At 63.2% G+C, this 56,807-nt stretch carries 52 protein-coding genes (1 of these 52 running past the window's edge); 20 read left to right on the top strand and 32 right to left on the bottom strand.

Annotation, left to right across the window (positions count from 1 at the left end):
* Positions 1-308, top strand: partial view of a T9SS type A sorting domain-containing protein gene (locus BLW21_RS14175; protein WP_092741154.1) — the 3' portion only. It extends 2,434 nt beyond the left edge of the window; only the last 308 of its 2,742 coding nucleotides appear in the window; the start codon falls outside the window, past its left edge; the stop codon is at positions 306-308.
* A gap of 455 nt (positions 309-763) precedes the next feature.
* Here BLW21_RS14175 and ccsA (BLW21_RS14170) read toward each other — a convergent pair whose 3' ends face one another.
* The 7 genes from ccsA (BLW21_RS14170) to BLW21_RS14140 all read right to left on the bottom strand — a co-directional run bounded on the left by ccsA (BLW21_RS14170) (position 764) and on the right by BLW21_RS14140 (position 10,518).
* On the bottom strand, positions 764-3,364 hold the full coding sequence (gene ccsA, locus BLW21_RS14170; protein WP_092741152.1) for a cytochrome c biogenesis protein CcsA: 2,601 nt from the start codon (positions 3,362-3,364) through the stop codon (positions 764-766).
* A 113-nt stretch (positions 3,365-3,477) separates the two neighbouring features.
* Entirely contained in the window at positions 3,478-3,906 is a 429-nt protein-coding gene (locus BLW21_RS14165; protein ID WP_092741150.1) for a cytochrome c maturation protein CcmE domain-containing protein, read from the bottom strand.
* 190 nt (positions 3,907-4,096) lie between these two features.
* On the bottom strand, positions 4,097-4,360 hold the full coding sequence (locus tag BLW21_RS14160) for a CcmD family protein (protein WP_092741148.1): 264 nt from the start codon (positions 4,358-4,360) through the stop codon (positions 4,097-4,099).
* Positions 4,341-5,012: a cytochrome c biogenesis protein CcsA gene (ccsA, locus tag BLW21_RS14155; RefSeq protein WP_092741146.1), complete on the bottom strand. Its 672-nt coding sequence runs from the start codon at positions 5,010-5,012 to the stop codon at positions 4,341-4,343. Before ccsA (BLW21_RS14155) ends, BLW21_RS14160 begins: the two co-directional genes overlap by 20 nt.
* A gap of 114 nt (positions 5,013-5,126) precedes the next feature.
* On the bottom strand, positions 5,127-5,768 hold the full coding sequence (locus BLW21_RS14150; RefSeq protein WP_092741477.1) for a heme exporter protein CcmB: 642 nt from the start codon (positions 5,766-5,768) through the stop codon (positions 5,127-5,129).
* Between the two features lie 198 nt (positions 5,769-5,966).
* Positions 5,967-9,290 carry a TolB-like translocation protein gene (locus BLW21_RS14145; protein ID WP_175470977.1) on the bottom strand — a complete coding sequence of 1,108 codons (3,324 nt, stop codon included), beginning with the start codon at positions 9,288-9,290 and terminating at the stop codon, positions 5,967-5,969.
* A 139-nt stretch (positions 9,291-9,429) separates the two neighbouring features.
* Complete coding sequence (locus tag BLW21_RS14140; protein ID WP_092741142.1) at positions 9,430-10,518, bottom strand: NAD(P)/FAD-dependent oxidoreductase; 1,089 nt, start codon at positions 10,516-10,518, stop codon at positions 9,430-9,432.
* A gap of 257 nt (positions 10,519-10,775) precedes the next feature.
* Here BLW21_RS14140 and BLW21_RS14135 point away from each other — a divergent pair, with 257 nt between their 5' ends.
* From BLW21_RS14135 to BLW21_RS14115, 5 genes are all read left to right on the top strand, one after another.
* Entirely contained in the window at positions 10,776-11,411 is a 636-nt protein-coding gene (locus tag BLW21_RS14135; protein ID WP_092741140.1) for an MBL fold metallo-hydrolase, read from the top strand.
* 82 nt (positions 11,412-11,493) lie between these two features.
* The gene (locus BLW21_RS14130; protein WP_092741138.1) at positions 11,494-12,198 is read left to right on the top strand and encodes a CDP-alcohol phosphatidyltransferase family protein; all 705 of its coding nucleotides are present in this window, start codon (positions 11,494-11,496) and stop codon (positions 12,196-12,198) included.
* 184 nt (positions 12,199-12,382) lie between these two features.
* Complete coding sequence (gene porU, locus BLW21_RS14125) at positions 12,383-16,327, top strand: type IX secretion system sortase PorU (RefSeq protein WP_092741136.1); 3,945 nt, start codon at positions 12,383-12,385, stop codon at positions 16,325-16,327.
* Positions 16,328-16,380: 53 nt separating this feature from the next.
* Positions 16,381-17,574 (top strand): type IX secretion system outer membrane channel protein PorV, encoded by a 1,194-nt coding sequence (porV, locus tag BLW21_RS14120; protein ID WP_092741134.1) that lies wholly within the window; start codon positions 16,381-16,383, stop codon positions 17,572-17,574.
* A 148-nt stretch (positions 17,575-17,722) separates the two neighbouring features.
* Entirely contained in the window at positions 17,723-19,000 is a 1,278-nt protein-coding gene (locus BLW21_RS14115) for a M16 family metallopeptidase (protein ID WP_092741132.1), read from the top strand.
* A gap of 117 nt (positions 19,001-19,117) precedes the next feature.
* Here the strand turns inward: BLW21_RS14115 and BLW21_RS14110 are convergent, their stop codons facing one another.
* Both BLW21_RS14110 and BLW21_RS21565 read right to left on the bottom strand, forming a co-directional pair.
* A complete protein-coding gene (locus BLW21_RS14110) occupies positions 19,118-19,426 on the bottom strand; it encodes a cupin domain-containing protein (RefSeq protein ID WP_092741130.1) in 309 nt (102 codons plus the stop codon).
* Positions 19,427-19,441: 15 nt separating this feature from the next.
* Positions 19,442-19,804, bottom strand: coding sequence for a hypothetical protein (locus BLW21_RS21565; protein WP_175470976.1), 363 nt, complete (start codon positions 19,802-19,804; stop codon positions 19,442-19,444).
* A 240-nt stretch (positions 19,805-20,044) separates the two neighbouring features.
* Here BLW21_RS21565 and BLW21_RS14100 point away from each other — a divergent pair, with 240 nt between their 5' ends.
* The 11 genes from BLW21_RS14100 to hemF all read left to right on the top strand — a co-directional run bounded on the left by BLW21_RS14100 (position 20,045) and on the right by hemF (position 32,013).
* The gene (locus BLW21_RS14100; RefSeq protein ID WP_092741475.1) at positions 20,045-22,531 is read left to right on the top strand and encodes a heavy metal translocating P-type ATPase; all 2,487 of its coding nucleotides are present in this window, start codon (positions 20,045-20,047) and stop codon (positions 22,529-22,531) included.
* A gap of 127 nt (positions 22,532-22,658) precedes the next feature.
* A complete protein-coding gene (ccoS, locus tag BLW21_RS14095; protein WP_092741128.1) occupies positions 22,659-22,817 on the top strand; it encodes a cbb3-type cytochrome oxidase assembly protein CcoS in 159 nt (52 codons plus the stop codon).
* A 280-nt stretch (positions 22,818-23,097) separates the two neighbouring features.
* Positions 23,098-25,305 (top strand): cytochrome-c oxidase, cbb3-type subunit I, encoded by a 2,208-nt coding sequence (gene ccoN, locus BLW21_RS14090; RefSeq protein WP_245711904.1) that lies wholly within the window; start codon positions 23,098-23,100, stop codon positions 25,303-25,305.
* A gap of 123 nt (positions 25,306-25,428) precedes the next feature.
* A complete protein-coding gene (locus tag BLW21_RS14085; RefSeq protein ID WP_092741126.1) occupies positions 25,429-25,650 on the top strand; it encodes a hypothetical protein in 222 nt (73 codons plus the stop codon).
* Positions 25,644-26,039, top strand: a complete 396-nt coding sequence (locus BLW21_RS21865; RefSeq protein WP_092741124.1) for a hypothetical protein — start codon at positions 25,644-25,646, stop codon at positions 26,037-26,039. The genes BLW21_RS14085 and BLW21_RS21865 overlap by 7 nt, the downstream gene beginning before the upstream one ends.
* Complete coding sequence (locus tag BLW21_RS14075; RefSeq protein ID WP_175470975.1) at positions 26,033-26,947, top strand: cbb3-type cytochrome c oxidase N-terminal domain-containing protein; 915 nt, start codon at positions 26,033-26,035, stop codon at positions 26,945-26,947. Before BLW21_RS21865 ends, BLW21_RS14075 begins: the two co-directional genes overlap by 7 nt.
* A 90-nt stretch (positions 26,948-27,037) precedes the next feature.
* On the top strand, positions 27,038-28,456 hold the full coding sequence (gene ccoG, locus BLW21_RS14070; protein ID WP_092741122.1) for a cytochrome c oxidase accessory protein CcoG: 1,419 nt from the start codon (positions 27,038-27,040) through the stop codon (positions 28,454-28,456).
* 113 nt (positions 28,457-28,569) lie between these two features.
* Positions 28,570-29,037: a FixH family protein gene (locus tag BLW21_RS14065; protein ID WP_092741120.1), complete on the top strand. Its 468-nt coding sequence runs from the start codon at positions 28,570-28,572 to the stop codon at positions 29,035-29,037.
* A gap of 168 nt (positions 29,038-29,205) precedes the next feature.
* Positions 29,206-29,925 (top strand): sulfite exporter TauE/SafE family protein, encoded by a 720-nt coding sequence (locus tag BLW21_RS14060; protein WP_092741118.1) that lies wholly within the window; start codon positions 29,206-29,208, stop codon positions 29,923-29,925.
* 155 nt (positions 29,926-30,080) lie between these two features.
* Positions 30,081-31,007: a universal stress protein gene (locus BLW21_RS14055; protein WP_092741116.1), complete on the top strand. Its 927-nt coding sequence runs from the start codon at positions 30,081-30,083 to the stop codon at positions 31,005-31,007.
* Positions 31,008-31,068: 61 nt separating this feature from the next.
* Entirely contained in the window at positions 31,069-32,013 is a 945-nt protein-coding gene (gene hemF / locus BLW21_RS14050; protein ID WP_092741114.1) for an oxygen-dependent coproporphyrinogen oxidase, read from the top strand.
* A gap of 18 nt (positions 32,014-32,031) precedes the next feature.
* On the opposite strand, the gene BLW21_RS14045 is transcribed toward hemF, so the two are convergent.
* Together BLW21_RS14045 and BLW21_RS14040 are read right to left on the bottom strand one after the other, a co-directional pair.
* On the bottom strand, positions 32,032-33,096 hold the full coding sequence (locus BLW21_RS14045; RefSeq protein ID WP_092741112.1) for a response regulator: 1,065 nt from the start codon (positions 33,094-33,096) through the stop codon (positions 32,032-32,034).
* Complete coding sequence (locus BLW21_RS14040; RefSeq protein WP_245711903.1) at positions 33,074-34,675, bottom strand: sensor histidine kinase; 1,602 nt, start codon at positions 34,673-34,675, stop codon at positions 33,074-33,076. Before BLW21_RS14040 ends, BLW21_RS14045 begins: the two co-directional genes overlap by 23 nt.
* Positions 34,676-34,836: 161 nt before the next feature.
* Between BLW21_RS14040 and BLW21_RS14035 the strand changes: the two genes are divergently transcribed.
* On the top strand, positions 34,837-35,154 hold the full coding sequence (locus BLW21_RS14035) for a hypothetical protein (protein ID WP_092741108.1): 318 nt from the start codon (positions 34,837-34,839) through the stop codon (positions 35,152-35,154).
* A 45-nt stretch (positions 35,155-35,199) separates the two neighbouring features.
* On the opposite strand, the gene BLW21_RS21560 is transcribed toward BLW21_RS14035, so the two are convergent.
* The gene (locus BLW21_RS21560; RefSeq protein ID WP_175470974.1) at positions 35,200-35,445 is read right to left on the bottom strand and encodes a hypothetical protein; all 246 of its coding nucleotides are present in this window, start codon (positions 35,443-35,445) and stop codon (positions 35,200-35,202) included.
* Between the two features lie 254 nt (positions 35,446-35,699).
* On the opposite strand from BLW21_RS21560, the gene BLW21_RS14030 reads away from it, so the two are divergent.
* Positions 35,700-38,210, top strand: a complete 2,511-nt coding sequence (locus BLW21_RS14030) for a cation-translocating P-type ATPase (RefSeq protein ID WP_092741106.1) — start codon at positions 35,700-35,702, stop codon at positions 38,208-38,210.
* A gap of 103 nt (positions 38,211-38,313) precedes the next feature.
* On the opposite strand, the gene BLW21_RS21195 is transcribed toward BLW21_RS14030, so the two are convergent.
* The 8 genes from BLW21_RS21195 to BLW21_RS13990 form a co-directional block, all read right to left on the bottom strand.
* Positions 38,314-38,526: an adenine nucleotide alpha hydrolase family protein gene (locus tag BLW21_RS21195; protein ID WP_139255218.1), complete on the bottom strand. Its 213-nt coding sequence runs from the start codon at positions 38,524-38,526 to the stop codon at positions 38,314-38,316.
* A gap of 200 nt (positions 38,527-38,726) precedes the next feature.
* The gene (locus BLW21_RS14020) at positions 38,727-39,584 is read right to left on the bottom strand and encodes a universal stress protein (RefSeq protein ID WP_092741103.1); all 858 of its coding nucleotides are present in this window, start codon (positions 39,582-39,584) and stop codon (positions 38,727-38,729) included.
* An 86-nt stretch (positions 39,585-39,670) separates the two neighbouring features.
* Complete coding sequence (locus tag BLW21_RS14015) at positions 39,671-40,495, bottom strand: universal stress protein (RefSeq protein ID WP_092741102.1); 825 nt, start codon at positions 40,493-40,495, stop codon at positions 39,671-39,673.
* 44 nt (positions 40,496-40,539) lie between these two features.
* Positions 40,540-40,773, bottom strand: a complete 234-nt coding sequence (locus BLW21_RS14010; RefSeq protein ID WP_092741101.1) for a hypothetical protein — start codon at positions 40,771-40,773, stop codon at positions 40,540-40,542.
* Complete coding sequence (locus BLW21_RS14005) at positions 40,763-42,229, bottom strand: BON domain-containing protein (RefSeq protein WP_092741100.1); 1,467 nt, start codon at positions 42,227-42,229, stop codon at positions 40,763-40,765. The genes BLW21_RS14010 and BLW21_RS14005 overlap by 11 nt, the downstream gene beginning before the upstream one ends.
* A 402-nt stretch (positions 42,230-42,631) precedes the next feature.
* Positions 42,632-44,098 carry a L,D-transpeptidase scaffold domain-containing protein gene (locus BLW21_RS14000; protein WP_139255217.1) on the bottom strand — a complete coding sequence of 489 codons (1,467 nt, stop codon included), beginning with the start codon at positions 44,096-44,098 and terminating at the stop codon, positions 42,632-42,634.
* 87 nt (positions 44,099-44,185) lie between these two features.
* Positions 44,186-44,497 (bottom strand): Rossmann-fold NAD(P)-binding domain-containing protein, encoded by a 312-nt coding sequence (locus tag BLW21_RS13995; RefSeq protein WP_092741096.1) that lies wholly within the window; start codon positions 44,495-44,497, stop codon positions 44,186-44,188.
* 190 nt (positions 44,498-44,687) lie between these two features.
* Entirely contained in the window at positions 44,688-46,088 is a 1,401-nt protein-coding gene (locus BLW21_RS13990; protein ID WP_092741094.1) for an MBL fold metallo-hydrolase RNA specificity domain-containing protein, read from the bottom strand.
* 180 nt (positions 46,089-46,268) lie between these two features.
* Between BLW21_RS13990 and BLW21_RS13985 the strand changes: the two genes are divergently transcribed.
* A complete protein-coding gene (locus BLW21_RS13985) occupies positions 46,269-47,096 on the top strand; it encodes a universal stress protein (protein ID WP_175470973.1) in 828 nt (275 codons plus the stop codon).
* A 489-nt stretch (positions 47,097-47,585) separates the two neighbouring features.
* Here the strand turns inward: BLW21_RS13985 and BLW21_RS13980 are convergent, their stop codons facing one another.
* The 12 genes from BLW21_RS13980 to BLW21_RS13925 all read right to left on the bottom strand — a co-directional run.
* Positions 47,586-48,152, bottom strand: a complete 567-nt coding sequence (locus BLW21_RS13980) for a DsrE family protein (protein ID WP_245711902.1) — start codon at positions 48,150-48,152, stop codon at positions 47,586-47,588.
* Positions 48,142-49,608: an OprD family outer membrane porin gene (locus tag BLW21_RS13975; protein WP_092741091.1), complete on the bottom strand. Its 1,467-nt coding sequence runs from the start codon at positions 49,606-49,608 to the stop codon at positions 48,142-48,144. Before BLW21_RS13975 ends, BLW21_RS13980 begins: the two co-directional genes overlap by 11 nt.
* Positions 49,609-49,617: 9 nt before the next feature.
* Positions 49,618-50,667, bottom strand: coding sequence for a c-type cytochrome (locus BLW21_RS13970; protein ID WP_092741089.1), 1,050 nt, complete (start codon positions 50,665-50,667; stop codon positions 49,618-49,620).
* 80 nt (positions 50,668-50,747) lie between these two features.
* A complete protein-coding gene (locus BLW21_RS13965; RefSeq protein ID WP_092741088.1) occupies positions 50,748-51,158 on the bottom strand; it encodes a DUF6691 family protein in 411 nt (136 codons plus the stop codon).
* Between the two features lie 26 nt (positions 51,159-51,184).
* The gene (locus BLW21_RS13960; protein WP_092741086.1) at positions 51,185-51,814 is read right to left on the bottom strand and encodes a class I SAM-dependent methyltransferase; all 630 of its coding nucleotides are present in this window, start codon (positions 51,812-51,814) and stop codon (positions 51,185-51,187) included.
* A gap of 9 nt (positions 51,815-51,823) precedes the next feature.
* Positions 51,824-52,393 (bottom strand): YeeE/YedE family protein, encoded by a 570-nt coding sequence (locus BLW21_RS13955; protein WP_092741085.1) that lies wholly within the window; start codon positions 52,391-52,393, stop codon positions 51,824-51,826.
* Between the two features lie 11 nt (positions 52,394-52,404).
* Positions 52,405-53,049 carry a class I SAM-dependent methyltransferase gene (locus BLW21_RS13950; protein ID WP_092741083.1) on the bottom strand — a complete coding sequence of 215 codons (645 nt, stop codon included), beginning with the start codon at positions 53,047-53,049 and terminating at the stop codon, positions 52,405-52,407.
* Between the two features lie 4 nt (positions 53,050-53,053).
* Positions 53,054-53,392 (bottom strand): rhodanese-like domain-containing protein, encoded by a 339-nt coding sequence (locus BLW21_RS13945; RefSeq protein ID WP_092741081.1) that lies wholly within the window; start codon positions 53,390-53,392, stop codon positions 53,054-53,056.
* 167 nt (positions 53,393-53,559) lie between these two features.
* Entirely contained in the window at positions 53,560-54,915 is a 1,356-nt protein-coding gene (locus BLW21_RS13940) for an MBL fold metallo-hydrolase (RefSeq protein ID WP_092741079.1), read from the bottom strand.
* Positions 54,916-54,971: 56 nt separating this feature from the next.
* Positions 54,972-55,784, bottom strand: coding sequence for a sulfite exporter TauE/SafE family protein (locus BLW21_RS13935; protein ID WP_092741077.1), 813 nt, complete (start codon positions 55,782-55,784; stop codon positions 54,972-54,974).
* A 65-nt stretch (positions 55,785-55,849) separates the two neighbouring features.
* Positions 55,850-56,173, bottom strand: a complete 324-nt coding sequence (locus tag BLW21_RS13930; protein WP_245711901.1) for an ArsR/SmtB family transcription factor — start codon at positions 56,171-56,173, stop codon at positions 55,850-55,852.
* 306 nt (positions 56,174-56,479) lie between these two features.
* The coding region (locus tag BLW21_RS13925; protein ID WP_139255216.1) for a transposase at positions 56,480-56,807 on the bottom strand (328 nt) is incomplete at its 5' end.

Here is a 56,807-nt window from a genome sequence, read left to right as displayed (position 1 = left end):
TGTTCGTGGATGATATCACGGTAACGTCGGCTGCTGTAACCGGCACTTCGTCGGCCCTACAGAAGGCCATCAACCTCTACCCCAACCCGACGGCCGGTAACCTTACGGTGGCAGTTAGCGGCGCCAATGCCAAAAACGGCCTGCAGGTTGAAGTAACCAACATGCTGGGTCAGCGCGTGCACACGAGCACCGTGCGCGACAACGCAGTAAAGACCATCGACCTCTCGAACCTGGCCAACGGCATGTACACTGTGAAGGTGCGCAACGGCAACGAGTTCATGATGCGTACTATCTCGGTGCAGAAGTAATTCAGTCCCGCGAGTGTACCCGAAAAGGGGCAGCCATCTGGCTGCCCCTTTTTTGTGCGGGGAGGGAGGGCAGCTTGCTCTACGGCGCAGCGAGGTGCAGGCCGCAGGCTGTTCTTTTGCCTGCTATTACATGGTAGCCCTAACGGGGTAACACAACCGGCTGAACGGCTGGGGTCGCTCCGCGGTGGATCCGACGCGCTTCTGCTCCCCACTACTGCCTGCAAGCCATCTTGGTAAAGCTGCCGCAGCTACTGCCTCTACCTGTTGGCGACCTACTGAACAGCCTCTACCCTATGCTCCCATGAAATTCATCCGACCTCCCATGAAATTTATGACACTCCGCAGCGGCTGAACCCAAGCTGCTGGGGCCCGCATTGGCGAGGGAGACCAAGCAAAAGCGCCCCCGACGCACTAGCATCGGGGGCGCTTTTGGTGTGGTTGGTAGTAACCGGGCCTTAGGCTACGGCCTTGGGGCGGGGCATTACCGGGCGGGGGCGGGCACCTGCTTCGGGGGCGGGTACGGCCGGCGCTTCGGTTTCGCGGCGGCGTTTGTAGATGGCCATACCGAAGCCCAGCGCCATGAGCAGCGTACCGCTCCAGAGCAGGTTGATAAAGGGCTTTTCAACGGCTTTCAGAATGATGTAGTCCTTCTGCGTGGTGCTCACGCCGAAAGTAAACTTGCCCTCCTGGGGTTCCACATTCAGGAACGAGAGGCGTAGGCCCAGGTCTTCGGCTTCGTCGGGCACGCGGCCGATGAGGCGGTTGCGCACCACAAACACCGGGTGCATGTGGTACTGCTTTTTCTCGCCTGACACCAGAAAATCGGCCTGAATGGCCAAGTCGCCCTTAGCCAGGCCGAGGCCGGCGGTTTGCTTGGCCGGCTCGACGCCCCGGAATACGGCGAAGTAGTCGTTGAGGAAAATCGTGTCGCCAATGCTGAGCACGTGCTCCTTCACCTCACTCCAGTCTTTTTCCTGGTCGATGGGCGGTACGGCGCTGATGTGGGAGTAGATGTCATGGTCGAGGAACACCTTCACATCGGGCGAAGCCAGCAGGCCGCCCATCTGCTCGTTTACCTGGGCCCGCGGGTACAGCGTAAACTGGCTCTTATTCTCACGGTCCTGATATTCGACGCGGTAGTAGGTGTTTTCGGGCAGAATTTCGAGCGTGTCGCCGGCCTTGTAGTACACCTTGTCGCCGCGCTTGATGTCGGAGCGGGCCAGGGCCTTGTACTCGTCGGCGGTGCGGTAGAGCTGCTGCTTATCCACGTAGCCGGGCACGCCGGGCACATCGAAATACTGGCCGGTGTAGCGCACATCGTACTTGTCCATGCGCGTTACGTCGTTGCGCCACAGCAGTACGTTGTCCTGGTTGGTGGTCTGGTCGAACTCGCGCGAATACAGCAGGCCGGAGGTGTTCTGGCTGATGACGTTGGAGTAGCCCGACGAAGCCAACACGCCCAGCAGCATCAGGGCAATACCGATGTGGGCCACGCCGCCACCCGACAGGCTCACCTTGCGCCGCAACAGCGTGAACACCATGCTCAGGTTGGCCAGCACCCCGAACAGGGCCGTGGTCAGGAGCGCGATGTACGAAAGCTCCATCTTCTTGCCATTGTACTGCACCAGCAGAATAACCAGGGCCCCACCGAGCAGGGAGAGCATAGCGGGCACCGTAAGGGTGCTGCTCAGCGAAGAACGGTCGTTTTTCTGCCACCACATCAGCTGAGCCAGGCCCGAGCAAAAGGCTACACCTACGCCCAGCCAAAGCTGGAACTTGGAGTAATGGGCAATCTGATCGGCGGGCAGGGCCAAGTTGGATTTGATGCCGATGAAGCCCAGGAAGGCATTATACACCGGAATGCTGGTCGTAAACAGCACCTGGAACGCGCCCAGGCACAATACCGTAGCGCCCACAAACACCCACAACTCGGGGTTGTACGTGGTCAGCTCCTTTTCGGAAATCGGTATTTTCTTCCAGCGCGAAACCAGCAGCACGATGCTCAGCACCACGAAGGCCGCCAAGTAAATCATCAGCTGGCCCGACAGACCCAGGTCGGTGAACGAGTGGACGGAGGCGTTGCCCAGCACACCCGAGCGGGTGAGGAAGGTAGCGTAGAGAATGAGCAGGAAGGTGGCAATAACGAGCACGAACGACGTGCGCAGCGCCAATTTGCTGCGCTGCCACAGAATCAGGCCGTGGATGGAAGCCACCAGCACCAGCCATGGGATGTACACCGCGTTTTCGACAGGGTCCCAGTTCCAGTAGCCGCCAAAGTTGAGGGTTTCGTAGGCCCAGTAGGCCCCCATTACAATGCCGACGCCCAGAATCAGGCCGCCCCAGAGACTCCAGCGCAGGGCCGGGCGCGTCCAAGCGCTAAACTCGCCCTTCCAGAGGCCGGCTACGGCGTAGGCAAAAGGCACCAGCGTAAGAGCGAAACCCAGGAACAGCGTGGGTGGATGAATGACCATCCAGTAGTTCTGCAACAGCGCGTTCAGGCCGGTGCCGTCGGTGGGCACAAAGTTGGGGTTGGTCTGCCACACGGGCAGGTCGGGCATGAAGTCGCGCAGCAGGATAAACGGCGAAGAGCCGATTTTGAGGTCGCCCAGCACAATGCCCAGAATCATGGACGTGAGGAAGAGCTGCACGCCGGCGAAAATGGCCATTACCGGGGCCTCCCAGCGCTTGGCCGAGCGCATCAGGATCAGACCCAGGCACACATGCCAGAAGATCCAGAGCAGAAAACTACCCTCCTGCCCTTCCCAGAAGCAGGAAATCATGTAGTAAATGGGCAGGTGGTTGCTGCTGTGGCTCCAGGCGTAGTAGTACTCGTAGCGGTGGCCATGAATAATACCAAACAGGCTCACAATAACCGCCAGCACAGCCACCGAATGCACGATGAAGGCACCACGGCCCAGCTTCATCCAGCCGGCATCGGTGTCGCCCAGCGCCCGGCCCCGGGCAGCCATATAGTAGGAGTACGCCGCCACGGTGGCCGCCACAAACGCCAGAATAACACTTAAGTGCCCGACGTCGCCGATGAGAGTGTTCAGCATGCTTGCTTTATTAGTGCGTAGTGCTTAGTGCTTAGTGCTTAGTGAACAGAGCTTAGCCGTGGACGCTTAGAAAAAACTGCTTTTCCCAAGCACTATCACCTAAGCTCCAAGCACTAATTGATAGATGCGGTAGCGCCCTTCACCTCGTTCTCCACGTACTTGGAGGGGCACTTAAGCAGAATTTTGTCGGCCACGAAGATGTCGTTGCGCATGGCGCCGGTGATGACCACCTGCTCCGACTTGTCGAAATCCTGGGGTTGAGGGTTGAAATACACGACGCGCTGGGCAATCCGGTTGGTATCAACCAACGTGAAGGCGAAGTAGTTAGGATCGAGGGTAGGATTATACTCCAGGCCCATGATGTTCTTCTGGCCGTCGCGGGGCAGGCGGCCTACTACGTGCACCTTGGTCAGGTTGCCGTCGGCGGCCCGCTCACGGGCTTCCTTGAACGAGACGTACACGCTGGCGTCGCCGGCCGTGCTGGTGATAATGGCAATGGCCACGGCAATGATGGCCATGACAAAAATGTGGGCTTTTTTCATGTCGATTAAAACAGGAGGCAACTCCGGTTGGAGTCAGAAGTCAGCTTGGAACAACAATTGGGGCCGCAAAGGTCCGCAAAAACCAGTGAATGAGGGAATGAATGAGTTGGTGAATGGAAGCAGGTTCTGTCATTCTGCAAGGGGCGCAGACTTGAGGCAGAACGATTCACTTATTCACCGAGTCACTATTTCACCGCTCCTCCCCTATTTCCTTCTCCAGCCGACTCAGCTTCCGGTCGAGCGAAATCAGGAACAGCAGCAACCCGGCCAGCACCACGGCAATGACGGCTACTACCACGTAAATTTTGCCGCTCTGGCGCAGGACTTCGGCCATTTCGGGCTGGGCGCCGGGCGCCTGGGCCAGGGCCGGCCACACCGGCAGCAGCAGGGCCAGCAGCAGCAGGACCTTTGGGCCCAGGGCTCCGGGAGCCGGGCTACGCAATTTGCTTTTCATACACTTTCAGTTTGAGCACGGAAATGCGGGTGGCCAACTGGGCCACCCAGAAAGCCAGCAGCGTCCAGCCAATGACGGCCGGATAGAACACCAGACGCATGTCGCTGTCGAGGTCGTACCGGGCGAAGGCCGGGTTGCCGCCCGCGCCGGGGTGCAACGAGTCGGTCAGGCGCGGCAGGATGTAGAACAGCGGCATGGCCACGGCGAAGGCGAAGATGTTGTAGATGGCCGACACCCGGGCCCGCTGCTGCTCATCGGTAAAGGAAGAGCGCAACACCAGATAGGCACCGTAGATGAGCATGGCGATAGCCGCTCCGTTGAGCTTGGGGTCGTTGGTCCACCACGCGCCCCAGGTGAAGCGGGCCCAGATGCTGCCCGTGGCCAGGCCCACGCAACCCATTAGAATGCCCGTGCGGGCCGCCTCGTGGGCCTTAATATCGAGCGCGGGCGTGGGGGTGCGCAGGTAGCGTACCGAGTAGTACACCGAGGCCACCAGAATGGCCGTCATGCCAAACCACATGGGCACGTGGAAGTACAGGTTGCGGATGCTCTCGTTGAGAATGGCCAGCCGCGGCACCGGCATCAGCAGGCCCGCCACCGCCACGTACAGCAGCAACACCACAGTCAGGGCTTTCCACCAGTTTCTTTTCATGAGCTGTTCGCTATTAGCTGTTGGCTGTTAGCTTTTTAGAATCGTTATTTTGTAACAAAGGAGGATATCGAAAGGTCAGCTATACACTAACAGCTGACAGCTAAAAGCTTCTTTTCAGCTTCTCCAAAGGAAGGGAAACAGCAGGTACGACACGGCCCCGACGATGAGGTTAAGGGCCACCAGCGTGAGCAGGGAGTTACGGCTGGCTTCGAATTCGAGGCCGTCGAGGGCGTTTTTGGATACTTTGATGAGCAGCAGCAGCATGGGCACCATTAGCGGGAAGCCCAGCACGGCCATCAGCGTGCTGCTGTTGGTGGCCTTGGCAGCAATGCCCGATACCAGCGTGAGCGTGCCGGCAAAGCCTACCGCGCCCAGCAGCACGTTGCCCACAAACAGCGGCACATTCTGCACCGGGTTGCCCAGCACCAGCGAGTAGAGCGCAAAAGCTACCAGCGCCAGCCCCAGCAGCAGCAGGGCGTTGTAGGCAATTTTAGCCAGAATCACGGCCTGGGGCCGCACCACAGTGTAGTAGTAGAGCATCCGGCCCCGGCTTTCCTGCAGAAAGCCCTTGGCCACCGCATTGATGGCCGAAAACAGCAGCACAATCCAGAACAGCGCATTCCAGGCCGGAGCGGGCAGCTGCCCCCCGCGCAGCGAGAAGCTGAGGTAACAGACGAATACCGTGCTGCTCACGTACAGCAGCATGCCGTTCAGAGCCGCCCGCTGCCGCCATTCCAGCCGGAAGTCCTTCTGCATCAACACCCAGATTTCACTTAGCAGCGCCACGGCAACTCGGCTCGTTGAAAGGACCACAAAGATACAACCCAACCCCCGGACTACCTGCCTTCCGCACCTTATTCCGCCCTAATTGCCCAGCCAGACGCACGAGAGCGGGTTTTCCGATGTGGAAAACCCGCTCTCGTGCGTACTCTTTCGTCTTGCCTGACGCCGCTCTTAAAAGTCGTAACCCAGCGTAGCGTAAATTTTCGGGCCGGTGGTGGTGTACTGCTCGCGGCCCCAGGCTACGTCGCCTTTCACGTAGAAGCCCAGCATAGTGGTGCGGATGCCCGCGCCATAACCATACAGCAGCGGGTTGGTAAAGTTGATGACCGTGGCCGAGAAGCCCCCTTGGGATGGAGTACGCGTGTTGTTGGAATTATTGACACTGAACGGATTAGAACCCGAATACGTGGTCCCCATATCGCCAAAGGCCGTTAGCTGCAGGTTGCGGAAGAAGCCCGACTCGATGGGCCGGCGCGAGAAATACTGCACGATAGGCAGGCGCAGCTCGGAGTTGAAGAGCACGTACTTGCGGCCCACCCGCTTGCTGTAGTCGTAGCCCCGCAGATTGGTTACGAACTGCTGGTAGAACATCTGCGTGGGGTCGAGCTGGGTGGATTCACTCACTTGGTTTCCGTTCTCGGTGATGTAGCGCGAATCAGCAAAGTCAGCATTCAGCCAGTTATCCATACCGCCGAGGCGGAAGAACGGTGAGGTTGATCCGCCCCCCATGTACTGCCCGAAACTGGCCCGGTTGGCCCAGATCAGCTGGCGGTGCAGCTTCTGGTAGTGGCGCAAATCGACGGTAAGCTTGGTGAAACCCGAGTTGTTGCCGCTCAGGTCGCGCAGCTTGTTGATACCGGCTTTCATGCGCGTACCCTGCAGCATGTTGATGCCGGTTATCACCGAGTTGTCGAATACCAATTCGGCCTCGCCACCCAGATAATTCGTGTTTACGTCGAAGTTATTAGACAGGTCGCTGTAGAGCCGGCGGCTTACGTTTACGAAGCGCGGGCCCAGCCGCACGCTCAGGTTATGGGTGAGCGGATAAGCAATGGTGGGGGCAATTTCGTGGCGGCCGTAGCGCAACCGAACATCCGCGTTACCATTGAGGTCAGGAAAATACGCCTGCTTCTGGTAGCGGATACTCCAGTCGTAGCGGTGCTTGAGGTTGGTGTACTCGGCAAAAATGTTGCTCGTACGCAGGTCGGTGAGGGCGAAGATGCCGGCCTGAATCCGGTGATCCTCCATCAGGTCCGACATGTTCACCTGGGCCGAGAAGCCCAGCCCCAGCAGCGGATCGGCCGTGAGCGTCGATACCACATTGTCGATGCTGAACGGGGTGCCGTAGCGGAAGGGTCCGGCCAGCGTGGGCGCCTCAGCAGCGGCGGACTTGGGCAGGGCTACAACCGTAGCAGCCCGCCGCCGGGCAACGGCCGGGGTTTGTGCCCGCGAAGCCGGAATATCTTCATCGAACTCGTAGTTGTTGGGATTCACGCGGCTGTCGGCCGTTTTATCGGCTGCTTTCGGAGCCGGAGCCGGAGCCGCCGGGGCTGCATCGGTGGGAGCAGTGCCCTGAGCGCGGGCCACGGTAGGGCCGGGCCGGTTGGGAGCCACGGCCTTGGCCGGCCGCGAGCGGTCTTCCAGAATTTCCTGGCGAGCCGTTTTAGACAGCTTCAGGTCGGCGGGCAGGGCGTAGCTGGGATACAGGTAGGCGTTGCTGCGCCCATCGGCCATGGCCGTCAGGCCCAGCGTGCCGGTGGTGGCGTTGTAGTCGAAATCCTGCACGCCGGCCAGGAAACTGCTGACGGGCTGGTAGTCGCGGGTGCTGAAGGAGTAGCGGTAAATGCTGCGCACCCCGCTCTCCTCGCTCACAAACAGGATTTCGTCGTTGCTCAGGGCCCGGGGGCGGCTTTCGTTGGAAATCGTGCTTACCAGCACTTCCACCGGCTGCGCGCGGCCGTCGAGGTGGTAGCGGTAGAGGTCGTAGTTGTTCACTACCGAGGCAAAGGAGCCCCGGGCCGTGCCCGCCGAATCGAGCCAGCGGTTGGAGCTGAACACGAGGCTCTGGCCGTCGGGCATAAACACCGGCTCCACGTCGTCGAACACATCGTTGGTGATTTTTTCGGGAGCCCGGCTGCCGGCCCGCAGCAGGTACAGGTCGCTCTGCCCCTGGCGCACCCCGCTAAACACCGCCGATTTGCCATCGGGCGAGTAACTCAGGGCTGTCACCTGCGAGAAGGACGAGAACAGCGAGGTACGCCGGCCAAAACGGGGCAGCAGCCCCTTAAGGCGGGCCGCCAGATTACCCAGGCCGCCGTTGGCCTCGCGCAACTGCAGCACCAGCTGGCCGCGCTGCTCCTCCACTACGGCTACCTGCCCGTTGCCGCGCCAGGCCAGCAGCGGCAGCCGGGTTTCCACCTGCTGATCGGGGGTTTTGTAGCCCCCGCGGTGCAGCACGTCGCGGCCGCGGCCGTTCTGGTTTACCACCAGCACGCGGTAGCGGCCCCGGTCGTTCTGCACGTAGGCCAGCCGCTGGCCGTTGGGGCTGAGCACGGGCTGGCTGTACAGGATGTTGCGGCGGTTGCGGCCGGCCAGGCTGTTCTTATCGTCGAGTTCCTGAAACGGCGTGAGCGGCTGGGCGTTTAGCTGGCGGTAGTAAGCCAGCCAGTCTTTCAGAAACACCTTGTAGGGCACGTTCAGCGAGGAACTGATGCCCACTTCCACGTCGCGGGTGATGCGCGTGAGGTTTAGAATATTCTGGATGCTGGTATAGCCGTAGCGCTCGGCAATGTAGTTCCACACGCTCTGGCCGGCCAGCTCGGGGTTGCGCAGGAAGAACGGGGCCGTACGGTTGCCCTCATGCTCCTGCAACATGGTGCGCATGTAATCGTCCATTTCCACGCTCCAGCCCTGGGCCGCGTAGGCCGAGGCGCCGTCGATAAACCAGCTCGGTAGCTGTAGCAGGTAGCTGCTCTGGATGACCTCCTTAAGCGAGCCGCCGTACATCATATCGTTGAGCAGCACCTCAGTAATGCGGCCGCTCAACTCCTGCTTGAACTGCGTTTGGGTACCCTGGAAGGCAATCTGAACCTTGGTGGAGCGGGCCAGCGCGGTTTCGCCGCCGCTGGTGTATTTCTCGGAGGCCAGGCCCACGTTGCTCTGCCGCAGGTCGCCCACCGAGTTGAAGAGCATAATCGTGGTTTTCGAGTACGGGTAGTACCCAATCAGGCCGGTAATGCGCTGGAGCTCCTTTTCGGCGTACTCAGCCGCGTGACGGGCGTTGGTTTCGCCCCCGGCATAGTAGTATACGGTGAAATTCTGCGTGCTGAACTGCAGCCAGTCGAAGTTTTTGTACTGAATACGGACCCGCCCAAAGGGCTCCTGGGCCGTCTGGGACCAGGCGGCGGGGCCGGTGGCCAGCAGCCCGGCCAGCAGCAGCACCGAACCAGCGGGCCGTGCCAGTCCCGGCCGGAAAAGAAAGGAGACGTGCTTCATATCAAAAACCGAGAGCGGGAAACGGAGTTGGGTAGGGACACTATAAGGCAAAAGAACAAACAGGCACTCAACGCAAGGTTGGCTCTGCATGAGGCTTTGTCCAGTTTCTTCTTTAGAAAAACAAATTAGCTAAATCCGACTACTTCGCAGCCATGCCGGCCGCATATAACGAAAGATACCGCCGGATATTGACTTCGGGCCAGGGCTCGGTGTCATTTTCCAGCCAATCGGCCATTACCTGGGCCAGCCGGGGCGCAAACATCACGCCCTTCGAACCCATACCGTTGAACACGTGCAGCCCCGGACTGTCGGGGTGCGTGCCCAGCAGCGGCTTCCGGTCGCGCACGGCCGGCCGCACCCCGGCCCGCTGGCCCACCACCCGGAAAGGCAGTTTCGTCAGCTCCGACAGGCGCTGGCCGAGTTCCTCGCGGGCCTCGGCCGTAATACCCGCCGCGAAGGGCGGCCAGCGGTAAGTGGCCCCCACCCGTAGCCGCTCATTCCCCAGCGGCACCACGTAGGCGCCCTTGTTGAGGACGGTATCGGCCGGCAGGCCGGGGCACTCCACGGTTAGCACCTCGCCCTGGTTGGGGGTAAGGGGCAGCCAGCTGAAATACGGGTTTTGGATGGTAGCCGCGCCTTCGCAACTGATAACGTGCCGGGCCTGCACCCGACCCGCGTAGCAAAAGCCGCCGGCTGGGTCGGCAACAAGCGCGGCCCAGTCAAAAGTTTCGTGGCGCAGCCAGCCCGCGGCCAGCCCTTCGGCGGTGAGGGCCAGCAGCAGTTCCTCGACTAGCACAAAGCCGCCGCGCTGCACCAGCAGGCCACCAAACTGCGGACTTACGCCCGGCAGCGGCGGCAATTCACCAGCCGAAATATCCTCCACAAAATCCAGCCAGGGCCGGTCGGCGCTGCGGGCCAGTAGCGCGTTCTGCTCCTGCACCGACGAGAAGAACTTGGCAATGGGCAGCGCCTGAAAAAACGACCGCCCCAGCCGCTGCTCCTGGGCGTGGTAGAATTCGGCGGCGGCCGTCAGCAACTCATCGGCCCGCCAGGCCAGCGCGAACCGCTTGCCAGCCACCGGGTTCATCAGGCCGGCCGCCACCCGCGAGGCCGAATCGGGCTGGAGCGTATCGAGCACGAGCACCTTACGGCCCCGCCCGCGCAGTTCGGCCGCCAGCGTGGCCCCGGCAATGCCGTAGCCGATAATCAGGTAGTCAACGTGTAGCATCAGGGGGCAAGGTAGGGTAGGAGAAATTGAGTTGGCGTAATGTTGGGGCGGGGCTGCGCTGCACTGCCCTGCGGTTGCCCCGCCCGCCGGTACATGGCCTGGGGCCGAATCTTTGAACGGCTCGGGGTAGAATCGTTCATGCGGCGGGCGGGGCAACCGCAGGACAGCACAGCGAAGCCCCGCCCCTACGTCGTTCTGTAAACCTCAGCAACTCAAAATCCACTTATCTTGCCCTTTCAAACCTATTATTCCCTGCCATGACCGTTGCCGGCTTCACTTTCAATCCGTTTGCCGAAAACACCTACTTGCTCTCCGACGAAACCGGCGAGGCTGTTATCGTGGACCCCGGCTGCTACGAGCCGGCCGAGCAGCAGGCGCTGCGCCAGTACATTGAGGACCATAACCTGCGGGTAGTGCTGCTGGTGAACACCCACGCCCACATCGACCACGTGCTGGGCAACCAGTTCGTAATCGATACTTATAAGGTGCCCTACCTGCTGCACGAGGCCGATTTGGCTACCCTGCGGGCCGTGCCGAGCTACGCATCCAACTACGGTTTTCCGCGCTACCAGCCCGCCGAGCCCACCGGCCAGCTGCGGGCCGACGAAACGGTGCGCTTTGGTAATACCGAGCTGGAAGTACGCTTTGTGCCCGGCCACGCCCCCGGCCACGTAGTGTTCTACCACCAACCCACCGTCACGGTTATCGGCGGCGATGTGCTGTTTCAGCACAGTATCGGCCGCACCGATTTGCCCGGCGGCGACCACGCCACGCTCATTGCCAGCATCAAAGCCCAGTTGCTGCCCCTGCCTGATGATACGGTAGTGTACCCCGGCCACGGCCCCGCCACCACCATCGGAGAGGAGCGCCGCAACAATCCGTTTCTACACTAGAATATCGATTTACTGTCATTCTTCGCTCCACTCCGGATGACAAACTGATCCAACCTCAAGCCTCTAAGACCCTAGAACGCTAGTGAAAAAATCCATTCCCAACGCCGTTACCTGCCTGAACCTGTTTGCGGGCTGCCTGGCGCTACGTTTCATTTTTGCCGATAACCTCGTGCTGGCGGCCTACTTCGTGGCCCTGGCAGCGCTGTTCGACTTCTTCGATGGGCTGCTGGCCCGGGCCCTGAACGTGTCGTCGCCGATTGGCAAGGACCTGGATTCGCTGGCCGATATGGTGTCGTTTGGGGTGGTGCCGGGCGCGTTTCTGTTCGCGCTGCTGAGCCGGGCCGGGGCCGACCTGCCCGACTGGCTACCTTATGCGGGCTTTATCGTGACGGTGTTTTCGGCCCTGCGGCTGGCCAAGTTCAACAACGACACCCGCCAGTCCGATTCGTTTATCGGCCTGCCAACGCCGGCCTGCACGCTGGTAGTGGCCTCGCTGCCGCTCATTTTGGCCAACGACCACTTCGCCCTCGCCCCTTTCATCCTCAGCCCCAGGCTGCTGCTGGGGCTAACGGTACTGCTGTCGGGGCTGCTGGTGGCCGAACTGCCGCTGTTTGCCCTCAAGTTCAAGACGCTACGCTGGCAGGACAACAAACTGCGGTTCGTATTTTTAGTGCTGGGTGTCGCATTGCTGATTGGCCTGCGGGAGGTGGCCGTGCCGCTCATCGTGCTGCTCTACGTATTGCTGTCGGTGCTCAGCCCGGCCAAGGAAACTGCCGCGGCGGCCTGAGCCGGGGTGGGGCAATCCGGGTTGGGGGGCAGCCTCGTTTAGCAAACCAGACCATTCGCTTTCTTCTTCCGGCCTCGGGCGCAATATTTCGCGGCCGGCGCTGTTATCTTTTGGGCTGAACTGTATTGCCAGCCACCCTGTTGGCGCTCGTAGTTCATTCTCTTGGCTTTTTTGCGTTGTGCGTATGCGTTACTCTACGTTCTGGCTGCTGACTACACTCTTGTTACTGGGAGTTTCGGCTCCGCGGGCCCAGGCCCAGAAGGGCGAGCAGACCTACCAGGGGCGCATTACCTGGACGGGCACCGTACCCGTGGGTCTGAAGGGGCAGAAACGACTGGTGCCCGCGTTTCGGGGTGCGGCCTTCGGGCCCGAGGAGCAGGTTGGAACGCTGCTGGTGCGGCTGCCCGGCACCGTGGCCGCGGGCCAACTGGTCGAAACCCAGTACGAGCCGCTACTGCCCGCCCAGGCCGGCCAACTCGATCTGGCGGCCCTGCCGCCTTCGCCGCTGGTGCAGCTGGTACCCGGCACCGAAGCCCGCCAGCCGGTTACGCTGCTGCGCCTGCAGCCCCTGCGCCGCAACCCCCAAACCGGCCAAGCCGAGCGCCTCGTGCGCTTCGCTTATACCTATAGCAGTGCCAGCAACCGGCCCGGCGCCACCCGTACCTACGCCCGCACCTCGGTACTGAGCCAGGGCGAGTGGTTTAAGATTGGGGTGCCCACCAGCGGCATTTTCAAGCTCGATAAGGCTACGCTCAAAAGCTTCGGGCTGGAGAATTTCGACCCCACCCGGCTGCGGCTGTTTGGTAATGCCATGGGCACGTTGCCCCAACCCAACAGCGCCTACCGCCCCGACGACCTGGTGGAAAACGACATTCAGTTCGTGGGCAATACCAACGCCACCTTCGACAACGACGAGTACTTCCTGTTTTATGCCCGCGGCCCGCACACCTGGAGCCGCGAGGGGTTCAGCACCCGTTTCCGCCACCAGCTCAACCCCTACACCGACACGGCCTACTACTTCCTGACGGTGGGCCCCACCGCCGGCCGGCGCGTAGCCCCGGCCCCGGCCGTGAGTGGCACGCCCGGCGCCCGCATCAGTACCTTCAACGACCGGCAGTTCTACGAGCGCGACCTGCTCAACCTCAAAAAAACGGGCCGGACCTGGGTGGGCGAGGCATTTTCGGGCCGCCCTGAACAGACCTTCACGCTTCCCGTGACCGACCTGGTGCCGGGCTCAACGGCCCTGATTACCTCGGCCGTGGTAGCTGCCTCGACGGCGGCTACGGTGTTTCAGCCCAGCGTGAACGGGCAGGCGCTGGCCGCTCAGGTAGTACCGGGCTTCAGCTGCAGCGGCGGTAGCTACTGCTACCCCGAGGCAGCCAATACCAACCGCAGCGTGCTGCCTTATCAGGTACCGGCCACCTCCCCTACCGAACTCAAAATAACGCTCAGCTACAGCAGCGGCTCCGACCCTGGCGCGCAGGGCTACCTCGATTACCTGGAAGTAAATGCCCGCCGCCAGCTGCGCCTGAACGGGGGCCAGCTGCAATTCCGCAGCCTGGACAACCTGCTGCCCGGCGCCATCAGCCAGTTTGACGTGGCCAACGCGGCCGCCGCCACCATCTGGGACGTGAGCAACCCGCGCCGGCCGGCTGCCGTGGCCGCCGCCAACGGCACCTTTCTGGCCCGCACCGATACCGTGCGCGAGTTCGTGGCCTTTACGGGAGCCGAATTTCCGGCTCCCCGCGGTTTCGGCAAAGTAGCCAGCCAGAACCTGCACGCCCTCAACCTCGACGGCCGGCTGGAGCTGCTGATTGTAGCCCACCCACGCTTTTTGCGGGAGGCCAACAAGCTGGCCGCTCACCGCAGCAGCCACGATGGCCTGAACGTGCAGGTGGTAAACGTGCGGCAGATTTACAACGAGTTCGGCTCCGGCGGCCAGGACGTAACGGCCATTCGTGACCTGATGAAGATGGTGTATGACCGCAACACCAGCGGCCGCCGCCAGTACCTGCTGCTGTTCGGAGACGCCTCCTACGACTACAAGGCTGGCCCTACCAATGACCCCACCAAGCTCCCCGACTGGTGGAGCAGCCGTCAGCCAGCCAACGCCAATCAAACCAATCAGAATTTCGTACCAGTGTACGAATCGGAAGAGAGCTTCGACCTAGTGATGGGCAACCGTCCTAACGGCCAGGGCCTTACCTATTCGTCCGACGACTACTACGGCCTGCTCGACGATTCGGAAGGGGCTTGGCTACCGGGATCCAGCAACGAACTGCTCGACGTAGCCGTGGGCCGTCTGCCGGTCAGCACCGATGAGCAGGCGGCACGTGTTACCCAGAAACTGATCGACTACGACAGCCCCGTGGGCTACGGCAAGTGGCGTAACCGCCTCACGTTCGTCGCCGACGACGGCGACAACAACCTGTTCGTATACTACAGCGAGCAGCTGGCCAACCCGCTCGATACGCTGGCTGCCTCCCGCGGCTACAACACCTATAAGCTGTACCTCGACCTTTTCCCGCAGGTGTCGCTGGCCGCTGGCGAACGGTCGCCGGTTGCCGAAAAGGCCATTGATGAGGCGTTCGAGCAGGGCTCACTGCTAATTAACTACATCGGCCACGGTGGACCCAAGACCCTGGCTCAGGAGCAGATTGTGACTAATGCCTCCATTCTCAGGCTGAAGAACGCGACCCGGCCCACCTTCATGTTCACCGGCACCTGCGACTTCAGCACCTACGACGACCCCAGCCTTACTTCGGCCGGCGAGCAGGCCCTGATTGATGTGCAGGGCGGAGCCATCGGCCTGCTTACCACCACCCGCGTGGTGTATGCCGACCGCAACCAGGCCCTGGCAGTCGAGTTTTTCAAGGACTTCTTCCAGCGCCGGCCCGATGGCACCATGCCCCGCATCGGGGATGTCTGCCAGACGGCCAAAAACATTGCCGTCATCGGCGACAACAACCGCAACTACGCCCTGCTCGGCGACCCCTCGATGCGCCTGGCCTACCCCGAGCAAACGGTAGCCCTGACCGAAATCGACGGCAAGCCGGTAACCGCTTCGATGCCCGACACGCTTAAAGCCCTGCAGCAGGTAACACTGAAGGGCGAAGTAAGAAACAACGGGCAGCTGAACACGGCTTTTGCGGGTACGGCCAACGTGCAGGTATTCGAGAAGAAATCTACCGTGAGCACCCTCGGCAACGAAGTCCAACCAGACGGCTCGGACAAGCCCCAGGCGATACAGCTACGCGAGAACATCCTCTACGATGGCCCGGCCAGCGTGCAGGGCGGCAGGTTCAGCCTGCAGTTCGTAGTACCCAAAGACATCAACTACAGCGTGGGCCTGGGCAAAATCAGCCTGTATGCCGCCGACCCCACCACCCGCACCGACGCTCAGGGCCAGCGCTTGGTGCCCATCGGCGACGTGGCCCCACTCACGGCCCGCGACACGATTGCGCCCCGCATCCGCCTGTTCATGGACAACGAGCAATTTGTGTCGGGCGGCCTGACGGGCATGAGCCCCACGCTGCTGGCCGTGCTGCGCGACGCCAGCGGCATTAACACGGCCGGCACCGGCATCGGCCACGACCTCACGCTCACGCTCGATGGCGACGCCAGCAAGGTGCTGGTGCTCAACTCGTCGTACACGGCTAAAACCGATAGTTTCCAGGTGGGCCGGGTGCAATACCAGCTCAAAGACCTTACGCCCGGCCCCCACGAGCTGCGCCTCAAGGCCTGGGACACCTGGAACAACTCGGCCGAACAGCGCCTGGAGTTCATTGCCGCCTCTACCGATAAGCTCGCGCTTCAGCACGTGCTTAATTACCCCAACCCGTTTGCCCAAAGCACCACCTTCCACTTCGACCACAACCGCAGCGGCCAGGACCTCGATATTCAGGTGCAGATTTTCACGGTCGCCGGGCGGCTGGTACGCACGTTGCAGGGTACGGCGCTGGGCAGTGGCTCGCACGTGGCCGCCCTCAGTTGGGACGGGCGCGATGAGTACCAGGACCAGCTGGCCCGCGGCGTGTACGTGTACCGCGTAACGGTGCGCACCCGCTCGGCCAGCGACACAGGAACTTCCACAGCCTCCAAATACGAAAAGCTGGTGCTGCTCAATTAACTTGCCTTCCCGGTTTTTCTCTACTTTTTCGACTCCGCTTTTCACCCACCCCTATGCCCCTGACCAATTTGTCCCTGCGTTCGGTATTGTTGCCCGGGCTGCTGAGCCTGGCTGCCGCCACTGCGCACGCCCAAGAGCAGCATACCATCACCACGGCCGTGCCCATCCTCACCATCAGCCCCGATTCGCGCTCCTCGGCGCTGGGCGAGGCGGGTGTGGCCATCAGCCCCGATGCCAACGCCGGTTTTTACAACCCCGGTAAGCTCGGCTTTGTACGCTATCAGCATAGTGCTTCGCTCTCCTACACGCCGTGGCTGGCCAGCATTACCAACGATATGGGCCTGGGGTATCTGAGTGGCACCACCAAACTCAGCGACCGAAGCACGCTGTCGGCTAACCTAATGTATTTCGACCTGGGCCAGATCAACTACCGCGACGACCTGGGTAATTCCAAGGGTGATTTCAACCCCAAGGAATACTCCCTGACGGTAGGCTACGGCCAGAAGCTGAGCGACAATTTCGGCGTGGGCCTGAACGTGCGCTACATTCGCTCCAACCTTATCGGCGGTAACAGCGGCATCGACTCCAACCCCGCCAACGCCGTAGCCGTCGATTTAGGCGCGTACTACACTACCGACCTCACCATCGGGCCCGGCGAATACAACCTGTCCTTCGGAGGTGCGGTTTCCAACATCGGCAACAAAATAACCTACACCGACCCCAACAATGCCGATTTCCTGCCTACCAACCTGAAGCTGGGCACGGCCATTACCAAGGAGCTTGACCCCTACAACAAGCTCACATTTACGTTTGATGCCAACAAGCTGCTGGTACCATCGCCCTACTACGAAGAAGGCGCGGCCCCCAACAGCGCGGCGGTAGAGGCCGAAAACCGCAAGCGCCGCGACTACGGCATCGTGAAGGGCATCACCAGCTCGTTCAGCGACGCGCCGGGCGGCTTCAGCGAGGAGCTCAAGGAAATCAACCTTTCAGCTGGCCTCGAATACACCTACAACGACCTGCTGATGGTGCGGGCCGGTTACTTTTACGAAAACCCTACCAAGGGCGACCGGCAGTACCTGAGCTTTGGTGCCGGCGTGCGCTACCAGGTTTTTGGGGTTGATGGCACCTACCTGGTGCCCAACTCGAAGGCCAACCCGCTGTCGCAAACATTGCGGGTGTCGTTACACTTTAACTTCAATGAACTAAGCGAAGCCTTCGGCCCATCCGATAGCCCGGTTAACTAGTTCTGCTATTTCTTTGTAAAGCTGTTATTCCGAGCGAAGCAGGAAATCCGGCGGAACGCCATCGAACGATTTTGTTCGGCGTTTCACCCCGAATTTCCTGCTTCGCTCGGAATGACAGCTTTATAGTCTCCCTAACCTCTTCGATTTGATGCTCGACCGGACTGTCGCTCCTCCTGTTCAGCCGCTGGCACGCGTAACGCTGCCCGCAGCAGACGTATTCCCGCTCCCCAACGGAGCCCGCCTGCACGTGATGCGCAACGATGCCCAACCCGTCATACGTCTGCAGGTCGTCTTTAAGGCCGGCAAATGGTATGATCCTTCGGCTGGCGTATCGCTGCTGGCCGCTCGTCTGCTGCTCGATGGCACCCATACACGCTCGGCCCGCCAGATTGCCGATGAAGTTGCCTTCTTCGGCGCTTCGCTGGATTGTGAGCAGGGTTTCGACCGGGCTACGCTTACGCTTTACTGCCTCAGCCGCCATCTGCCGCAGCTGCTGCCACTGGTAGAGGATGTACTAACGGCACCTAGCTTTCCGGAGACAGAGTTGGCCTTATTGAAAACGCGCACCATCCAGAACGTGCGGGTAGAGCGGCAGAAAACCAGCTACCTGGCCTCCGAAAGCTTCTCGCGCCACCTCTTCGGCCCAGGCTACCCCTACGGCGTCACGTTCGATGAAGCCATTTTTCAGGACATCACTTCCGAACAGGTCCGCCAGTTCTATCAGCAGCACTACAACTTTGCCGAGGCGGAGATATTCCTATGCGGCGACGCCACCGATGAGCATGTGACGCTGGTAACTGAGTTGCTGGGCACTCCGGCCGGAGGCCCCACCGTGGCAGTTGCCACTTCGCCCGCTCCTGCCGTTCTGGCCCCGAGCGATTACGTAACGGTAGACGGAAGCCTGCAGGCCTCCCTACGCATCGGCCGCCTCTGGCCCGCCCTTGAGCATCCGCAGACCCACGCGCTGCAGGTGCTGGTGAAAGTACTGGGTGGGTATTTTGGCTCACGGCTAATGAAGAACATCCGCGAGGACAAGGGCTTTACGTACGGCATTTATTCCAGCGTACAGCCGCGCGAGCACGCCACGAGCTTTGTAATCGGCTCTGATGTTAATGCCGCCAACTCCGCCGCTGCTATCGAGCAAGTCCAACTTGAACTCCGTCGGCTTCAGGAAGAACCGATACCGCTGACCGAGCTGCAAACAGTGAAGAACTACATGAGCGGCAAGTTTGCGAACGAACTCAGCACCGTTTTCGAACAGTGCGACAAATACAAGAACCTGGTATTTTACAATCTACCAACCAGCTACTACTCAGACTTCGTAGCGCAGGTACAGGCCACCGATGCAGTTACGCTGCAGGAATTAGCGCAAGAATACCTCTCTCCTGATGACATGCTAGAAGTAGTATCAGGCCCGAAGCAGTAGCCTTGAGGTGAGCTAATTAATCTGGCCAGAACAGGGTGGTATCTTTCCATCGGTATAAAAGACCCGGCAAAACCTGCCAAGCGCCGCAGTTCGGCTGCCGCGGTTCCGGGCCGGAGCTTACCGATAAATCAGCACCTGAGCGGCTTGGAGGCAGTGCAGGCTATGCATGGCGTTGGCGGGGAAGATTACGTAGTCGCCGGCCACGTAGTGGCGAAGCTGGTCGGCCACAGTGATGTCGAGCTTCCCGCTGAGCACGACCACGAAAACATCGTGGGGGGCATGGTGGGGGGCCATGCCCTGGCCAGCGCCAAACTGCTTATAAATGATGTTGTGTCCCTCCCGACGGAGGAGCACGTGGGTGGCGGCGTCGGTGGGGGAAGGGTGGGCGTGCGCGCCCGCCAGCAGGCTGCCGGAAGTAGCTTCCATGAGGAAAGAAATTGGTTAAAGAATAGAAAGTGGGTTGTTGATACTCCGCAGGCGGGTTTCGAAAACGTGGGTAGTGCTGCCGGCGCGCAGCCACAGCCTCTGAACCACCAGCACGGCGGCCAGCAAACCTAGCGGCAGGGCTAGGTTCGTTGGCACCTTCAGGCGGAAGGCGGCCACGACGGCCAGCATCGCCAGCCCGATTTCAACCTTATTAAGGGTCTGAAACATCAGCCGGCCGATGCCCAGCCCCAGCGGAATGGTAATGCCCGGCGCGGTGAACTGCAGCGGCGCTTCCAGAAAGGAAATGCCCGCCACCAGCCCGGCCCAGAACAACAGCGCCGCCACCAGTAAAAACGACCAGGAATGACGAGAGAACATGGAGGTAGGAGGAAATAATGTGGGGGCGGGGCTTGTCCCCGCCCGCCGTTGAACGATGACGCCTAGTTCCGTACTCACGGCGGGCGGGGACAAGCCCCGCCCCTACACCGTCCAACCAAACAAAGGTGCCAGCCGGGCGCTACGGGTGCGCTGACGCAAATCAAGCCCCGGTATGAGGTTGGTCATTGAGCGGAGGCCAGGGGAGGACGAGCTTTGTAGTTATTGCCCTTGCCCGAAGCCATGCCTGCCGTTCTCGAAGAAGCTACCGCCACTGAAGTTGCCTGCGCCCACTGCGGCGACGCCTGTCCACCCGAGCCGTTGGCGCTTGCCGGGCTGCCCTTCTGCTGCGCCGGCTGCCGCACGGTGTACGAGTTGCTGGCGGCCAACAATCTCTGCACTTACTACAACCTCGACGAGCGCCCCGGCCTCAAAATAAAGGAGGTGGAGCTGCCCGGCCGCTTCGACTACCTCGACTCCGAAACCGTCCAGGCCCAATTGCTGAGCTTCCGCTCGGAGCAGCGCGCCCGTATTACCCTGAGCGTGCCCCAGATGCACTGCACCTCCTGCATCTGGCTGCTGGAGCACCTACCCAGGCTCAATCCCGGCATTGCGGAGGCACGGGTGCAGTTTCTGCGCAAGGAAATCACCATTACCTACCTGACGGCCAGCACCGGGCTCAAGGAAGTGGTGGCCCTGCTGGCCTCGGTGGGCTACGAGCCCCAGATTACGCTGGCCGAGCTGGGCGCCCAGCCCCACCGCGCCAGCCGCACGCTCTACTACCAGCTGGGGCTGGCGGCTTTCGCCTTTGGCAACGTGATGCTGCTGGCTCTGCCCGACTACTTCTCGTTTGTGGAGGATTTGCAGGCTGGATTTGGGGGCTTTTTTGGGCTGCTGAGTCTGGCGCTGGCGCTGCCAGTGCTGCTGTACAGTGCCCGCGACTTCTTTCGCTCGGCCTGGCAGGGGCTGCGCCAGCGCTACATCAACCTCGATTTTCCGATTAGCCTGGGGCTGCTCTCCTTGTTTGGGGTGAGTGCCTGGGAGGCGCTGTCGGGGCAGGGGCCGGGCTATTTCGACTCGTTTACCGGCCTGGTATTTTTCATGCTGATTGGCCGCTGGGTGCAGCAGCACACCTATGACGCGCTACGCTTCGACCGCGACTTTACCTCGTACTTTCCCGTAGCTGTCACCCAACTCACCCCCGAGGGCGACAAGTCCATTTCGGTGCGGGAGCTGCGGATGGGCCACCGGATTCGGGTGCGCCACCAGGAGGTGGTGCCGGCCGATGCGGTGCTGCTACGCGGCGACGGGCAGCTCGACTACTCCTTTGTATCGGGCGAGAGCACGCCGGTGACGCGGGTTTCGGGCGAGCTGGTGTACGCCGGCGGCCGGCAGCTGGGCGAAGCCGTGGAGCTGGAAGTGGTGCGTGAAGTCAGCCAGGGCTACCTGACCCAGCTCTGGAACAACCCGGCCTTCGCCAAGGAAAACCGCCACCAGGGCCTGGAAACCTATGCCAACCGGGTGGGCCGCTATTTCGTGGGTATCACGCTGGCCCTGGCGCTGGGCACGCTGCTCTACTGGGGCCCGCGCGACCAGGCCATGATGTGGCGGGCCTTTGTTTCGGTGCTGATTATTGCCTGCCCCTGCGCCCTTTCGCTGGCCACCCCGTTTGCCCTGGGCGCGGCCGTGCGGGTGCTGGGCCGCCACAAGCTCTACCTGAAAAACTCGGCCGTAATCGAAACCCTGGCCCGCGCCGATACACTGGTGTTCGACAAAACCGGCACCCTTACCGACCCCCACCAGGCGGCGGTGCATTACCACGGCCGCCCGCTAACGCCCGCCGAGCTGAACCTGCTCACGACGGCCGCCGCCCAATCAACCCACCCGCTAAGCCAGCGCCTGGCCCGCGAAGCCGCCGGCCCGGCCCGGCCCCTGCGCCACTGCCACGAAACCCCCGGCCAGGGCCTAGCCGCCACCGCCGAAACCGGCGAAACAGTACGCCTGGGAGCCGCCGGCTTCACAGGAAGTAGCACGAAGCTTCCGCTTGGCGACCCGTTGCCCGAAGCGGCGCCAACGGCTCCTGAAGGCCGCCAAGCGGAAGCTTCGCGCTACTTCGATGCGCCGGAAACCAGGGTGTATGTGGCGTTTGAGGGCGAGCCGGCGGGCTACTACACCTTCCCCAACGTGTACCGCCCGTCCTTACCAAGAGTGCTGGCTGGCCTGGGCGGGCACTACCGGCTGGCGGTACTTTCGGGCGATACGGGCGCCGAAGAGGCCCGCCTGCGCGAGATGCTGGGCCCCGATGCCGCGCTGCACTTCCGCCAGTCGCCGGCCGATAAGCTGGCCTACATTGCCGCCGAGCGCGCCCAAGGCCACACCGTAGTAATGGTGGGCGACGGCCTCAACGACGCCGGAGCCCTGCGCGCCGCCGATGCCGGCCTGGCCCTCACCGATACGCTCACCAACTTCTCGCCCGCCTGCGACGCCATTCTCGACGCGGCCGAGTTCGGCCGGCTGGCTACATTTCTGCGCTTCTCACGGGCCTGCCTGCGAGCCGTGCTCATTACGTTCGGGCTGTCGTTCTGCTACAACGCCTTCGGGCTGGCGCTGGCGGTGCAGGGTCTGTTCACGCCCATCGTGTCCGCCATTCTCATGCCCATCAGCTCGCTGAGCGTGATGCTCGTGGCCACCGTGCTGGTACGCCGGGCAGCGAAGAAATTACAGCTTTGAGCTAAAGAAACGGTGTAGGAGTGAGGCTTGTCCCCGCCCGCCGTTGAACGGCTCGGATTAGAATCGTCTAACGTCGGGCGGGGACAAGCCCCGCCCCTACATCGTTCTTGCAAACCCTTTATCTGCCATGACCATTATCTTCCTGCTCATCGGTATCAGCCTGTTGGTGGCGCTGTTCTTCCTGGGGGCCTTCCTGTGGTCGGTGTGCTCGGGCCAGTACGACGATACCTACACGCCCTCCGTGCGGATGCTGTTCGATGAGGAGGAGCCGCCGCTAGGACCGTAGGTATCGGGCACTTGTGGCACCTCACCCCTAGCCCCCTCTCTTCGGGGAGAAGGGAACTAGCGCTTAGTCCTTTATCTGGCTGTAAATTAATCTTTTATATTTCTAAAAAGCTAAAAATTAGTCCCTGCTCTCCCCAAGGAGAGGGGGCTAGGGGGTGAGGTGTGGCGTAGGAACGTCAGCCTTTCCTGACATAAATCAAGCGGGCAGCTAACCGGCGTCATGCTACCGGGAAAGGGCATAGGGGACCTTTGGGACATTCTCTACTTAGTCAGTCCCCTAAATGCAAGCCGCAACTCCGCTACCGCCGGCCGCGTCCGACTCCGTCCTGGTTCAGCCCGACCAGGCACGGGCCCTGGACACCTTCTTTTACGATAACCGGATTGTCCGCGACTTTGGCGTGGCCACGGTGTTCTGGGGCATTGCCGGGATGCTGGTGGGCATCATGGCTGCGTTCCAGCTGGCCCAACCCGATGTCAACCTGCACACGTCCTTTACCACCTTCGGGCGCATCCGGCCGCTGCACACCAACGCCGTGATTTTCGCCTTCGTGGGCAACGGTATTTTCATGGGCGTTTACTACTCGCTGCAACGCCTGTGCAAAACGCCGATGTACTCCAAAGCCCTGAGTAAAATTCACTTCTGGGGCTGGCAGCTCGTTATTCTGAGCGCGCTCATCTCGCTGCCCATGGGCTTCACCACCAGTAAGGAATACGCCGAGCTGGAGTGGCCCATCGACATCCTGATTACCATTATCTGGGTGGTGTTCGGCTGGAACATGTTCGGCACCATTGCCAAGCGGCGCGAGCGGCACCTGTACGTGGGCATCTGGTTCTACATCGCCACGTTTATAACGGTAGCGGTGCTACACATCGTCAACTCGGCGGCCGTGCCCGTGAGCTTCATGAAAAGCTACTCGGCCTACGCCGGGGTGCAGGATGCGCTGGTGCAGTGGTGGTACGGCCACAACGCGGTGGCTTTCTTCCTGACCACGCCCTACCTGGGCCTGATGTACTACTTCCTGCCCAAGGCCGCCGGCCGGCCGGTGTACTCGTACCGGCTGAGTATCATTCACTTCTGGTCCTTGATTTTCATCTACATCTGGGCCGGACCCCACCACCTGCTCTACACCTCGCTGCCCGACTGGGCGCAAAGCCTGGGCGTGGCCTTCTCCATTATGCTGATTGCGCCCAGCTGGGGCGGCATGATTAACGGCCTGCTGACGCTGCGCGGGGCCTGGGACAAGGTGCGCGAGGAGCCGGTGCTTAAGTTTCTAGTGGTGGCCATTACGGCCTACGGCATGGCCACTTTCGAAGGCCCGATGCTGAGCCTGAAAAACGTAAACGCCATTGCCCACTTTACCGACTGGATTGTAGCGCACGTTCACGTAGGCGCTTTGGGCTGGAACGGTTTCCTGACCTTCGCCATGCTCTACTGGCTGTGGCCGCGCCTCTACCGCACGCCGCTGTACTCGAAGAAGCTGGCTAATGCTCACTTCCTGATTGGCACGCTGGGCATCCTGTTTTATGCCATTCCGATGTACTGGGCCGGCTTTACGCAGGGCCTGATGTGGAAGCAGTTCAACGCCGAGGGGATGCTGCAGTACCCCAACTTCCTCGAAACCGTGCTGCAGCTGGTGCCCATGTATTACCTGCGCGGCATCGGTGGCGTCCTGTACCTGAGCGGCGTGTTCCTGATGGTGTACAACCTGGTGAAGACCGCCAAAGCCGGCTCGCTGCTGGCCGAAGAGAAAGCCACTGCCGCCCCGCTGCTGCCCGCTTCCGAAGACCCGCACATCAACGAAGGCCACTGGCACCGCTGGATTGAGCGGCGGCCTTTCCAGCTAGCCATTTGGGCCACGGTAGCCATTGCCATCGGCGGGGCTGTGGAGATGGTGCCCACCTTCCTCATCAAGAGCAACGTGCCTACCATTGCAGCCGTGAAGCCGTACTCGGCGCTCGAATTGCAGGGCCGAGACCTGTACATCAAGGAAGGCTGCTCGAACTGCCACACCCAGATGGTGCGCCCGTTCCGCTCCGAAACCGAGCGTTACGGCGAGTACAGCAAGGCCGGCGAGTTTGTGTACGACCGGCCCTTCCTGTGGGGCAGCAAGCGCACTGGCCCCGACCTGCACCGCGTCGGCGGCAAATACCCGCACTCGTGGCACTACAACCATATGCTCGACCCCACCAGCATGTCGCCCGGCTCCATTATGCCGCCCTACCCGTGGCTGTTTGATAACGAGACGGACTACGCGGAGCTGCCGGCCAAAATCCGGGTGTTGCAGCAGCTGGGCACGCCCTACCGCGCCGGCTACGACCAGCAGGCCGAGGCCGATGCCCGCCGCCAGGCCGACCAGATTGCGGCCGACCTGAAGAAAGAGGACATCGACGTGAAATCGGACAAGGAGATTGTGGCGCTGATTGCCTACCTGCAACGCCTTGGCACCGACATCAAGGTGAAGCCCGCCGTCGAAACGGCCGGCCAGTAGACCGGACCGGCCCATCGGCCGGGCTGGCGGCCGGAGCCCCCACAAGGTGCGCTTCGGCCCCCGACTCCCGGTTTCCTACTCCCTTAATTATCCGGACTCCCCACCCCCCAGCCCCCCTTCGTCATGCATAAAGAAGTGTTGCGTTCGATTGCCGGCATCGAGATATACCCGCTCATCTCGTTCGGCATATTCTTCCTGTTTTTCCTTGGCCTAATCGTGTACGTGTTCATTGCCAACCGCCAGCACCTGCACGAGATGAGCCAGATGCCCCTGCGCCCCGACGCGGCCGACGCCGCCACCGACGAGGCCGAAGGCGCCGCCCTTTACGACTCCAAGCTATGGTAACCTGCCCGCTTATTACCGCTGCCGGGCCTCGCTGCGCGCTGCTGCTGGCCGCCGGACTATTGGCCACGCTACGCGCCACCGCCCAAACGGCCGCGGCCGCGCCGGCCGCCACGGCCGATGGCCCCAACCCATTGCTATGGCTGCTGCTCGCCGGCATCGGCATTGTGGGCATCATGCTCATCATGACCGTCGGCTCGGCTGCCTCGGCCATGCGCTGGTCGGCCGAACAGGCCGGGACCGAAGCGGCCCCGGCCAGCGCCCCGGCCAGTGCCCCGGCCAGTGCCCCGGCCGTGGTGGTGGCCGCCGAGGCTACTCCGGTAGTGGCCCAGCCGGCTCCGGCCGCTGTGCCCGTTCATTCATTCGAAGTCGAGGAATCTGTTTTATGCTAACGCTCTTTTCGCTCCGCCGGGCGCTACTGCCGGCTGCCCTTCTGGCCCCCACCCTGGCGGCCGTTGCCCAGGATGCCGCGCTGGCCGCCGCTGCCGCTGATGCTGCCGCCGCCGCCCCGACCGCCGCGGCTTCGGGCAGCCATCTGATGCTGTTCTGGTTTCTGCTGGCTACGCTGGCGCTGGTGCTGCTGATATTCGGCCTGCTCTTCGTGCTGATTGTTGTCAAGATGAAGCCCCAGCTGCGCGCCCTCTACAACCTGCCCACGGTGCACGACAGCTGGAGCGGCAAGGCGCTGGGCCTGCTCGTCGGCGACGCTGCCCTGATAACCGGCCAATACAAGGACGAGCTGATGGACCACAATTACGACGGCATCACCGAGTTCGACAACGACCTGCCACCGTGGTGGAAGTACGGCTTCTACTTCACCATCGTGTTTGCCGTTGGCTACATGGTGTTCTACCACGTCACCGATACCGGCGACCTGCAGCTGGCTGAGTACGAAACCGAGATGCAGCAGGCCGCCCTACTGGTTTCGGCCGACGACAGCGACCCCAACAAGCTCACCACCTACACGGCCCTCACCGCGGGCCCCGACCTGGACGCCGGTAAGGCCCTGTTCGCCACCAACTGCGCCGCCTGCCACGGCACCGAAGGCGAAGGCAAAGTAGGCCCCAACCTCACCGACGACTACTGGCTGCACGGCGGCGAAATCAACCACGTGTATAAAACCATCAAGTTCGGCGTAACCAGCAAAGGCATGGTGGCCTGGAAGGGCAAGCTCTCGGGCAAGCAGATTCTGCAGGTGGCTTCCTACATCGGGTCGTTGCACGGCACCAACCCAGCCAACCCCAAGGAGCTCCAGGGCGAGAAGGAAGCGCCGGCGGGCCAGCCTATTGCCGCTAAGTAGGGCGAAAATAACGGATTACGAGAACCGTCATGCTGAGCAGAACAGTCGTGTTGCGTGCCATTCCTCTTATGCCCCTTACCCATTCTCCTCATGCCCACCGCCCCCTATCAGCCCAACGACTCGTTTCGCGACACCATCTCGACGGTGGATGCCGAGGGCAAGCGCGTGTGGCTGTACCCCAAGAAGCCCAGCGGCCGCCTCTACGAGGCCCGCAAGTGGATTAGCTACGGGCTGCTGGCGTTGCTGTTTGCCGGCCCCTGGCTGCGCATTAAGGGCTTGCCGGTGCTCATGCTCAACTTCCCGGCCCGGAAGTTCATCATCTTCGGACAGATCTTCTGGCCCCAGGATTTCTTCATCCTGCTGCTAGCGGCCATGTCCTTTATCCTGTTTATTTACCTGTTCACCATCGTGTACGGGCGGGTGTTCTGCGGCTGGGTCTGCCCCCAGACCATCTTCATGGAGATGGTATTCCGGCGCATCGAGTACTGGATTGAGGGCGACGCGCCCCAGCAGAAAGCCCTCGACCACCGCGCGCTGGACTGGGACAAGCTATGGCGCAAAACGGCCAAGCACGTCATCTTCCTGGTGCTGTCGTTTCTGATTGCCAACACCTTCCTGGCCTACATCATCGGTACCGAGGCGCTGGTGAAGATTGTCACCGACCCGCTGAACGCGCACTTGGGCGGCCTGTCGTCGATGGTGCTGTTTACCGGGGTTTTCTACGCGGTATTTGCCCGGTTCCGCGAGCAGGTCTGCACCATTGCCTGCCCCTATGGCCGCCTGCAGGGCGTTTTGCTGGATAAGGATAGCCTGGTGGTGGCCTACGATTACCAGCGCGGCGAGCCCCGCGAGAAGCTGCGCAAAAACCAGGACCGCACCGCCGGCGACTGCATCGACTGCCACCAGTGCGTGCAGGTGTGCCCCACCGGCATCGACATCCGCAACGGTGCCCAGCAGCTCGAATGCACCAACTGCACCGCCTGCATCGACGCCTGCAACAACATTATGGAGCTGGTGAATCTGCCGCCCAACCTCATCCGCCACGCCTCGGAAAACGACATTACCCGGGGCAGCAAGTTCCGCCTCACGGGCCGCATGAAGGCGCTTTCGGGCATGCTGGGCGTGTTGATGCTGGTGCTGGGCGTCCTGCTGTTGTCGCGCTCCAACGTGGCCGCCACCGTACTGCGCACGCCGGGCCAGCGCTACCAAAAAACCGAGCAGGGCACCATCCGCAACCTCTACAACATCTCCGTCATCAACAAAACCAACCAGCCCTACCCCATTTCGCTGCGGGTGCTGGAACCGGCCGGTGGCACGCTCACGGTGGTGGGCGCCCCCGAAACCGGCCTGCACCTGCCCGCCCAGGGCTTCACCGAAAGCGTGTTTTTCGTGGAGCTACCCCGCGCTGCCCTGCACGAAACCAACCAGGCCCTACGCATCGGCATCTACAGCGGCAACGAGCTCATCGCCGAAACCAGCACCAAGTTTTTAGGGCCGGTGCTTCACTAAAGGAGCTAGAATCAGAAAGCCTATTCAGTAGGGCCTGTTTCTACTTCCATTTCGGTTCGTGTTTCACGCGCATTACTCCATTCGATTCTAGCTTCTAACTCCCAGCTTCTCCAATGACCCCGCCCAAAACCTCCTACTGGCCTTACTACATCATTGCCACGTTTGTGCTGTTTGCCGGCTACATCGGCTATATGGTGCAGCAGGCCATGCGCACGAGCGTAGATTTGGTGAGTGCCGACTATTACCAGCAGGAGCTGCGCCACGGCCAGCGTATGGAGGCCGTGGCCCGCGCCAACGCCCTGCCCGCCCCGGTGCAGGTAGCGCTGGACGCGGCCACCCACCGCCTCACGCTGGAGCTGCCCGCTTCTTTGCGCGGCCAGAACGTGCAAGGCACGCTGCAGTTCTTCCGCCCCTCCAACCAGCAGCTCGATTTCACGCTGCCCTTCCAGCCTACCGGCGAGCCGGCCCGCCAGCAGCTCAACACCGGCCGCCTGGCGCCCGGCCTATGGCGTTTGCGGATCGAATTCACCGCCAACAACCAGCCCTATTTCCTGGAAGAAGTGCTGTCGATTGAGGAATAGGGCTACTTGGCCGAAAGAACGGTCATGCTTCATCTGGCGTCCGCGCAGTTGAAGTATCTCTACCGCTCTGCTAATCCTGACGACCGCAACGAAGCAGTAGAGATGCTTCGGCAAGCTCAGCATGACATCCCCATCACTATCTCCCCCATTACTTCACCACCTCACCGCATGCTCTGGGCCGGTTTTTTATTCGGGTTAATTGGCAGCTTCCACTGCGTGGGCATGTGCGGAGCCATTGCGCTGGCGTTGCCCGGCGCGGGGCAGCCGCGTGGGCGCTACGTGCTGGGGCGGGTGCTCTACAACCTGGGTCGCGTGACTACCTATGCTACCCTGGGGGCGGTGGCCGGGGGGCTGGGGCAGGGCCTGCAACTGGCCGGCTGGCAGCAAAGCCTGTCGCTGCTTTCGGGCCTGCTGATTCTGGTTTTGGTTGCCACCCCCGAGCGCTACCTGGGCCGCACTGCCGGGGCGCTGGGCCTCGCGCCAGTGCTGGCTCAGGTGAAAAACCGGCTGGCTTATTTCTACCAGCAGCCCACGCTCGGCGCGCTTTACACTACCGGTGTGCTCAACGGTCTGCTGCCTTGCGGCTTGGTATACCTGGCGCTGGCTGGCGCCCTCAGTGCCCCCGGTATGGCGGGCGGTGCCGCCTATATGGCCCTGTTCGGGCTGGGCACGCTGCCGCTGATGCTGGCCCTCTCGCTTACCGGGCAACTCGTGCCGCTGGTGTGGCGCGGGCGGCTGCGGCGGGCCGTGCCGGTGCTGGCGCTGGGGCTGGCTGCCCTGTTTGTCCTGCGCGGCCTGGGCTTGGGCGTTCCTTACCTGAGCCCGCAACTACCCGCCACCACGGTCACGACCGGACGGCCTGCCACCACCGTCACGCTCTGCCACTGAGGCAGCTCCGGCAACCTCGTAACGCAACATTTTCACAAGTATTCAACCTCACTTTTCACTAACAGCCTTCTTGTCAGGCTCCTCCTCTTTTGAAGAGATAGGGCCGGAGGTGAGGTCCACTCAGAACGAAGCCATTCTCCAATCAACCTCTCTCCATGAAAACTCTGCTCGTTTCGCTCGACCATACGGCCGCCACCGAACACACCCTTGCCTACGCTAACAAGCTGGCCGTGCGCTGGCCGGCCGAAATCGTGCTGCTCTACTGCCACCCCGCCCCCACCGCGCCGCTGCCCGACGCGGCCACGGCCGCCGGGCTGGCGGCCGAAGAGCAGCGCCTGCGCGGCCTGGTGGAGCGCCTGCGCTACCAGCAGCTCACCCGCCAGGACGGCCGCCGCATCCGCTACAGCTACCGCGTGCTCAGCGGCTGCCTCCACGACCACGCCCGCGCCGAAGCCGCCCGCTGCGGGGCCGATATGCTGGTGATGGGCTTGGAACATGTGGACTGCGGCCGCGAAGAAGCCCCTGGCAACCACGCCGCCGCCATCCGCGCGCTGGTTAATTGCCCGCTGCTGCTGGTGCCGCCGGGCCGCCGCCCACTGCCCAATCGGCTGGTATTCTCGGCCGATTTCAGTACGCTACCGCTGGCCGTGCTGCCCCGCGCTTCGGCCCTGGCCGGGGCCTTCCCGGCCCCGATGGAGCTGGTGCAGTTCTACGCGCCCCAAGAGCGGAGCCGCCGCCGGGCTTTGAAGCTGGCCCTGGCCCGCGCTACCGCCCAGCTTACCTGGCCCAACGTAACAGGCCATTTGCTCGAAGATGATGCCCCGCTGGAAGGAACCAGCGACTTCTGCGCCCGCATGCAGGCGCAATTGCTGCTCATCGCGCCCGCTAGCCAGGCCGAGCTACTGCGCTACTTCGACGGATGCTACACGGCCACCCGCGCCTACCACACCCGCATTCCGGTGCTTGTACTACCCACCGCCGCGCCCGCCGCGCCGCGCCCCTGCTGCGACCAGTGCGCCGCACGTGCCGCCCCCACCCCCCGCACCCTGGCTGCAATCGAAGAACTGACCGCCCAATCGTAGCGCAGCAGTGCATGGCGAACCTGCCCGGCCCGTAACTCCGCCGCCTAAACACCCCTACCCGATGGCAACTCCTGCTTCCCTTACCAATCCTGCATCCCCCACAAATACCACCCCGGCCCGCGCGACTGTTGAGGCGTGGATGCGCGACTTTCAGCGCTGGCTGTGCCGCCAGCTGGAAAATGCCGACGGCGGGGCCACTTTTCAGGAAGAAGCCTGGACGCACGCGAGCGGCGGCGGGGGCTTCACCCGCGTTATCGGCCAGGGCGACGTGCTGGAAAAGGGCGGCGTGAACTTCTCGGCCGTTGCGGGGCGGCTGGGCGAGGCCGCCGCCCGCCAGCTGCTGCTGCCCGACCCGGCCTACTTCGCCACCGGCGTGAGCGTGGTGCAGCACCCGCACAGCCCACGGGTGCCCATCTCGCACATGAACGTGCGCTACTTTGAGGCCGGCAACGGCGAAACCTGGTTTGGGGGCGGGCTGGACCTGACGCCCATCTACGTGGACGAGGCCCAGGCCCGCTGGTTTCACACCCAAATCAGGCAGGTGTGCGACCGGCACGATACCGGCTACTACCCGCGCTTCAAGCAGTGGGCCGACGAGTACTTCTACCTGCCGCACCGCCAGGAAACCAGGGGCGTGGGCGGCATCTTCTTCGACCGCCTCACAGTGGGGCCCGACGGGAGCTTCGAGGAGCTGTTTGCCTTCGTGCAGGACGTGGGCGAGGTGTACGGCCGCACCTACGCCGAGCTGATGCGCCAAAACCGCGACCTGCCGTTTTCCGGCCGCCAGAAGCAGTGGCAGCAGGTGCGCCGGGGTCGCTACGCCGAGTTCAACCTGGCCCTGGACCGGGGCACCAAATTCGGCCTCGAAACCGGCGGCCGCACCGAAAGCATCCTCATGAGCCTGCCGCCCCAGTGCGAATGGATATACCAGCTCCCCATCGAGCCGGGCTCGCCGGAGGCCGAAACCCAGGCCTGGCTGCGCCAGGGCGTGGCGTGGGCGGAGTAAAGCCCGCCCGGCCCCAGCCTACCAGTGGGCCTGGCGCAGCCTGTCGGCCTCGAGCACCCGGATGTGCTGGGGCGTCACCTCAATCAGGCCGTCGTGGCGAAACTCGCTCAGGGTGCGGATCAGCGACTCGGGGGCCGCACCCACGATGGCGGCCATATCGTCGCGCGAGAGCTGGATGGTGGCCTCGGCGGCGGGGTCGGCCGTGGCAGCAGCCTGCTCGTGCAGGCGCAGCAGCGTGTCGGCCACGCGGCGGCGGATGGAATCGTAGGCCATGCCCAGCAGCAGGGCTTCCCGCTCGCGCACGCGCCCGGCCAGCAGGCGGATAAACTGCTGGCTCACGGCGGGGTTGCGCTCCAGCAGGGCCCGGAAATCGTCGCGCGGCAGGTACACCACCTCCGCGTCGTCAAGGGCCACGGCCGTGTCCTGGTGGGGGGTATGTTCGAGCAGGGGCAGGTAGCCGAAGAAGTCGCCAGCCTGGTAGAGGCCCGTTATCAGCTCCTTGCCGCCGTCGGTCGTCTGCACGGTTTTCACCCGCCCCGCCCGCACAAAATAGGCCCACACCGCCTCGTCGCCTTCGCGGTAGATGTCCTGCTTTTTACGGATGCTGCGCGGCCTGCGCTCCATCGTCAGCTCGTGCAGGCTGCCCACGGCCTGCGCATCATCCAGGAAGCCGTCGAGGCCCTCGGCTTGCACATCGTAGTCGGGGCGCAGCTGCTGAAAACGGCCCAGGCGGCTGGTAATGGCACTCAGTAACTCGGTGTCGCTGAAGGGCTTGGTCAGGTAGTCGTCGGCCCCCAGTTCCATGCCCCGGCGCTGGTCGGTGCGCTCGGTTTTGGCCGTCAGGAAAATAAACGGGATGCTGGCCAGCGCGGGGTTTTGGGTGAAGATGTGCAGCACCCCGTAGCCGTCGAGCACGGGCATCATAATGTCGCACACCACCAGGTCGGGGGGCGTGGCTAGGGCCAGGGCCACGCCCAACTTGCCGTTTTCGGCCGTTTGCACGGCGTAGCCCGCCATTTCCAGAATCTCGGCCGTGTTTTCCCGAATCGGGGCGTTGTCTTCAATCAGCAGTATTGTTTTCATAGGGCAGAGTCAGGGTGACGGTGGTGCCAACTTCCAGCGTGCTGTGCAGGGCAATGGTGCCGCCGAGCAGCTCCACGTAGCGGGCCACAATGTAGAGGCCCAGGCCGGTGCCGGGCACGTTGGCCGCGTTGCGGGCCCGGAAAAAGCGCCCGAACAGGTGCTGCTGGTCTTCCTCGGAAATACCCATGCCCTGGTCCTGCACGCGTAGCACCAGCTGCCCGGCCGCGCCGATAGCGGCCTGCACGGTGATGCGCGTTTCGGGGGGGGAGTACTTGAGGGCGTTGGAAAGCAGATTGACGAGCACCTTGCGCAGCAGCGAGCCGTCGAGCCACACGGCGGCCACACCGTCGAGGTCGGTTTCGATGCGCTGGCCGGGGCCGCGCAGGCCCGCCACTTCGGCCACGGCCTCGGCCACCAGTGCGGGCAGCGTGGTGGCGGCGGGGTGGGCCACCTGCTTGCCCTCCTCGAGCTTGCCCACCGACAGAAACTCTTCCAGAATGTCGCTCAAGTGCTTTACTGATGCCTGAATGCGGTCGAGATGCCGCTCTCGCTGGGGCTGCTGCCCGGTGGCGGGGTACTTGCGGATGAGCGAAGCCGAGGTGAGCACGGCCGTAAGCGGGGTGCGAAACTCGTGCGAGGCCATGCTCACGAAGCGCGACTTTAGCTCGCCCAGCTCCTGCTCGGCGGCCAGGGCCTGGCGCAGCTCGTGCTGGCGCTGCTCCAGCTGCTCCAGCGTAACGAGCAGGGCGGTGGTGCGGTCGGCCACCTTGCGCTCCAGCTCGGCGTTGAGGCCCTCCACGTGCCGGCGCTCGGCCAGCAGGGCTTGTTCAGCTTCTTTTTTGAAGGTGATATCGATGATGTAGGCTACCACAAACAGCTCCTCATCGAGGTGGAAGTAGCTCAGGCTGATTTCGACCGGAAACACGGAGCCGTCGTGGCGGCGGGCCAGCAGGTCGCGGTTGGCCCCCATAGTGCGCACCTGGGGATGGGCATTGAAGGAAGCGCGCAGCCGCTCGTGGTGGCCGCGCACGGCATCGGGCACCAGGTCTTCGATGCGGGCTTCGAGCAGCGCCGCAGCCGGATAGCCGAAGAGCTGGTGGGATTTCTCATTGGCCAGCACAATGCCTCCCTGCCGGTCGCAGACGATGATGCCGATGGTGGCGTGGGTGAACACGGCCTCGAAGCGGCGTACGCTCTGGGCCAACTGCTGCTCGGTGCGGTGCAGGCAGTCGGCGTCGTTGAACTGCACCAGCACCTGCTCGCGGCCCTCGTGCCAAAAAAGGTGCAGCTTGAGGTCAACCCAGAACGTAGTGCCCGTTTGGCGGCGCACTTCTACGGGCAGCGTGTGGCCGCTCTGGCGGCGCACCTGCGCCAGCAGGGCCACCCACTCGGTTTGGGGCAGGGCCTGCGTTTGCAGAGTGCGGGCGGAGTCGGTGTAGAAAGCCTGGGCCGAGGCATAGCCCAGCAGCCGGTAGCCGCCTTCGTTCACGCGGGTAAACCAGCCGGCGGCCACGTCGTACACGCCCACAAAATCGGCGGCCTGCTCGAAGAGCACCGCCGCCAGGTCGAGGTCCGGCAAGGGCAAAGCAGAAGCGTCGGGGGCCATCGGCGGCGGGGCCAGGAGTGATAGAAAGAGGTATTCCGAAAACCGTGACCAGAATCAGGCCGGCGGATAGCGCCGGTCATGGCCCGCGGGGTGGCAGCAGGATAATTTTGGCCAATATACACCCCCTGCCTGCAATGCCCGCTGCCTTCCCCCCCCTGCTGCCCGCTGCCGCCGACGATGTCGCCGCCACCCTGCTCGTGCTACTGCCACGGCCGGCGCCGGCATTTCCGGCCGCGGCCCAGGCCGAGCTGCGCGCCCGGCTGGGGCCGGCCGTGCGGGTGCTGTGCCTGAACGCGGCCGACCACCCCGCCGTGGTGCGCAGCTTGGCTTCGGGGCCGTTGCCGGCGTGCGTGTTGCTGCATCAGGGCATCGAGCTATGGCAGCAAAGCGGCCTGCCCACCCCCGCCGAACTGACGGCGCTGGTGCTGGCCCGGCTGGGGCGGCCCACCTAGCACCGCTCTGCCTCTTTTTTCACCCCCCACCCAACGGCCATGCACCTACCGCTTCTGGAAGAAGCCGGGACAATGGCCTGCTTCGCGGGCCGAGTCGGCGGGCAGGCCCCGCACCTGCCCGCCGCGCAGCACCTGAGCCGTGCTCGTGCCCAGGCGGCGTAGCGCCGCCGTCGAGGCCTGGACGTTAAAGCAGTTTCCACGGTGTTGGGGACGTAGTGGCAGCGGGCGCGGTGGCGGGTGCCGCGGCAGCAGACGTGGGAGCAGACGTGGGAGCAGACGTGGGAGCAGCAAAAACGGGCATATAACGGGGAACTGTCGTAAGGGCGAAGTCAGGCGAAACAGCTGCCCGGTTGTCACCGGCTAGCCACGGTTTTTCAGCGTTGAAGGCTATCCTACAAATCTGTGAACAAGAGCCTTACCTTTCCATGATCAGTATCAGAACCGCGCCTGACGCTGGTCAGCCCTCAGACTAAAGGTGCTGCCCAACTTTGGGCAGCCCGCTAGCACCGACCATTGGAGGCAATATTTCACCTGACCGCCGCCGTATGCCCTTCCCTGACGCTCCTGCTCTACCAGGCCTGACCACCGCCGCCGTGGCCGCCGCCCGCACCGCGCACGGCCGCAATGTGCTGGCCGCCCCCGCCCACTCGGGCCTGGCGGCTACCCTGCGCGAGGTGGTTACGGAGCCCATGTTTCTGCTGCTGCTGGCAGCCTGCGCGGTGTATATAGGGTTGGGCGAGGCCGCCGAGGCCATTACCCTGGGCGTGGCGCTACTGGCGGTGGCGGGCATCTCCGTTTATCAGCAAATCCGTAGCGACCGGGCCCTGGAAGCTCTGCGCGAACTCACCCAGCCCCGCGCCCAAGTGCGCCGCAACGGCGTGCTCATGTCCGTAGCAGTTGAGGACCTGGTGGTGGGCGACGCCGTGCTGGTAACCGAAGGCAGCCGCCTGCCGGCCGATGGCATCGTGGCCGAGTTCAACGATTTTTCGGTGGATGAGGCCATCCTGACCGGCGAGGCCGTGCCAGTGGTCAAAATCGTGGCCGACCCGGTGTTTGCGGGCACCAGCGCCACGGCCGGCAGCGCCTGGCTCACGCTAACGGCCGTGGGCGCGGGCACTCGGCTGGGCCGCATCGGCCAGCGTATGGAAGCCATCGAAACCGAAAAAACGCCCTTGCAGCAGCAGGTGCGGCGGTTTGTACTGCGCATGGCCTGGGTGGGCACCGGGGCATTTGCCTTGGTATGGGGCATCAACTACCTGCATTCCGGCAACTGGGTTACGGCCCTGCTCTTCGGCCTCACGCTGGCCATGTCCATTCTGCCCGAGGAAATTCCGGTGGCCTTCAGCAGCTTTATGGCCCTGGGCGCGGCCCGCCTGAGCCGGCTGGGCGTGCTCACCAAACAACCCCAAACCGTGGAAAGCCTGGGCTCGGCCACCGTCATCTGCGCCGACAAAACCGGCACCCTCACCCAGGAAGGCATGCGCGTGGCCCAGCTCTACGACGGCACCACCGCCGGCCTCGTGCCAGTGCCCGGCCCGCTGGCCCCCACGGCGGCCAAGGTGCTGGCCTACGCACGCTGGGCCAGCGAAACCCTGCCCTTCGATGCCATGGAAAAGGCTATCGTGGAAGCCTTTACGGCCGCCGACCCGGCCGCCGCCGCTGCTCCCGCGCCCATGCTGCACGAGTACCCGCTGGCCGGCATTCCGCCCATGATGACGCATGTGCGCCGGGTGAACGGGCAGGTATGCGTGGCCGGCAAGGGTGCCGTGGAGCACGTGCTGGCCGTGTGCCGCCCCGCCCCGGCCGTGGCCGAGCAAATCCGGCACGTAACGCGGGAACTGTCGGGGCAGGGCTACCGGGTGCTGGGCGTGGCGCGCGCCCTCCACACCGGACCCGATTTCCCGGCCCGGCAGGACGATTTTGCCTGGGAGTTTCTAGGGCTTGTGGCCCTCGAAAACCCGCCCAAAGCCAATGCGGCGACCGTCATTCAGGCCTTTCTGGCGGCCGGGATGCAGGTGAAGATGATAACCGGCGACTTCCCCGAAACGGCCCAGGCCATTGCCCGCCAGGTGGGTTTGCCGGGGGCCGATACCTTGCTCACCGGCCAGCAGGTAATGGGCCTGTCGGCCGCCGAGCTGCAGGCGCAGGCTGAGCGCACGGCCGTGTTTGCCCGCATGTTTCCCGAGGCCAAATTGCGGGTGGTGGAGTCGTTGAAAGCCGCCGGTGAAGTAGTGGCCATGACCGGCGACGGCGTGAACGATGGCCCGGCCCTCAAGGCGGCCCACATCGGGGTAGCCATGGGCCGGCGCGGCACCGAAGTGGCCCGGCAGGCGGCTTCTTTGGTGCTAGTGGATGATGACCTGACGGGCATGGTCACGGCCATCGCGCACGGCCGGCGCATCTACCAGAACTTCAAAAAAGCGGTATTCTACGTCGTCTCCATTCATATTCCGATTGTGCTGGTGGTGGCCGTGCCGCTGCTGGCGGGCTGGCCGCTGGCCAACCTGCTGACCCCCGTCCACATCATTTTTCTGGAGCTGGTGATGGGGCCTACCTGCTCCATTGCCTTCGAAAATGAGCCTGCCGAGGCCGGGCAGATGCAGCAGCCCCCGCGCCCGCTCACCAGCACCTTCCTGGGCCGGGCCGAGCTGGGCCGCAGCATCGCGCAGGGCCTGGGTATTACGGCGGCGGTGCTGGGCGTGTACTACTTCTTTATGCGGCAGGGTGCGGACTCCGAGGTGGTGCGCACGCTCACTTTCGCTACGCTCGTGTTCAGCAACCTGCTGCTCACGCTGGTCAACCGCTCATTCACGCAGTCGGTGTGGCGCACCCTGCGCGTGCCCAACCGCATCCTCTGGCTGATGCTAGTCCTCACGCTGGCCCTGCTGCTGACGACGCTGCTCGTGCCGGGGGCGCAACGGCTATTCGGATTCGTGCCCGTGCCGATAGCCGCATTGGGGTGGTGCGCGCTGGCCGCGCTGCTGGGCGTGGCTTGGATAGAAGTCTACAAAGCCATGCGCCGGGCCGCTGGGGCAGGTGGTTCAAAAGGCCGTTGAAGCGGAGAGTCGCACAGGCATCATGCTCAGCATGATGCCTGTGCGACTCTCCGCTTCAATTCAATTTCAGGCACACGAGGTATCGACGCAAAATCCTGTGTCGTTACCTCACACCCGATAAAAAACAGTTCTGCGCCTGCTGGGGCCTCGCTCTTACCCGGTGCGTGTGGCCCCGGTTCAGGCGCTTGCCGTGGGGCAGTACCAGCACGGGCACCGGGCTTCGGTCGAGCAGACGGGCCGTAACGCTGCGGTGAAAAACCTCGCCCAGGTAACTGCGCTGCCGGGCCAGCTCCTCCCGCTGGTACGACTTGTCCAAGGCTTGGTAGGGGTCGAAGAGAGCAACCCGCTTGGCGTGCAGCAGCAGTTGTTGGCCGCCGAGAAGGCCTGCGCCAGCAGGTCGGCGTAGCGCATGGCGTTGCGGGCGGGCGGGTAAAAGCCGGCCAACGTGATAAAGTTGACGGACATGAAACGTGGGTTCAGATGATGGGCCTGGAATTAGAAAGCAAGCGGGAGTCTTTAGCTCATGGTGGGCATCCAGCCCGGCCTATCGGGGTCTTCGGCAGGCAGTAGCAGCACGGGCACGGGGCAGTTGCGCAGCACCCGCGCCGTTACGCTATGGTGGAAGAGCCGGCTTAAAAAGCTGCGGGGCCGCACAATAAGCACCAGCAGGTCGGCCCGGGTATCGTGCAGGGCTTGCAGAATGCCGGCCGTCGGCAGCACTTCCTGCGACTCGTAGAGGGCCAGGGCAGTTTGCTTATCCAGCAGCCCGCTTTCCCGCAAGGTGCCCAGAGCCCGCTGCCCCCGAAAGGCCTGGTGCTCATCTGGCGTCTCCACGTGTACGGCCGTCCAGCTTGCCGACCAGGCCCGCAGCAGGGGCACGAGGCGGTGGGCGGCGGCATTGAGCGTAAATTCTTCCCCGTCGATGGCCACGGCCACGCGGCGGGGGGCCGGCTGCCAGGCCGCTCCCGGAGGCACGAGCAGCAGCGGGCGGTGGGTGGCCCGCAGCGCGGACAGCAGTTGGTTGCGCAACAAATGGTCGAGCAGGGCTTGCTCGTCGCTCAGGCCCAGTACCAGCAGGATGGGGTAACAGTATCGGGCGGCCTGCGCTAAAGCTTGGTCAACCGGTTCGGTAGAAACGGTAACGGTGGCTTCAGCGGGCAGGCTCTGGGCCATTTTCCGGAGCATCCGGCCTGTTTCGGCTTGGCTGCGGTGGAAGCCGGTGGTGGTTACCAGTTCCGGGTCTACGCTCGGGGTATGATAAAAATGCAGCAGGTGCAGCCGCACCCCCAAGGGTGCCCCCACCCCGGCCGCATAGGAGGCCAGTTGCCGGGCGAAGGCCGATAAGTCGGTAAAAACAACGAAACAAGGCTTCATCGTGAGCGGGGAAAGTGGAAGAAAGCAGCCGGTTACAATTGGTAGGTAGCCTTTGCAGGACGGCTCCGGCGAATTGCTTATCGACGCTAATCGTCGGCGGGTAGCAGCAGCACCGGAATGGGACTTTCGCGCACCACATCCGCCGTGATACTGCGGTGAAACAGGCTGCCGAGGAAGCTGTGCCGCCGGGCCACCAGCACGAGCATATCGGCTTTTTGATGGGCGGCTTCCCGCAGAATACCTTCCGTGGGATTTGGGTGGTACACTTGCCGCAGGCAGTTGTCGGGCACCTCATCCAGCACATCCTGGTCGCGGACGGTGGCCAGCACGGCCTGCGCGTTGGGCAGGGCGTGCCCGTCGTCGGTGACGTGTACCACGCTCAGCGTGCCGGCGGTAGCGGCCAGCAGCTGGCGCAGCACCTGCGAACGGCCAGCCAGCTCAAACGGCTCGCCATCAACGGCCAGCAACAGCCGGCGGGGCGGAAATTGCTCCCACCCCACCTGCGGTATCACCAGCAGCGGGTGCGGCGCGTGGAGTAGCAGCGTCGTGGCCGTATCCACTACTACTTTCCAGGGAGTAGCGCCTGAACCCGGCTGGCTTAGCACCAGCAGCAAGGGATGATGCTCCCGCACAGCCTCCTGCACGGCGGCCGGCAACTGTTGCTCCGATACCCGCACGGTTGTGGCAACGGGCTGCTGATGGGCCAGTTGCTCCAGAGCCACCGCCGTACTCCGGGCCGTACGCCTGGTCAGCGACTGATACTCTTGCTGCTCAGGAGCCAGCAACTCATCGTGCGCTACGTGCAGCAGCACGAGTTCGGCGGGCATGAGGCAGGCTAAATCGGCCGCGTACGAGAGGGCTCGGTTGGAAACGGCGAAAAAATCACTCAGAACAACAAGGAAGGCAGCCATAAGAAAGGAGAAAATCAGAGTGGAAGGAAAAATCAGGTGCCGGGTCAGTTGGCAGCCGGCAAGCCCTTCGGCTGGGAAGAATCCGCTTCTGAGCCCGGCGACAGGTAGTCGCAACCCCAGATATCGGGCGACATCGTGGCGTCGGCTTCCTGCACCAGCCGTTGCGCACGCAGGCCGATGGACAAGCCGGTTTTGCCCGAGCGACTCACCGGCGAAAAGCGGGTGGCGCTGGCGCACGGCCTGGCCAGCAGCGACGGAGGCGGGGTTTTAATACTCATCGGGCAGCTCGGTCATGGTGGCGCGCAGGTGGTTGTTCACGTCGCGGGCCCCAACCTCGAAGGCCAGCATGGCGGCCTGTTTGCGGTCGAACCAGGTGTCGACCGTGCCGTTGAGCGTGGCCCGGCCGTTGTCAACCCGCACTTCAACGTCCTCGTCGTGCAACGTAGCCGACCAGAAGTAGCGCTGGCGGATGCGCTCGGCCAGCGCGTGGTCGGAATGGAGGCCGGCAGCGGCCGCCGGAGCCGTACTGTTGGACTGGCCCAGCCATTGCTGGGCTTGCTGCCAGGTTGGCGGGCCCGCTACCTTGAGCCGGTTGTCCAGCTCCATCACCCCGCTCACGCCACTGGCCGCGCGCCCAGCCTGCTCCTGCTCAAAGTAGTTATCCACCCGCCCAAACAGGCTCACGCGGCCGTGGCGCACATGTACAATGAAGGCCAGGCTGCCCACGTAGGGGTCGCGGGCCAGGGCCTGCTGCACCATCTCGCGCAGGTCGTCATCGGTGGGCGTTAGCAGCAGGCGCACCTTCAGCAGGTTGTGCACGTCCCAGACGCCCACCACATTGCGGGCGTCCTGCTCGGCGGCCTGCCGGGCCAGCAGGCTGCTAACGGCCCCGCGCAGCGTCACGATGCCGTTGTGCACCTCCACCCCGGGCTCGGTCGAGAGTACCCGCGGGTCGTAGCGGAAGGTGTCGCGGATAGCCTGGGCCACGTCCTGGTCGGAGCGGGCCGCGAACTTTTCGCGCCGCAGCTCCCGGTCCAGAGCCCAGTAGGCCACCAACAGGTCGCGGGCATCTACCCGCTCGGCCCCAGCCTGGTAGGCAATGGCCACGGCGTGTTCCCGCTCGGTAGCGGTGCCCACCGTGCCGGCCAGGTGCACCACCCGCTCGTGGGTGCGCACCTGCACCAGGCGGGCATTTACGCGGATATCCCACTCAAGCAGTTTCTGAATCTGGGCCGTGATGTCCTCATCGGAGTTCACGTTTTCTCCCCCACGAATACCCAGCTGGTCGGCATTGACGCGCCGCAGCCCGTGCACGCCCTCTACCAGCAGCAGCACCAGCTGCTTTTCGGCCCACGATTGCACCACACCGCTCAGGTTGAGTGCGCCCTCATGCACGTAGCAGCGCACATTAAAGTCGTTGGGGTCCTGATCCAGTGCCCGCTCAGCGTCGCGCCGCAACTCCTGGTCGGTCATTTTACTGGCCAGAATGCCGATTTCGTTGATGACCCCGCGCACCCCGCGCACGGCCAGCGCAATTTCCTCGGCCCGCCGCCGCGAGAGCAGGCTGTCGGTCAGACCGGTTAGCTCCACGATGCCTTCGTGGGTTTCCACGTCAATCAGGCGGTCGAGCACCCCGCGCTGGGTGAGAAACTGAAGTTCGATGGCGGCGCAAATCCGGGAATCGGTTACCTGCTCCTGTTCGGTAGGCATAGGCAATACTTCGTGCGTTGACATAGCGGAAAGGAAAAGAGGGCGAGACTAAAACCGGGCGGGCGCGGGGCAGCCCCTAGTGCGTGGCGCGCAGCAGCCGGTGGCCGAGCTGCCAGCTCCCGTAGGCCAGCGCCGCAACCAGCAGCACCGAAAAGAAAGCAGAAGAGGTTATCATGGTAGTAGAGGATTAAGAAAAGCCAGGGACTTTCAGGTGAAATATCAACTACTGTAAATTTCGTCGATATCCACTCCTGCCACCCTGATGTTTATCACCTGATTACCTGACGTTTATCATGGTGCGCGGCTGGTCCGGCCAACCGGCCGAATGGCCGGATAATGGGCGCACAAAAAAACCGCCCTCCATCAGCAGGACGGCAGGCGATTTCGGCCAAACAGATGAGTAACCCGCTAATCTGTTGGCTGGGCTTAGTTGAACAGGGCCCGCCGCAGGGGCGCATCGAGCTGGTAGATGTCGGCCAGGAATTGCAATGAGTCGCCGGCGGCCTGGCAGGTGGCGTAGCGTACGTGCAGGGGCATGGGCCGGCGCAACGCCACTTGGCGGGGCCGGGGCTGGCGGGCGCACTCCTCCTCGCTGGGCAGGCGAACCGGCTGGCCCCCGCGGCGCAGCAGGTAGGCGGCCAGCTGCAGGGGCTCGGCCAGGCGCATGCAGCCGTGGCTCAGGGCGCGGTCGGGGCGGGCAAAATACTGGCGCATGGGCGTATCGTGCAGGTACACCGAGTAGGGATTAACGAAGCGAAATACAACGTTGCCCAGCGCGTTATCGCAGCCCGCCGACTGCCGGATATAGTAGCGGAAGTTGGCCGCCGTCACTTGGCGCCAGTTGATGGCGGCCGGGTCCAGCAAGTGCCCGCGCGCGTCGTAAACGGCGTAGTTGTTGCGGGCCAGATACCCCACGTCGCGCCGGATGCGGGGCAGCATCTCCCTGGTGGCAATGGAGCGGGGCACGTGCCAGTCGGGGGCCAGCGTGAAGTGGCGGACCACGCTGCTGAGCGTGGGCGTAGGCGTGCGCGGGGCCCCCACGATAACGCGGTGCCGGCGCGTCACCGAGTCGCCCTCCAGCGCCAGCAGCTCGTAGGCCGGAATATTGAGGTAGAGGTAGGCCGAATCGGGCGGCAGCGGGTTCCAGCGCCAGCGCTCCAGGTTCACGGCGGCCTGCTCGTACTGCCGCCGCCGGGCCGCCGAACCGGGTTGCGGTTGCGCGGGTAGCGTGTGCAGCCAGCGGGCCAGCGCCGCTTGCAGGTGGCGGTACTCGCGGCCGGTGGGCCGGCCGGCCAGCATGGCCGCTACCACCTGCCCCTGGGCCAGGCCCGCTCGCAGCACGGCGGCTGGCTGCCACACCCGCCCCGCCGCCTTCTCGGTGGCCGACGCCGTGTAGGGCCGCAACCGGCCCCGGTGCAGGTCCCACATAAAGCGCAGCACGGCATCACTCAGGGCCACTTCCAGCCGCGCTTGCTGGCCAGCCCGGTGGGCGGGCGAGGCAGGTTGGCGCAGCGAGTCGCGTAGCGCCTGCAGGCCCGCCAACTGGTAATAGGCGGGTTGCAGGCCGTGCTCGGGGGCGCGGGCCAGCAGGGCCAGGGCGGCGCGGGCCAGGTCGTTGAGGCTGTCGGCGGGTTGGGTCCAGTAGGGCGCGGTGGCCGAGTCGTAGAGCGCCCGCACCTCGGGGCCGGCTTGCAGGTGGCGGCGTACGTCGGCGGCACGGGCGCTGCCGGCCGTGGCCGTATCGAGCAGCGCGCGCACCAGCGGGAGCACCGGCACGGCAGCGGCCGGAACAGGAGTTACGAACGGGGCGGATGCCTCCGGCTTACGGCTCGTGGAGTGAGCGCCGCACCAGGGCAGGACCAGCACGAACAGCAGCAAGGAAGAAAGGCGCATAATAACCGACACGGGCAGGTAGTAGAGCGTATTCTTAATGAGAAAATGTCGGCCCGGCCGATGACCGAAACGAGAGTTTGGAGTGGATTAGAGCTCGTGCGGGCCTGCTTCGGTGCGCTGCCAGGCCGCCAGGCTGGCGCAGGTGGCGGCGGCAATGCTGGCCAGGGCCCCGCGGGTCAGGAACGCCTGGTGGCCGGTAAGCAGCACGTTGGGCGCGGCCAGCACCGGGTCGGCAGGCGGGTGGGCGGAGTGGTCGTGAAAGAACAGGCCTTTCTCGTGCTCACAGACATCCAGCCCCAGGTAGCCCAGGTGCCCGGTGCTGGCGCGGCTGGCGGGCGTGAGGGGGGAGGCGTGCAGGAGGATGGTGTCGGCCGTGGCGCACAGCTCGGCCAGCGGCACATAGCGCAGGCCCGGGAGACGGCCGGCTGCCAGCGCAACTCGTGGCCGGCCACGGCAGCAGCTTCCCGCAAAAAGGGCTCCTTGTAAGCGCAGGCGCTATCGATGGCCGCAATCATGTAGCTGAGTAAGAAGTAAGCAGAACGCAGCTGGTTTAGTACTGAACCAGCTACCGGGCCGGCCAGGCCCCGCGCTAGAGGCCCTCGAACAGCGTCACCTTTTCCAGGTACTCGGGCACCCGCACGCGGGGCCAGCCCCACTCGGTGCGGAGCGTGTGGGCCAGGGCCTCGGCGGCCACCGGCTCGCCGTGTACGATGAACGTGTGCTTGGGCGCGGCTTCGAAACTGCTCAGCCAGCGCAGCAACTCCTTGCGGTCGGCGTGGGCCGAAAAGCCGTCGAGCTGCACCACCGCGCAACGCACGGGCACCATTTTGCCGAACATCTTGATGGCCGTTTCCCCGTCCTGCAACCGGCGGCCCCGGGTGCCTTCGGCCTGGTAACCGATGAGCAGCAGCGTATCCTGGGGCCGGGGCAGGCGGTGGAAGAGGTGGTGAATGATGCGCCCGCCCGTGCACATGCCGCTGGCCGAAATGATGATGGCCGGCCCCGACCGGCTGTTAAGCTGCTTGGACTCGGTGGCTTCGGTGATGAAGCGCAGGCCCGGAAAATCGAACACGTTGCCGTGGCCCAGCCGGTGGGCGCGCGGGTGGCGTGGGTACAGGTCCGACACCCGGATGCCCATTGGGCTGTCCACGTACACCGGCACCTGGGGCACCCGGCCTTCGGCCCGCAGCTTTTTAAGGTAGTAGAGCAGGGTTTGAGTGCGGCCCACGGCGAAGGCGGCAATCAGCAGCGTGCCGCCCCGGGCCAGGGCCTCGTTCACCACCCGCGCCAGCTCCTGCTCGGGGTTCTCGATGCCGGTTTCCCGGTCGCCGTAGGTGGATTCTACCAGCAATACGTCGGCCTGGGTGAAGGTGGCCGGGTCGAACAGCACGGGGTTGTCGTAGCGGCCCAGGTCGCCGGAAAACACCAGCTGCTTGTGCTGGGTGGCTCCGTGTACCGTGAGGGCCACGCTGGCGGCTCCCAGAATGTGGCCCGCCTGGCGGAACGTGAGCTCAAGGGCTCCCTCAAAAAGCGAGAGCGGGGCCTCGTAGCTCATGCTTTCGAGCAGCGGCAGCACCTGCTGCACGTCGGCGTGGGTGTAGAGCGGCGTGGCGGGGTGGTGGCGGGAGTAGCCCTTGGCGTTGGCATAGGCGGCCTCCTCCTCCTGCAGCTTGGCCGAGTCGAGCAGCATAATACTGAGCAGGTCGGCTGTGGGCTCGGTGCAGAACACGCGCCCCCGAAACCCGTCGCGCACCAGCTTGGGCAGGTAGCCGCTGTGGTCGATGTGGGCGTGGGTGAGCACCACCGCGTCAACGGTGGCGGGGTCGAAGGGCAGCTCGTCACGGTTGCGCAGGCGGAGCGCCTTCAGGCCCTGAAACAGGCCGCAATCGATGAGCACCCGCCAGTACCGGGCGGGCGTGGTGAGGGTGAGCAGGTACTTGGAGCCGGTAACGCAGTGGGCCGCACCGAGGAATTGCAGGTCAACAGTCATAATCTGGCCATCAGGTAATTAGCAGCAGGAATACTGCTACAAGGGTACCGTATTCGCCACCTCCCCGCCATGACCAAAATCAGGTGGTTTCCCTACAATGCGCATCGCGGGCCGGCCGCCAGCGGCCGTTATTTGCCGTGTACTCTCTTCGCGTTTTATCGCCACCTAACTTCTTGCGCTATGCCCGCTTCCCTGCTTGTGCTCACCGACTTCTTTCGCGAGGCGAATGGCGCGCTCGATTACGCCACTACGCTGGCCAGCACACTTCAGGCCCGCCTGGTGCTGCTGCATGTGCGCCGCGACTCCGTGCTCGACCCGGAAATGTTCACCGGTGAGCTTTCCAATCTGAGCAAGGAAAGCATCGCGCTGGCCATGAGCAGCATTGCCCTGGACTTACCCGTGCCGGTAGTAGCCGAGGTAGGACACGGCCGCGTGGCTTCCGCCGTTGCCGATGCCGTTACGCGGCATCATCCGGCCCTGGTAGTGCTGGGCCGCTCCAACTACGACGATATTCCCGATAACTTAATCCAGACGACGGCCCTCGAGTTATTGCGCCTCGTTGCCTACCCGTTGCTGGTCGTGCCGCACACCGTAAGTGGCCTCCGGCCGCTTCGCCGGGTGCTGTTTGCCGTCGATGGGGAGCCGTTCAGCCTGGGCGAGCACGCGGGTGCTGTGCGCCAGCTACTTACGGCCATCGACGCCGAAGTCACAGTGCTTTACGTAGCGCCCAATGCGGTGCAAGCGGAGGCCGAGGAAGCCACCGACCAGGCCCTCGATACTGTATTACGTACCGGCCTGACCATCGACTTACCTCTGGTAAAAGCACGCACTTTAGCCGACGCAAGCCCGGCCCGTGCTATTCTGGACGTTGCCCAGAGCACCGATTTTGACCTGGTCGTTGTGGTGGCGCGGCCCCGCAGCTTCTTCGGCAACCTGTTCCACCGCAGCATTACGGCGGAAATACTGCGCCGCAGCACTATCCCCGTGCTGGTGCTCCCCGCCGCGTAAGGAAGCAGTGCAGTATCGGCTTGCAGTAAGGTGTTCTTACTTTTTGAGTAGGCAAGCCAAAGGGGCAGCCAGCCGATTGCACGAACACTCAGTTACAAAGACACTGCACTCACTAACTGCCTTTGGGGCGTTTGCTGCCCGACTTGCTATCGAAGTTATTGCTATTGCTGCTGGTGAAAAATCAACTTATCCTCACCAGCAACAACGCCCGCGTAGCCTGGAATTAGAGCCACACGTAGAGCGCGTTTGGGAATTGAGTAAAGCAAAAATAAACGAATCAGGAAGCTGCGGTAAGGGTTGCCAGGCTGCTGCTCGTTTTATGGTTGACGGCTATCAACCCCTCACTGACTCGCCGTGGCGAGTTATTGCCCCCTTGCTGCCAGTGCAACGCAAGCGGCGCTTATGTTTGCGCTAGGTCGTTGACTACGCTACGTATGTCGCACGGGCTGCTAGTAGAGCAGCCCTGAAAGGCCGATTTGGTGCCGCTACTTACGGATGCACCAGCACCCAGCCTTCGGTCTGGCGGATAATCAGTTCGCCGTTGCCGGTGGGCACCACGGAAATGTAGGGTAGCATATCGTTCTTGGTCAGCTTGTAGGCCCGCATCGAGTTTTCGCACTGGGCCAGAATAACGCCTGCCTGCTGCAAAGCCAGCACATCGGCCTCGTACGGCTGGTCTTTGCGGAAAACCACCGTGCCGCCGCTGAACACGACCAACTCCATCTCCAGCTTGCCTTTCAGGCGCGGGTCCTTGAGGGCGTTTTGCATGTTGTGCAGGGTTTGGTTGATGAGCTTGGGGTCGTTGCTATCGAGCTGATACACGGCCCGGTAGTGCTTTTTGGTAGCCGGCGCACCCTGAAAAACGGCTGCTTTGGCTGCCGCCGCCGCGTTGGGGGGCGTGAGAACGGGTGCCGGAGCGGCTGTAGTTGCCGCCGGGGTAGCGGCGGGGGTGGTAGTTTGGGCGTGAGCGGTGCCAATGGTGGCCAGCAGGGCGGCGGCGGCCAGCAGGCGGGGCAGGGAAGGCATCGTCAGGCGGGGAAAGGCGTTAGAAATCATAGTTGAGAATCAGGTTCAGCTGGTGCATATCTACCTTGTTTACCACGTAGCGGGCTTCGCCATAGGTGTCGGTCAGGGAGGCCTTGTAAAGATAGAGCAGTTGGCCCCGTAGCCCTCGGGCCCAGCCGCGAAACGGGTAGCTAAGCGAGGCGTTGAACTGGCTGTACGACGGCAGGCCGTACTTGTTGAGGCGGAAGTTTTTCACGTCGGGCAGGTAGTAATGGCCGTAGCCGACCTCTGCCTTCAGGCCCGGGGCGGTGGGCACGGCATAGCTGGCCAGCAGCGCGGCCGCGTCGAGGCCCCCGGACCCTTCCGTCCGCTCGCGGGGAAGGAAGGTGTAGAACGGCTCGCGGCCCCACTCGCGCGGAAACAGAAAGCGTCCCGTGCGGGTGATGCGGGTGTAGTTGGCGCTCAGGCTCCAGGGGCCGCGCTGCGCGCCCAGGCGGGCACTCAGGGCATGGGCCCGGCGGCCGGGGGCGCTGTAGGCCAGGGCCGGATTGGCGTTGCCGCCGGTGCCCACCGTGCGCTGGTAGTGGTACTGCGCGCCTAGCGTGAGTTGACCCGCACCCAGGGCCCGGCCGGTGATCAGCTCTGTGAATAGGCTGTTGAAGAGGTTATCGGCGTAGTAGTTCCAGGCCTGCACGCGGGTACGGGTGCCCAGCTGCCGGCTAACGCCCAGTACGCCCAGGCCGCGGCTGCTTTGGTTGCCGGCGTAGGCGGCGCGCTTGCCGGTTTCGTCTACGCCGGTGGGGTAGAGGCCTAGGGAGCCCGCCACCGATGCCCACTCCGAGGTGGAGCGCACGGCAACGCGCGTAAGCCAGCCCGCCGTCAGCGTAGTACGCGGCAGCTCGTTCATTTCCAGCCACAGACCCTGCGCGTAATTGGGGCTCAGGCGGCCATCCTGGGGGTTGAGCAGTGGCGTGACCAGCAGCTGCCGGCCAAAGGTGGCCACCGACTTCCGCCAGCGGTAACGCCCAAACAGCTCCTCGGGCCGGCCCGTGAGCTGGCGACGGGCGGGGTTGCTTACGTCGAACAAACCTACTTCGTAGCGGCTCACGGCGCCGGTTGCCGCGTCGGGCGTGGCCAGGTTATTGGAGGCCAGATTCACCCAGAAAAAGCCGCCTGCTCCCACCGAAAACCCGTGCAGCGGAGCCGTCTCGAACCGCGCCCCGGCGCCCAGGCCGTTGGCGTAGTAGTCGGGCAGACTGCTCTGGTTGAGGGTGGCCAGGAAGTAGTTGCGCACCCGGCCGTGCCACTGCCCCCGCCCGAAGGCCTCGGCCAGCGTGCGGGCCGGCAGCGTGTCGGTTGTGGCCGATGTGGCCGGGGCAGCGGGATAAGGCGGTAGCACCGGCCGGCCGGTGATGGGCCGGGTAGGGGCGGGCTCGGCCTGCTGGGCCTGCGTGGCGCAAGGGGCCAGCAGTAGGGCAGCCACGCCCAGACGCAGGAGGAAATTCATCAGCGGGAATTACTTGTTTTTGGCGGGATGGGCCGCCTCAATGGGCTGCCACGGGCCGTATTTGTGCTGCCGCACCGAAAACGCATCGGCGTAGGGACCGAAGGGATAGTCGACTGGCTTCTGGCCGATGTCGGGCCAGTCGTGGGAGGCAGACAGGTGCGGGCGGGGCTGCGAGTTCACGAAAGCCGCCACGTCCCAGGCCTGCTTGTCGGTGAGCTGCGGGTGGTCGAAAGTGGCGCCGTAGGGCATGGCGGCCTTCACGTACTTGGCGAAGTTGGTGACCCGAAACAGACCCGCGCCGTCGTTGTAGCTGTGTGGCCCCCACAGCGGCGGATACTGGTAACCGCGGCCGTCGGCCAGCGGCTGGCCCTGGCCCTCGGGGCCGTGGCAGCTCTGGCACTTGCCGGCAAACACGGCCTTGCCAATCACCGGGTCGGTGGCGCGGTCGAGGTAGGCCAGCTGCATGAAGCCCGTGCCGTACACCTTCTGGCCCTTCGGAATCCCCTGGCCCAACCACTTGATGTAGGCCACCATGGCGCGCATCTCGCGGCTGCTGTCGGCCAGGGCCTGGCCGTTGAGGCTGCGCACCAGGCAGTCGTTCACACGCTTCTCAATGCCCTCCACCTGGCCCGAGCGGGCCCGTAGTTTGGGGTAAGTGGCCGCCACGGCCAGGTAGTTGTTGGCGAAGCCCTGGGTGCCGGCCTGCAGGTGGCAGTTCTGGCAGTTCATGCCGTTGGTCAGGTGGGCCACCGAGCCCGCCGGCCCCAGATACTGCGCCGTGCTGGCAATCAGCTCGCGGCCGTAGCGAATCCGACGGCCGGCAGCCGTGCGCGGAATCAGAGCCGTGTCGGGGGCCGGGGTGGCGGGGCGGTGGTAGCTGCCGGGCGGCGGCGGACCATCGGTAGCTTCGTTGGCCACCACTGTGGGGGCAGGCGCGCCAACCGGCCCGTAAATCCGGGTAACGACCACCACCAACACCAGCACCACGGCGGCCGTCAGCAACATCAGCAGGCGTACCAGATGGGGCAGTTGCTGCACCCGTTGTTCGGTGGGTTTCATGGTGGAGATGGGTTTGGTGCCGGAGCTATTATGTTAGCTATTAGCTATCAGCTAATAGCTAACATAATAGCTCCTTACCATTAGTAAGGGAGCTTTTCGCGTAGGGCGCTGTAGGTCCAGGTGCCGGCCAGGGCCGCCAGAATCATGACGGCGGCTGCACCTACGCCGCTGCCGAGCTGGGCGAATAGCGGGCCGGGGCAGGCGCCGGTGATGGCCCAACCCAGGCCGAAGATGAAGCCGCCAATCCAGATGCCGTGGTTGAACTTCTTGTCGGCGAGCTTGATTTCCTCGCCGCTGATGCTTTTCAGGCGGTTGCGCTTGATGAGCTGAATCGAAATCATGCCCACCACAATGGCCGAGCCGATGACGCCGTACATGTGGAAGGCCTGGAAGCGGAACATCTCCTGAATCCGGAACCAGCTGATGACTTCGCTTTTGGTGAGAATGATGCCGAACAACGTGCCCAGCACCAGGTATTTGAAATATTTCATGAGCAGAAAATGAGGTCGGAAGAAATTTAAACCGAAGGTTGTGAAGGAGCGGGCCGCCGGGCCAACAGGCGCACCACGCTGGCCGGGCCAACATGGAAACTGCCTTCGTGCAGCACCAGCCGCCGCTCCTCGTTTTCGAGCAGCGTGAGGCCGGCAAAGTCGGTGGCCAGCTGGGCTGGCTCGTAGAGCAGCTCGGCCTGGCGCGGGCCACCCGAGGCAAGGCCGAGCTGCCGGGGCGTGAAGGCCTCCAGTAGTATATGGCCGCCGGGGGCCAGGCTGGCGGCAGCAGCGGCGTGCACCGCCTGCCGGTCGGCGGCGGGTAGGTGGGCGTAAATCAGCCCAATGGCGTCGTAGTAGCCGGGTTTTTGCCAGGCCAGGTCGGTCAGGTCGGCTACCTGGTAGTTGAGGCGCACGCCCTGGCTGGCCGCCAAGCGCTGGGTTTTGGCCCGGCCTTCGTCGCTGAAATCTACGGCCGTGACCTGCCAGCCCTTACGGGCGGCGTATACGGCGTTGCGGCCCTCGCCCTCGGCCAGCAGCAGCAGGCGGCCGGGCGGCAGCGCATCGAGCTGCCGGCGGAAGTAGACGTTGGGCTCGGTGCCGTAGGCGTAGGCCTCGGCCTCGTAGCGGGCATCCCAGAAATCAGCGGCGTGCGTCATGGTTGGCAGTTAAAACAGCATAGGGTAAACCACCCAGGTCATCAGCAGGCCGCCAGCGAAGAAGCCGATAACGGCCACCAGCGACACCCACTGCAGGTTCGAGAGGCCCGAAATGGCGTGGCCCGAAGTGCAGCCCCCGGCGTAGCGCGTGCCGAAGCCCACCAGAAAGCCCCCAAACACCAGAAAAAACCAGCCCTTCCAGTTGGCCAGATTATCAAGCGAAAATAGCTCCCGGGGCAGCAGACCCGAAAAATCGGTCAGGTGCAGCTCGGTTTTGAGGTCGTTGATGGTTTCGGGCGAGATGTTGATTATCTCGGGGTGGCCCATCAGCTGGTAGCCGATAAAGCCGCCCAGGGCCACGCCCAGCACAAATACCAGGTTCCAGATTTCGGCCCGCCAGTTATAGGTGAGAAAGGGGATGCCGGCCGGTACGCAGGCCGCGCACACATGGCGCAGCGAGGAGCTGATACCCAGGGCCTTGTTGCCGATGAGCAGCAAAGCCGGCACCGTGAGGCCAATGAGGGGCCCGGCCACGTACCAGGGCCAGGGTTGTTGCAGAAGTTCAAGCATGGAATTCATAATAAATGGACTCAGGCCGCTGCCAACTGCTGGCGGCGGAACGAGCAGAACAGAAAATTTTGGGTGGTCTGAAACGGCGTGTGGTGGTCTTCGGTGCGGCAGCGCAACTTCTGGAAGCCCTGCCGCAGTTGCCCGGCCAGCTGCTGCTCGCTGTACTGGCGGATGGGCAAACCGCTGCACGAAGTGGGCCCGGCGGGCGAAAAAGTACCCATCGATAAGTAGCCATCGGGCACTATGGCGGCCCGGGCCAGCGCCAGATAGCGGGCTATGTCGGGCGCGCTTGTCAGGAAATGGAACGTGGCCCGGTCGTGCCAGAGGGCATAAGTCTGGGGTGGCTGGAAATCTAGCACGTCGGTTTCCAGCCACTGCACGCGGCGGGCCGCAGCGGGCCCCAGCCGGTGCCGGGCCCGCGCCAGTGCCTCCCCCGATATGTCGAGCACCGTCAGGTTCTCGTAGCCCTCAACCAGCAAGTGGTCCACCAGCCGACTGTCGCCACCACCCACATCAATAATGGGAGCCTGCCGGGGCAGCTTAAAGCTGTGGATAAATTCGAGCGAGGTAGCAGGCACCGGCTGGGTCCAGCTTACCTCGTGGGGCTGCTTGGTGCCATACACGGTCTGCCAGTGCTGGCGGGAGTCTGGGGTAGGAGCGGCCATTAGCTTAGCGCACCAGCGTTTCAGGCCAGTCGAGCACCCCGCCGAGCAGGTTGCTAACGTTAGCAAAACCGGCCGCCGTGAGCTGCTTGGCGGCCGTGGCCGAGCGCGCCCCGCTGCGGCAGTACACGTATAGGGGCTGGGTTTTGTCGAGGGCCGCCGTACGCTGAGCGAAGTTGGACCCGGTCACGTCGATGTTGACGGCCCCGGGCAGGTGGCCGCCGGCAAATTCGTCGGGGCGGCGCACGTCGAGCAACAGCCCGCCGGGCTGGCGCAGGCCCTCGGCAAACTTGGCGGGGGTGAGGTTTTGGAAAGCCGGAGCGGAAGATTTCAGGAAGTCGAACATGATGGGGAGGGGGGGGAAGTGAGTGAGGGATAAGTGTGAAGTGCAACCGTCATGCTGAGCGGAGTCGAAGCATCTCTACCGCAGTGGTAATCCTACCAGCTGATTAGCGCGGCAACGAAGCGGTAGGAATGTTTCGATTCCGCTCAGCACGACGATGTGCCGACCCGTTAATGGCCAGCGTCAGCTGCCTGAAAGGACTTGACGGCCTCGCCCAGATCGAGCACCGTGGTGCCAGGCAGGGCCGGGGCCACAATGCTGCTGCCGGCGGCCGAGCGGTAGCCGCCGGCGCAATGCACCACCACGGGCTTGCCAGCCGGGATTTCGCCCACCCGCTCGCGCAGCTCGGGCAGGGGCAGGTTGATGGCCCCGGCAAACAGCGGCTCCGCTTTCGCCTCCGAAGCATTGCGGATGTCCACGATGGTGTAGTTCTCGGGGTGCTGGCGGAAGGCTTCCACGTCGATTTCGGGCATGGTTTCCTGGGTAGAAGGCGTACCCACGAGCGCGCCTTTAATCAGCGGCTCGTAGCCGATTTTGGCCGTTTTCTCAATCAGGTCCGTCAGCGTGGCCTCGTCTGCAGCCAGTAGGTAGAATGATTCCTCAGGCCCCACAATGGAGCCCAGCCAGGTTTCGAACTTGCCGCCCTGCTGAATATTGATAGCCCCGGCCGCGTGGCCCTGCTTGAACTCGGCTTCGGGCCGCGTATCTACCACGACCACGCCGGCTTCCAGCTTGGCGTCGGCTTCCAGGCGAGGTACTTGGGCGATGCTCGGGGCGAAGTCGGGCGCACCGGCCTTGTTCAAATCCACATCATAGCCGAAGTACTTGGGAATGAACGGCTGGTCGGCCAGCAGCTCCTTCACAAAGTCTTCCTCCGACTGCGGGCGCAGGGCGTAGTTGCCGGCCTTTTCAGCCCCAATGGTGCTGCTGTTAGCCGAGTTGGTAGCCTTGCTGCACAGCGAGCCCGCGCCGTGGGCGGGGTACACCAGCACGTCGTCGGCCAGGGGCATAAGCTTCTCGCGGGTGCTGTGGTACATCTGCTTGGCCAGCTCCTCGCGCTTGGCGGTCATGTTGCCGGCCTTTTCGCGCAGGTCGGGCCGGCCTACGTCGCCGATGAGCAGCGTGTCGCCCGTGAACACGGCCACGTCTTTGCCCTCGCGGCTGAGCACCGTGCTCACCGAATCGGGCGAATGGCCGGGCGTGTTCAGGGCCCGGAACGTGAGCTTGCCCACCGTGAACGAGTCGCCCTCATCGAACGCCTCATGGTCATATTCGGCCCCCAGCAGCTTGCTGACGCGGATAACGGCGCCGGTTTGCTGCGCAATTTCCAGGTGGCTGCTCACGAAGTCGGCGTGAGGATGGGTTTCGAGCACGCACACAATCTTGGCGTCGTGCTGCCGGGCGAAATCGTAGTAGGGCTGCGGGTCGCGGGCGGGGTCGACCAGCACAATTTCGCGGGCGCACTCGCTCAGAATGGCGTAGGAGTAGTGGGCCAGGCCCTTGTCTTCGAACTGTTCAATTTTCATAACTAAAAGCGGTTGAGAAGTGGGGGGATGAATGAAAAAAGCTAGTAGCTAGCAGCTTAGTGAAAGACCAGCTCGCGCAGCAGAATAAATGTGCCCATGGCCAGCGTGAACCAGCCGAAAGCCGGCTTCAGCTTGGCGCCCGGGATAAAGCGGGCCAAATAAGTACCCAGCACGATGCCGCCGAGGGCAAAAGACAAAAAGCCCAGGATAAACGACCATTCGATGGGCGTACCGGCGCTTAGGTCGCCGCTGAAACCGATGAGCGAGTTGAGGGCAATAATGGCCAGGGACGTGCCCACGGCCAGCTTCATGGGCAGGCGCGCGCCCAGCACCAGGGCCGGAATAATCAGGAAGCCGCCGCCCGCGCCCACGAAGCCCGTAAGCAAACCCACCACTAGCCCAATACCCAGAATGAGCGGGTAGTTAAAGGTGGATTGCTGGTGCAGCTCCCCATCAAGCACCACTTCGGCCTGCTTACTGCGAATCATGGATACGGCCGCGCCGACCATAAGCACGGCGAAGGCCACCAGCACCAGCAAATCTTTGGTGAACATCAGGCTACCCACCGTGAACAGCTCGTGCGGAATGGCCGGCATGAGCACCTTGCGCACCAAGAACACCGAGGCCAGCGAGGGAATCAGAAAAACCACGGCCGTTTTCAACGACACCAGCCCCTTGCGGAAGTAGCCCCAGGCCCCCACCACCGACGTCGAGCCCACCACGAACAGCGAGTAGGCCGTGCTCAGCACCGGGCTCACACCCATCAGGTAGACCAGCACGGGCACCGTAAGAATGGAGCCACCGCCGCCCATAATGCCGAGCGAAAGGCCAATAAAGATGGCGGAGAAGTAGCCGAAGTAGTGCAGCATGAGAACGTTTCGTATGAAATTATGAAGGATTGTTCATGTATTGCGACAAAAAAAAGCGCCGGCCCCTACAGGAAGGTGCAGCCGGCCAGGCACTGAATGACATCCACTACTTCCCGCATTTTCAGCGAGTAGAAGATGTTTTTGCCCTCGCGGGTGCTGCTCAGAATTCCCTTGAGCTTCATGCCCGAGAGGTGGTGCGAGAGCAGGCTCTGTTCCACGTTGAGCTTTTCGCTGATTTCGGTAACCGACAGGCTCTCCTGGGCCGCCAGCAGCTGCACAATGGCAATGCGGGTGGGGTGGGCAGTCACCTTCAGAATGAAGGCCACTTTCTCCATCTTCTCGATGGAGAGGCCCATATCAACGGCAAGGATGGCGGTAGCAGGTATCATTTCGGGAGCAAATGTATGAACAACTTATCATACGTACAAGAATAGGCAGCTGATGAGTTCATTCTGTTCTAACTATTTTCCCGTCCACTACCTTCTCCCATCTTATGAAAAAGGCTTCTCGGTCAGCTAAAAAAAGGCTAAATAGTACCCGACTTTACAGTATTGACAGCGCTCAACCTTCCCGCCGCAAACTTCAACGACTTCTTGGAGACGGCTCCCTTGTCCGATATCACCCTCAGCACCATTGTAAACAAAACAATAGCTTGTAAGCCAATGGAAAGCAGATGTCACTTATAATGAAGCTGTTTAGGAAGTCGGTTTAGGGTTGATTTTTCGCAACAACAGGACGACGAACGCCAACCAATGCCACGCCAGCCAGTTGCCGATACTGGTTTCATAGCGCACGAGCAAGGTTTTGAAGCGGTCAAGCCAGGCGTTGGCGTGTTCGACCACGACGCGCCGCCGGTAGAGTTGGGGGTCAAAGAACGTGTCGTCCGCCGTTTGCCAATCGGTGGCGCGGCGGTTGCGGGCGATGTTGGCTTCGATGTCACGGGCGGCACAGGCTTGGCGCAACTCGGTGGTATCAAAGGCCCTATCGGCGTTTAAAAACAGTCCGGCTACCGCAATGCCGGCC

The sequence above is a fragment of the Hymenobacter psychrophilus genome (genome assembly GCF_900107135.1).
GTDB classification, from domain to species: domain Bacteria; phylum Bacteroidota; class Bacteroidia; order Cytophagales; family Hymenobacteraceae; genus Hymenobacter; species Hymenobacter psychrophilus.
This window is presented reverse-complemented; position numbering and strand designations above follow the sequence as displayed.

What these genes read in the sequence shown, in the direction of transcription:
- ccsA (WP_092741152.1), bottom strand. Translation starts at nt 3,364, where the DNA reads ATGCTGAACACTCTCATCGGCGACGTCGGGCACTTAAGTGTTATTCTG.
- BLW21_RS14165 (WP_092741150.1), bottom strand. Translation starts at nt 3,906, where the DNA reads ATGAAAAAAGCCCACATTTTTGTCATGGCCATCATTGCCGTGGCCATT.
- BLW21_RS14160 (WP_092741148.1), bottom strand. Translation starts at nt 4,360, where the DNA reads ATGAAAAGCAAATTGCGTAGCCCGGCTCCCGGAGCCCTGGGCCCAAAG.
- ccsA (WP_092741146.1), bottom strand. Translation starts at nt 5,012, where the DNA reads ATGAAAAGAAACTGGTGGAAAGCCCTGACTGTGGTGTTGCTGCTGTAC.
- BLW21_RS14150 (WP_092741477.1), bottom strand. Translation starts at nt 5,768, where the DNA reads ATGCAGAAGGACTTCCGGCTGGAATGGCGGCAGCGGGCGGCTCTGAAC.
- BLW21_RS14145 (WP_175470977.1), bottom strand. Translation starts at nt 9,290, where the DNA reads ATGAAGCACGTCTCCTTTCTTTTCCGGCCGGGACTGGCACGGCCCGCT.
- BLW21_RS14140 (WP_092741142.1), bottom strand. Translation starts at nt 10,518, where the DNA reads ATGCTACACGTTGACTACCTGATTATCGGCTACGGCATTGCCGGGGCC.
- BLW21_RS14135 (WP_092741140.1), top strand. Translation starts at nt 10,776, where the DNA reads ATGACCGTTGCCGGCTTCACTTTCAATCCGTTTGCCGAAAACACCTAC.
- porU (WP_092741136.1), top strand. Translation starts at nt 12,383, where the DNA reads ATGCGTTACTCTACGTTCTGGCTGCTGACTACACTCTTGTTACTGGGA.
- porV (WP_092741134.1), top strand. Translation starts at nt 16,381, where the DNA reads ATGCCCCTGACCAATTTGTCCCTGCGTTCGGTATTGTTGCCCGGGCTG.
- BLW21_RS14115 (WP_092741132.1), top strand. Translation starts at nt 17,723, where the DNA reads ATGCTCGACCGGACTGTCGCTCCTCCTGTTCAGCCGCTGGCACGCGTA.
- BLW21_RS14110 (WP_092741130.1), bottom strand. Translation starts at nt 19,426, where the DNA reads ATGGAAGCTACTTCCGGCAGCCTGCTGGCGGGCGCGCACGCCCACCCT.
- BLW21_RS21565 (WP_175470976.1), bottom strand. Translation starts at nt 19,804, where the DNA reads ATGTTCTCTCGTCATTCCTGGTCGTTTTTACTGGTGGCGGCGCTGTTG.
- BLW21_RS14100 (WP_092741475.1), top strand. Translation starts at nt 20,045, where the DNA reads ATGCCTGCCGTTCTCGAAGAAGCTACCGCCACTGAAGTTGCCTGCGCC.
- ccoS (WP_092741128.1), top strand. Translation starts at nt 22,659, where the DNA reads ATGACCATTATCTTCCTGCTCATCGGTATCAGCCTGTTGGTGGCGCTG.
- ccoN (WP_245711904.1), top strand. Translation starts at nt 23,098, where the DNA reads ATGCAAGCCGCAACTCCGCTACCGCCGGCCGCGTCCGACTCCGTCCTG.
- BLW21_RS14085 (WP_092741126.1), top strand. Translation starts at nt 25,429, where the DNA reads ATGCATAAAGAAGTGTTGCGTTCGATTGCCGGCATCGAGATATACCCG.
- BLW21_RS21865 (WP_092741124.1), top strand. Translation starts at nt 25,644, where the DNA reads ATGGTAACCTGCCCGCTTATTACCGCTGCCGGGCCTCGCTGCGCGCTG.
- BLW21_RS14075 (WP_175470975.1), top strand. Translation starts at nt 26,033, where the DNA reads ATGCTAACGCTCTTTTCGCTCCGCCGGGCGCTACTGCCGGCTGCCCTT.
- ccoG (WP_092741122.1), top strand. Translation starts at nt 27,038, where the DNA reads ATGCCCACCGCCCCCTATCAGCCCAACGACTCGTTTCGCGACACCATC.
- BLW21_RS14065 (WP_092741120.1), top strand. Translation starts at nt 28,570, where the DNA reads ATGACCCCGCCCAAAACCTCCTACTGGCCTTACTACATCATTGCCACG.
- BLW21_RS14060 (WP_092741118.1), top strand. Translation starts at nt 29,206, where the DNA reads ATGCTCTGGGCCGGTTTTTTATTCGGGTTAATTGGCAGCTTCCACTGC.
- BLW21_RS14055 (WP_092741116.1), top strand. Translation starts at nt 30,081, where the DNA reads ATGAAAACTCTGCTCGTTTCGCTCGACCATACGGCCGCCACCGAACAC.
- hemF (WP_092741114.1), top strand. Translation starts at nt 31,069, where the DNA reads ATGGCAACTCCTGCTTCCCTTACCAATCCTGCATCCCCCACAAATACC.
- BLW21_RS14045 (WP_092741112.1), bottom strand. Translation starts at nt 33,096, where the DNA reads ATGAAAACAATACTGCTGATTGAAGACAACGCCCCGATTCGGGAAAAC.
- BLW21_RS14035 (WP_092741108.1), top strand. Translation starts at nt 34,837, where the DNA reads ATGCCCGCTGCCTTCCCCCCCCTGCTGCCCGCTGCCGCCGACGATGTC.
- BLW21_RS14030 (WP_092741106.1), top strand. Translation starts at nt 35,700, where the DNA reads ATGCCCTTCCCTGACGCTCCTGCTCTACCAGGCCTGACCACCGCCGCC.
- BLW21_RS14020 (WP_092741103.1), bottom strand. Translation starts at nt 39,584, where the DNA reads ATGAAGCCTTGTTTCGTTGTTTTTACCGACTTATCGGCCTTCGCCCGG.
- BLW21_RS14015 (WP_092741102.1), bottom strand. Translation starts at nt 40,495, where the DNA reads ATGGCTGCCTTCCTTGTTGTTCTGAGTGATTTTTTCGCCGTTTCCAAC.
- BLW21_RS14010 (WP_092741101.1), bottom strand. Translation starts at nt 40,773, where the DNA reads ATGAGTATTAAAACCCCGCCTCCGTCGCTGCTGGCCAGGCCGTGCGCC.
- BLW21_RS14005 (WP_092741100.1), bottom strand. Translation starts at nt 42,229, where the DNA reads ATGTCAACGCACGAAGTATTGCCTATGCCTACCGAACAGGAGCAGGTA.
- BLW21_RS14000 (WP_139255217.1), bottom strand. Translation starts at nt 44,098, where the DNA reads ATGCGCCTTTCTTCCTTGCTGCTGTTCGTGCTGGTCCTGCCCTGGTGC.
- BLW21_RS13990 (WP_092741094.1), bottom strand. Translation starts at nt 46,088, where the DNA reads ATGACTGTTGACCTGCAATTCCTCGGTGCGGCCCACTGCGTTACCGGC.
- BLW21_RS13985 (WP_175470973.1), top strand. Translation starts at nt 46,269, where the DNA reads ATGCCCGCTTCCCTGCTTGTGCTCACCGACTTCTTTCGCGAGGCGAAT.
- BLW21_RS13980 (WP_245711902.1), bottom strand. Translation starts at nt 48,152, where the DNA reads ATGATTTCTAACGCCTTTCCCCGCCTGACGATGCCTTCCCTGCCCCGC.
- BLW21_RS13975 (WP_092741091.1), bottom strand. Translation starts at nt 49,608, where the DNA reads ATGAATTTCCTCCTGCGTCTGGGCGTGGCTGCCCTACTGCTGGCCCCT.
- BLW21_RS13970 (WP_092741089.1), bottom strand. Translation starts at nt 50,667, where the DNA reads ATGAAACCCACCGAACAACGGGTGCAGCAACTGCCCCATCTGGTACGC.
- BLW21_RS13965 (WP_092741088.1), bottom strand. Translation starts at nt 51,158, where the DNA reads ATGAAATATTTCAAATACCTGGTGCTGGGCACGTTGTTCGGCATCATT.
- BLW21_RS13960 (WP_092741086.1), bottom strand. Translation starts at nt 51,814, where the DNA reads ATGACGCACGCCGCTGATTTCTGGGATGCCCGCTACGAGGCCGAGGCC.
- BLW21_RS13955 (WP_092741085.1), bottom strand. Translation starts at nt 52,393, where the DNA reads ATGAATTCCATGCTTGAACTTCTGCAACAACCCTGGCCCTGGTACGTG.
- BLW21_RS13950 (WP_092741083.1), bottom strand. Translation starts at nt 53,049, where the DNA reads ATGGCCGCTCCTACCCCAGACTCCCGCCAGCACTGGCAGACCGTGTAT.
- BLW21_RS13945 (WP_092741081.1), bottom strand. Translation starts at nt 53,392, where the DNA reads ATGTTCGACTTCCTGAAATCTTCCGCTCCGGCTTTCCAAAACCTCACC.
- BLW21_RS13940 (WP_092741079.1), bottom strand. Translation starts at nt 54,915, where the DNA reads ATGAAAATTGAACAGTTCGAAGACAAGGGCCTGGCCCACTACTCCTAC.
- BLW21_RS13935 (WP_092741077.1), bottom strand. Translation starts at nt 55,784, where the DNA reads ATGCTGCACTACTTCGGCTACTTCTCCGCCATCTTTATTGGCCTTTCG.
- BLW21_RS13930 (WP_245711901.1), bottom strand. Translation starts at nt 56,173, where the DNA reads ATGATACCTGCTACCGCCATCCTTGCCGTTGATATGGGCCTCTCCATC.